Genomic DNA, 40,547 nt, shown 5'->3' on the forward strand with positions numbered 1-40,547 from the left:
CCTGCGAAGTTCGGTGGAAATCACACTCTGGGTTGGGGCAGAAGGGCGGCTTTGGACAGGTCGGGAGTTCGCGCATTCCCGGTCACTACGCACACCCCGTGCCAGGCACATTCTTCGGACCACAACTCTTTGATTCCAGGATTTGTCCGACTACGCCACTCGATACCACACGGAACCGAGTCGCGGACCATTTCTTCGAGAAGTCGGTCGCCGTGAATTCCGGACGCGTCGATCCGTGCCGTAGCGAAGAGTGCGCCCGGCGGCAGGTCTCGAATCTTCCGGCTACTTCCGGTCCTTCGGAAGTCGCTCGAGCGCCATGTCGAGCGCGGCCCGCAACTCGTCCAGGCCAAAGGGTTTGGCCAGAAGAGATATCTCGTCGTTCGGTTCGACCCCGGGTAGTTCGAGCCAGGGATTGCCGGAGATGATGATCGTGATCATTCCAGGCGATTGCTCGCCGATTAATCGCGCTACCTCGAGCCCGCTCATCGAGCCGCCCAATTTCCAGTCGGCGATCAGGATATCGGACTGAAAGTGCTGGCCCCGCTTTACAGCGTCGTTGCCATCCCCGGCTGCTTCAACCTCGTGTCCGAGGCGAACCGCCATTCTGCACAAAACATCTCGGAATTCCGGTTCGTCGTCCACGATCATGACACGTGCCAAGTCGGGTTCCCTTCAGCAGGAATTCGCGATCGGTGGAACCGCATAAGCCGCGAGTTCCACCGTTACCGTCGTGCCCTTTCCCGCTTCGCTTTCAATCCAGATTCCGCCGCCATGTTGCCATACGATCCCGCGTCCTACGCTCAGCCCCAACCCCGTACCGGCCGTTTCGCCCTTGGTCGAATAGAAAGGCTCGAATGCGCGGGTCAATGTCTCGTCGGTCATACCGGAGCCTTCGTCGGACACACTCAAACGCAGGAGATCTCCGAACCGGATCAGCGTTACGAGCACGCACGCTCCCGAGGCGCTCGCATCGACGGCATTGCAGAGAAGGTTGATGATGACCTGCTCCAGCTCCGTCGCGTTTCCCAACACCAGGGCGGATTCCGTGTCGTTCTCGTAGCTGAGGTCGACTCCCGATTGTGCCGCGTAGCAGTGAGTGAGTTTTATCGAACGCCGAGCGATCTCGTCGAACTCGACCTCGATCATCTGCGGATCTTCTCGGCGCGAGTACCGCAGGACGCCCCGTGCGATCTCGGCACAGTGCCGCACCTGTTGGCTGATCGTGGCCAGAGCTTCTTCCCGCGCTCCCTCGTCGCGATTCAGCAGAGCATCCTCTGCCAGTAACTGGATGATTCCCAGCGGATTGTTCAGTTCATGCGCCAGACCCGCTGTGAGAGTGCCGAGCGAGGCCAGCCGGTCCGTTCTGGGCTGGACCTGATTCAGCTGTTCCAGTTCGGTTTTCGCCCGGCGAAGCCCCGCGTTCTGGGTTTCGAGCTCTGTCTGGCGGATCTGGAGCTCGCAGACCTGCCGCTCGAGATCTTTTTGCCGCTTTCTAGAGCTCATCATCCCCGAAATGCCCCTGATCGTCCTCTCTGGCGGCAACCTGCGAACTCTGCACCGGCCCATTCTCGATGATGAGTCTACGAAAGTGAGGTTGATCTACTTGAAGTGAGGTTGATTTTTTTCTGAATTGCAATTCACTCGTGCGAGCTCGCTAGAACGCTTGAGGGCCCGATGTCATCGAGAGTTCCGAGGGTCTGGGGTTTTCAAGGTTTTCGAAGCGGCAGAAATGGCCGAAAATGACCGGGAATGGTCGGAAATTCAGGCATTACTCATGGAATATTGCCCTTGTGACGGCGTATGATGTTCCATTGAGATTGGAACTGGGGCTGGGGTTTCTTGGCGAGAGGCGGAGCCTGACCCAGCCGAAAATGCGCCTTTCTGGACGGCCTGATCAGGATCAGGGACAGGATCTTCTAGTGATCTGGTGCGAGTCGAGATGATTTATCGATTCCTCGAATTCGAGCTTTCTGAGGAACGCTTCGAGGTTCGGAGGAACGGAGAGCCTGTGCTGACTCAGCGCAAGGCTTTTGACTTCGTGCGTTTTTTGCTCGTGAATCGCGATCGCGTAGTCACGCACGAAGAGTTGATCGACGCGCTCTGGGGAGGGGCGGCCCGGAGCCTGAGCACCATTCCGCAGTGCGCTGCCTCTGCTCGCCGGGCTCTCGGAGACAGTTCGACTCGACAGGCCGTGTTCCAGACCGTCCGTGGGCGAGGCTATCGGTTCGTGGCAGAGGTCGAGGAGGCGGATTCGACGACACCTTCACTGCGGGTGATTCCCCGCGGTGAAGCCGGAGACGAAAGCGACTCCGCGCCATTCGTGGGCCGCGAGGAATTGATGTCCACTTTGTTTGCAACGCTGGGTGTGAGCCTGTCCGGCGAGGCGCGTGTTGTTTTTCTGTCTGGTGAGCCGGGCATCGGCAAGACACGCGCTGTAGAGGAACTCTCGCGCAAGGCGTTGGAGCACGGCGCCTCGGTGTTGACCGGGCGTTGCTATGAAGGGGAAGGCGCGCCTGCTTTCTGGCCCTGGATCCAGATAATTCGGGAATGGAATCGAAACAACGACTTCGCAGATCTCTCCGAGGACCTCAAGGACGAGGCGAGGTTCTTCTCGAAATGGCGTCCAGAGGTCGCGGGGAAGAACTCGAATAACTCGGCACAGGCGGGTGAGGGCGCGGAGCTGCGCTTCGGGCTTTTCGACGCGGCCACCCGGGGGCTGAGAAAGTTCGCGGCGGACACCCCACTCGTCCTGGTGCTCGAAGACCTGCACTGGGCGGATCCCGCTTCTCTGGGTCTGTTGCGCTTCATCGCGGCGAGCCTGCGCCACGATCCGATACTCTTGGTGGGGACTTTTCGAGAAGACGAGCTGTATCGGACCTCGGAGTTGGCCCAGACCCTGGCCGGGTTGGCCCGGGAGCCGTCGTTCTCTTCCTTTTCGATGGAAGGTCTGGGACGTGAGGACGTAGGAGCGCTTCTCGAGCAGACCGTCAGTCGGGAGATCCCACCGGACCTGGTCGATTCCGTGGCGACGATGACCGAAGGCAACCCGTTCTTCGTGGTCGAGCTCGCGCGACTTCTCAATGCCGACGGGGCAGGGGCCAATGTCAAAGACCTGCCTCGAAGTGAAGGTCTTGAGTTGCCGGCGAGCATCACCGCCACCATCGAACGCCGACTGGGAAAACTGACTGCCGCTTCGCGGCGGCTACTTGCGACAGCTTCGGTCATTGGGCGCGAGTTCACGCTGGCGCGTCTTTCGGAAGTCGCGGGTCCCGACTATCAACCCGTTCTCGAGCATCTCGAGGAGGCGGTCGAGGCACGAATCATCGAACCGATGCGTCGTGTCCCCGGAACATACCGCTTCAGTCACGCCCTGATCCGCGAGACTTTCTACCAGGGGATTATGGGTCCCGCTCGGGCTCAGCTCCACCGGTCCGTCGCGGAGGCCCTGGAGCATCGCCATGGCGATTCGAACGACCCTCCCCTGGCCGCACTGGCCCACCACTGGTACGCGGCCGTGGCAACGGGTGCAGTCGAGAAGGCCGCCGAGTACAGCAGGCTTGCGGGGCTGGCGTCGGCGGCGAGGCTCGCATTCGAGGAAGCGGCCTTCCATCTGAGGCGCGCACTCGAACTCGCGGATCTTCGACCGGTTTCCAACGAACGCGAGCACTGCGAAAACCTTCTCGACCTGGGGAAGGCTGAGTGGAATTCCGATAACCCTCGGCTCGCGCGCGCCACTTTCGCGCGAGCCGCAGCGCTTGCGCGCCAAATTGACTCTTCCCAGCTTTTCGCGAGAGCCGCGATCGGCTACTACGGCTTCGAGCAGGGAATCTCCTCCGATGCGACGACGCGTGCGCTGCTCGAGGAGGCTGTCGGCTGGCTGGACGCGGATTCACCCGAACTTCGCGCGTGTGTGCTGGCCAAGCTCCAGCACATGACTCCCCACGCCGACCGAATGGAGACGCGACGCTCCATGAGCTTGGAGGCGCTCGATCTCGCCCGCAGCTGCCAGGATCCCCAGGCAATGCGCGACGCCTTTCGGGCTCGCGAAATGGCCACGGTTCCCACCGGGTTCCTCGATGAGCGACTCGAGTGGGAGGCGGAGTGTCGCGAGTGGGGCGAGAGACTCTCTGATCCGTGGCTTTCGTTGCTTGGAAACGACGTCGTCTCGTCACTTACCCAAGGGGACCGTGCGGGAGTGCTGCATTCGATGCAACAGAGTTCCCGTTTCGCAGCCGCCTCCGGAGACCGAATGAGTCGGTTCGTCTCCATTCTCCAGCAGTCCGGGTTCGCCATGATGGAAGGGCGCTTCGACGATCTGGGTCCGCTCATCGAATTGATTCCCGAGGCGGGCAAGAACTGCGTTTCCTGGTCCCAGAGTGCCTACTTCGGTTATCTCTTCGTCGAAACCCTCGAACTCGGAAAGTTCGATCAGCTGAAGCAGGATTGGTTGTCATTCTTCGACGACATCGTTTTGAGCTTCCCGAGTCGCGAGGTGATCGGTCACGCATCCATTGCCGTCATTCATTCACTGACTGATGATCATGCAGCGGCGATGAAAGAACTGGACCAGCTCCAGGATTGCTTCGGGATGGGGGCCGAGAACACGCAACATAATGAGAACTGGATCTTCGCGATGCGGTTGTTAGGCGACGTGATCGAGCGTTTGGGGACGAAGTCGCACGCCGGGATGCTTGCGCACGCCCTTGAACCGTCTGCCGAACAGGTCGTCTGTCATTCGTCGTTCCGCTGGGCAGGTGGCAGCGTCGCTTCCACGCTCGGTCTGCTCTCCTCCGTTCTCGGCAATTTCGAGGCTGGAATCGCCCAGTTTGAGGCCGGCCTGGCCAGGGAAACAGCGCTCGGAGCGAAACCCGCCATGTTGCGCAGTCAGGCTGGGTTGGCGCGCTTGCTGATGCGCCGTGGCACCAATAACGATCGATCAGATGCGCTCGCCTTGATGGATGAAGTCGTCACTGGGTGCGAACAGCTCGGGATCGATCCGCGCGAGAAGTACATCGCACCTTTCGAGCGTGTCCAGTGACCGTCGATCCTCGCTCGAGGATGCTTGCTGATGTAGCTCGATATTGAGGCGATAAGTCCTGTTCTGGATCTTGATCTCTTTGGCGTGATTCGGCTTTGAAATTCAGCTCAGCGACGGAAATGCGCGGTTCTTCTCTGGCTATATACTCACCCGCGCCCTCTCGAGGTCTGCAAACCGGAGAAAGAGCGCAAAAATTTATTCAGAATTCACGGTAGGCACGTATGATGGTTGATTGAGAGCAATCTCCCCGACCTTTTCGATGAGCGGGTCGGGCCAAGTTCAAAATTTCTTGGGGGGGGGATGCGCGTTTCTGGATGGCCGGGATTGAAAGCCCATTCTCGAACTATCGGCTGTGGTTCGAGTTGATCTTTCGTTTCCTCGACTTCGAGCTCGACGAAGAACGCTTCGAGATCAGAAGAGGTCAAAGACCAGTTCACACGCAGAGAAGGGCCTTTGATTTTCTGCGCTATCTGCTGTTGAACAGGGATCGCGTGGTCAGCCACGATGAACTCATCGAGACTCTCTGGGACGGAGCTGCTCGGAGCGAGAGCAACATCCCCCAATGTGTGGCTTCCATCCGTCGATCCATGGGTGAGCAAGTCGACCGCGATGCCGTGATTCAGACGGTACGGGGTCGGGGCTATCGTTTTGTGGCGGAGATCGAGGAGATCGCACCGGCCAGAAACTCTGCGGACGCACCTCCGCGCGTGGATCCAATACAGGCAGACTCCAGCTCATCGCCCTTCGTCGGACGCAGGGAGGTGATGGCGACACTGCGCTCTGCACTAGGAGAGAGTCTGTCCGGTGAGACTCGTGTCGTCATGCTCGTCGGGGAGCCGGGAATCGGCAAGACACGCGCGGTCGAAGAGCTGGCCCGTGAAGCCGCCGACCGCGGCGCAACGGTCTTGACCGGACGATGCTACAAGGGCGAAGGTGCGCCGGCCTTTTGGCCGTGGCTTCAGATCGCCGATGAATGGGTAGGGCTCCACACGACCTCGATGTTACCCGTGGAATTCAAGGCCTTGGCGAAGGCTCGTAGGCGCTGGTTTTCCGAAAAATCTCCCCGTACCCCGGCGATAGGCATGGAAGCGGTGGAGGCGCGCTTCCAGCTCTTTGACGCCGGGGCTCGCGCCCTGCAGCGTGGTGCTCAGTATGCGCCGCTCGTCCTCGTGCTCGAAGATATTCACTGGGCCGACCCGGCTTCCCTCGGATTGCTTCGCTTTGCTGCTGAACAGATACATCACGTTCCCCTGCTCATGCTTGGGACCTATCGTGGAAATGAACTCGACAGCACGCCCGAGCTTTCCCTGACCCTGGGTGAACTATCGCGCGAGTCCACGTTCCGGCGCATCCCCGTCGAAGGTCTCGGGGCAGAGCACGTAAATGAACTTCTGTCGCAGATCGTCAGCAAGGACATCCCCACGGCATTGTTTGAATCGGTGGCTTCGATGACCGAAGGCAATCCTTTCTTTGTCATCGAACTCGCGCGGATCCTCGATGCGGCGGAAAGTGCTCCGGAGTCCGGTGACCCCGGCGGAAGAGGATCGATCGGACTACCGGCGAGTGTGTCCGATGCAATTGCGTTTCGACTCGGCCGGTTGACGGACGGATCACGACAACTCCTGACACTGGCCGCGGTGATCGGCCGGGAGTTTGGAGTGACGCTGTTGTCGGAGGTTGCGGGACAGGAATGCGAGCTGATTCTGCAACTTCTGGAAGAGGCGGCCCTCCTCGGGATCGTCGAGCCCGTTCGCAACGCACCGGATACATATCGATTCAATCACGCCCTGACTCGCGAGGCGTTGTACCAGAGGGTTGAGGCGACGAGCAGAGCTCCACTCCACGGATCCGTCGCGAAGACGTTGGAGCGTCTTCACGCCAATTCGATGGCTCCTCCGCTAGCGGCGCTGGCGTATCACTGGTACGAGGCGTTAGAGACCGGTGAACTCGAGAAGGCGGCCGAGTACTGCAGGCGGGCAGGAGTGTGGGCGTTGTCAAAGCTCGCGTTCGAGGAGGCCGCCCACCAGCTGAAGCGGGCGCTCGAGCTTGCGGACCTTCGGCCTTCGTCTGGGGAGTCTGAGAGTTGCGAGCTTCTGCTTCACCTCGGGCAAGCCCAGTGGAGTGTCGGCGAACGCGCGGAGGCCCAGGCCACGTATGCCAAGGTGGTGGCCCTCGCTCGTCGAATCGGTTCTGCTGAGTATCTCGCGAGAGCCGCGATCGGCAATTTCGGGTTCGAACAAGGCCACACTGAGGACGCGACGGCCCGCGCGCTGCTCGAGGAGGCGGCTGCAGTCCTGGATGACGACCTACCGGCGCTTCGCGCGCAGGTGCTCACCAAGCTCGTATTCATGGCTCCATACGCGGACCTGATGGAAACGCGACAGTCCATGAGCCTGGAGGCACTCGAACTCGCCCGAAACTGCGGGGATGTCAGGGCCCTTCGCGAGGCATTCCACGCTCGGCTCTGGGCCACGCCCACGCCCATGTTCCTCGAGCAGAGACGCGTGTGGACAAAAGAGTGTCTCGCCTGGGGCGAACAACTCGATGACCCGTGGTTGTCGTGGCTCGGCACCGACTCGGTCTTGGCTTTCTCGCTGGGAGACCGAGCTGAGCTAGTCCGTGCGATGCAGGAGAGTTCCCACTTTGCAGGTCTGTCCGGCCATCGTTCAGGGCAGTTCGTCATCCTCCTCGAGCAAACGGGCTTTGCCCTGTTGGAGGGACGCTTCGACGACTCGACCCGCTTCATCGGGCAGATCCTCGAGGCGGGTAAGGACTGTACTTCTTGGGCTCCAGAATCCTACTACGCCTATCTCTTCCTCGAGGGCTGGCAACGAGGCATACTCCATCAGCCGGGCCAGGACTGGCCGACGTTTTTCGAAGGCCTGATCGCGGGACTTCCTGGACGTGAAACGATCGGCCATGCCGCCATCGCGTTGCTCAAGGCTTTTGGCGAAGACCGAAAGGGCGCGTTGGCAGAACTCGATTGGCTCACCGGGTCAATCGGGCCCGAGTTTCGCGAAGTGCCGCAGAATGAAAACTGGCTCAGTGCGATGTATCTGATGTCAGAGGTGATCGAGCGTCTCGATGCACAGCCCTACGCCGAGCTTCTCGCCCCCGCTCTCGAGCCTTTTGTCGACCAGATGGTATGCCATCCCTCGCACCGTCTGCCCGGAGGCAGTATCGCAACCATGCTTGGCCTGCTTTCATCCGTTCTCGGGGATTTCGAAGCAGGGGAGGCCTATTTCGAAGAAGGTTATGCGAGGGAGAAAGCGTTCGGAGCAAGACCCGTCATGTTGCGCAGTCGGGCGGGACTAGCGTGTCTGCTCCTGCGCCGGGGTGCGAGGGGTGACCGATCTCGCGCAGACGCCTTGATGGAAGAAGTCTTGAGTGGTTGTGAAGACCTGGGCATCCATCCTGACGTGAAGTACGTCGAGCCTTTCGAGCGCCTTTTGCAGCGATAGATTCCCCGGCCGATGGCCGTTCCAGCCCTGTCGGAGTTGAAGATGCTCGTGCGGTGTTGCGGGGGGAACTCCCGAAACGCAAACGCGGGAGGAGCCTGGGCTCCCCCCGCGTTCTTCGGCGATGGGCCGAATTGGAAATGGTCGCTATTTCTTGATCCCCCTCGGCGCGACGACCTGCTCGAGCAGATCGTTATTCCACGGACCTTCTACGTTGATGTGCGCCGCGGCACCCTTGAGAACCGCATCGATCAGATTGTGGTTCAGGTAGACGTAGAGACCGGGCTGCTGGAAGGTATAGAGAGCCGCACCTGCGGAGCCGCCGGCGATGAACCAGGTCTCCAGATCGGTTGCGGGGGCATCCGCGATGTTGCCCCGTTCCCATACATAGTCTCCGTGACCGCCGATCAGATGGGGGCGTGTGTCGCGATTGGCCTGCGAGTGAACGAAGAGGACCATCTCGCCGACCTTCGCCTTCATTGCGGCATCACCCGTGATTGCACCCACAGCGCCATTGAACACCACATGAGAGGGCTCATTGGTCTTCATCACCTCCATGACGTCTCCGATGGCTTCAGCAGGTGAGTTGTACTTCACGTAGTTTCCGGCCACGCCCTTCGGTACGTAGAAGTCCTGTTCGCCGATGTAGTAGGCCTTGTCGTAGGTGAGGGAATTACCCTTTCCGTCCTTCAGGCCGTCCCGCGGCAAGACCATGATGGCACCGTTCATTCCCGATACCACGTGGTAGGGAATCATCACGCCGCCCGGAGCGCAGTGATAGACGAAGACGCCGGGCTTGGTTGCCTTGAAACGAATCGTGGCTTCCTGGCCCGGGGCTACCATCGTGAGTCCCGCACCTCCCAGCGCACCGGTCACGGAGTGCAGGTCGATGTTATGGCTCATGATGTTGCCTTCGCCGCCCTCCCAGCCTTCGACGCCGTAGTAGATTCCTTCTCCCTTGGGATTGGCCAGCGTGAGCTCCACATAGTCGCCTTCATGGACGACGATCATCGGGCCGGGAACACTGCCCATGAAGGTCAGGGCGTTGACCTCGGTTCCCCTCGGGTCGATGACGAGTTTCCGCTCGGAAACCTCCAGGCGAACTTCAACGATGACCGGCCCGCCTTTGGCCTTCTGGGTGTGTTTTGGAAAAGCCGGGGGCCTCACCATCTCTTGCTTGACCCGTTTCAGCCCTTTCGCTTTAGAGGCTGTGTCCGCCTGGGCGGGAGCCGCGCTCATTCCCAAAGCGATGGCCATGATCACAAAGAGCACTCGCTTCATCTCTTCTTCTCCTCGATGCCCTCAATTTGTGAATCGCCCGTGGGGTGGTCAGGGCATGCCATCCCCCCGGAAGTGCAATCCGTAGAGACCGGCTCGGGCGTGCCGTGCGACTCTGCCACGGTTGTTTGTACGGCCGGCGCACTCGCCGACTCCTTCAATAGCGCCAGCACCGCCCCTGTCATCTCGTCGATGGGAGAGCCGGTGAAAAACAGGGCGCGCGTCCGACCCGATCCGTCCAGTAGATAGATTTGTTGCGAATGCGCGTAGAGGTACGACTTTTTCGCAAAGGCCTTTGAGCGGTTGTGCTCGGTGGTCAGTTCGATGCCGTGACTCCGGTCGTACTTGAACAGGAAGAGTTCGGCGATGCGGTCGGTCTCCTCGCGCTGTCCCGTGAGCCCGACGAATCGCGAATCGAAGCGAGCCAGGTATTCCTTCAAGTGTGCCGATGTGTCGTTTTCCGGGTCGACCGTTACGAACAGGACCTGGACGTGTTTCGCCGCTTCTTCCAGGCGCTTCATCAGAAACTGTAGATGCGCCAGTGTCGTTGGGCAGATGTCCTGGCAGCTCGTGTAGCCAAAGGAAATCAAGACGATCTTGCCGCGGTAGTCCGACAGACTCACCTCGCGCCCGAGGCTACTGTTCGCGCTGAATTCACCCCCGACCCCGTCGTGGATGGGTAGCGTCTTCTCGTCGCTCGTCCATCCGATTCCCGGAATCAGGAGAATGGAAAGCAACGACAGAAAGAGGATTCTGGCACGCACTGCGAAACTCCGATCAGTAACAGACGACCTGAGGTCCGGTTCCCGGGAAGGCCAGCAACGGGCGCTCGTCAATCCGAAGGATTACGGGCGCTCCGCCTGGAACGTCTCGAACCAGCCAGTCGTGTTCTCTGCGGGCAATATGAGGAATGCCTTCGCTATCCACGGCCCGTCTTTCCAACTCGAAATGGGCCCGGAAGAGCCCACTGTCGACTAACTCGACTGCGATCGGGTCGAGCCGGTATTCGAGTCGGGGATGGGTGGAGTGGAGGTTGGCCCGCCAGGCTTCGAGTTCTACCGGGGTCTCGAGAGTCTCCTCGCCGACCAACGAGAGTTCGAAGGACGATCGAGCCAAGAAGCGTTCCAGCTTGCCCGCCTCGGGGTCTTCGCTTTCAAGCACGGCAAACCAGTCGCGAACAAGTGCAACAATCCGTTGCTCCATAGCAGGAACGGTTGATGTCGAGGCGTCCGGAGCGAGGTCCGTGCTGGAATTCGCGGCACAACTCGGCAGAAGTGAGACGAAAGACATCAGCACGACGAGCCAACCCCCGCTCGAAATCACCCGTGTACGGCGCTTTGCAGTCCCGATCGCCTCGCCCACATTGCCTTCCCGTCTATTTCTTCGACCTGACCCGCGAGCGAGTCTTCCCGCGGGACAATCAGGCTCAATCCCGTGGGGCAGAATGCTACGCCGAAGAAAAGCCGATCGAATCGGTCATTTGACCGAGGGCGCAAATTGCCACAAGGTCGGGCTGAGATGGCCTGTCGATGGCGCCGTGTGTGAACCGGTTCCACCGGTTGGCGCCAGAGAGGTTAAAGAGATGAGCGATCTGGTGACGCTTGAGCGCCCGCATGACGGTGTCGCGCTCGTGACGATGACAAATCCGAAGATCCAGAACTTCGGCTCCTGGGATGCGATCGAAGCACTGGCCGCGGCCCTCAAGGAGGCACGAGAGTCCGGTGCGCGCGTGTCTGTTTTGGCCTCGGGAGCTGAGGGCCACTGGTACGAGCACGCCTGGTTGACCGATCTGAGTGCGACGCTGCAGGGCAAGCCCTCGAGCGGGAATCCGATCTGCTGGTTTCAGGCGTTGTCCGAGATCACCTCGATCGATGTCGTGACGATTGCCGCGGTGTCGGGGGATTGTTCCGGAGGCGGGGCCGAACTCGGTTGGGCATGTGATCTGCGCGTGGCCGAAGACCAGGTGCGCTTCGGACAACCCGAAGTGATGATCGGGGTCGCAACGGGTCTCGGGGGTACCTGCCGCGTCTCGCGCTTGATCGGCCGCACCGCGACAGCAGAACTCGTGCTCGACGGCGCGCCGATGACCGCGCGCCGCATCTATGAGCTGGGGGGCGTGAACCGTATCGTCGAGACGGGGCGCGCCGTCGAAGTCTCGGTCGCCTGGGCCCAGCGCCTGGCATCGCGGCCACCGGGTTCGCTGCGGGCGCTGAAGCAGATGCTCTCCGACGCGGACAATCTGCATCTGAACGACGCGATGGCGAATGAGCAGAAGGTGTTCCAGGGCGTGGCCGGTACGCCAGAGGCATTCGACGGCATGGCGCGGACGCAAGTGCGCTTCGATGCGGGCGAGTCGGTGCGTGACGTATACGGAGATCCGCAGGAATAGCGGACGGGTTGTTAGTCGCTCAGGTCGGGGCGATAGGCGGCGATGTCGTCGCGTTCGACGAGTTCGATTGCGTTGCCTTCGGGATCGCGGAAGAACGCGATCTTCATCGCAGGTGCGCCTTGCAGAGCGGGATCCGACAATAACGTCGCTCCCGTATCGAGCGCCCGTTTGACGACGGAACCCAGTCTTTCACAATAGAAGGTCAGGTAGGCGATTCCCGCGGTCGCGGTCAAATGCACCCGTGGCTCCGAGGCCGGCGGCGGCTCCGGCGGTCCCAGCAATTTCAGGCGCTCGCCCCAGGGGGTCTGTAACCAGACCATCTCGAAGCCATCCGGTCCCATGCCCGCGGGATCGCTGATGGGGGGCGGGATCGGTGCGCGCATGACTTCGCGACAACCGAAGACGTCGGAGTAGAAGTCCACCATCGACGCCAGGTCGCGCACGCAGATTCCGACTTCGAGTGGTGCGTTCTGTTTCACGTGATCAGCTCCTCTCGACCCACTCGGAAAGCAGTTGTTTGACCCGCAGCTCCTCCGGGACGTTTTCGATACCGATCAAGCGATCGAGTTCTTCGTGCAGGTGGTAGATGCGCCTCTCCTGATAGCTGAGTGCCACGCTCTTGAAGCCCTCTGATTCGAGTGAATCCTGGATTCCCGCCAGGTTCTGCGTGTCTTCGTCAAAGACGATGTCGAAGAGTTTGATTCGTCCCTGCCAGCTCTCGGGCATCTCGCCGTTGTCGAGTTCGAAGTCAGGACCGCCGAACCAGAGCACGTCCATGCGCGTACGGCGAATATCGAGTGGCCAGAACAACAGAATTGGAAAGCCGGTCAGGTCGAGTGGAGTTACGAAGTTGGGGAAGAGGTTGTACGCCAGATTGGTGGTGCGCGGAATCTCGCCCGCGTGGCCGAATTCCGCGAAATCGCTGGGGACCTTTCCGTCGACCATGTTTTCGGGCCTGATCGGCGTGGCCATGCGCGAATGACCGGACGGCAGCAGACTCATTGCCGATCCGCGATGGTCGATGAAGCGATGCACCGTGTTCGGGTGGATATGCCTAAGATGATAGACCTCGAGGAACGCGTCGATCGCGACCTTCCAGTTGCAGGCCAACTCGATGCTGTGTTTTTCGACGAAACGCAGCGACTCCGGTTCGAGATCGCTCCACTGATCGGGCACAGGCGCCAGGTAGTCCAGCAATGGGATTGCATCGGGGTCTTCGTTCAAGAAAATGAACCCTGCCCAGAGTTCGCAGCGGACGGAACGCATCTTCCGGCACGAACGATCCATATTGGAGAAGTCGCGCTCGTCGGGTACGCCAACAAGGGCTCCCTGCAGATCGTAAACCCAGCTGTGGTACTTGCATTGAAACCGCGGCACCGTGCCGTCGACTTCGCGCACCAGTTGAGCACCTCGATGCTGGCAGGTGTTGTAGAAGGCGCGGATTTCCCGGTCCTCGCCGCGCACGATCACGATCGGCGCGCCCGAGTCGGTCCAGAGCAGGTAACTGCCTACCTCGGGCAGTTGATCCGTGTGACCGGCCAGGACCCAGCAGCGCGGCCAGATGTGAGTCTTCTCCAACTCGAAGAACGTGGGGTCCGTGTAGCGTCCAGCGGGTAGATCTGCGAGTTCGGGAAAGCCCTCGGGCGGTGCCTCGCGCTGAAACTCGAATTCGATCTGTTTCTTGATCCGCTGTGTCGTAGCTTCGTCCACCAGATACCTCCTGGGTTTTCGCTCCAGAGCATCATCCCTGAACCCTCGCCCAAAAACTGCCCGAGGCCCAACCCCCAGGTGGATCGCGGTCTGATACGCTGCTTCCATTCTACTGGAGGAGAGCGCTTCCTGTGAAGCTCGGTCCGAGCACGCGACCTGCGCTGCCCGGGCTCCGAACCTCGAAACAAAGGAGTGATGGCATGGAACTCGGACTCAAAGGGCGACGCGCCCTGATCACCGGAGCGAGCCGCGGTATCGGTCTCGCAATCGCACGGTCCTTTGTCGACCAGGGGGCCGAAGTTGCGATCTGCGCGCGTGGCGCCGAGGGGCTGGAGAGCGCGGTCAAGGATCTGCAGGAACGCGGTGGGCGTGTCTTCGGAAGAACCGTCGACGTCGCCGATGGCGACGCGTTGAAAACATTCATCGTCGAAGCGGCCGGGGAACTCGGTGGGCTCGACGTCTTTGTCTCGAATACCAGCGGCGGCGCGGGCATGGGTGAAGCTGCCTGGAAGGCGGGCTTTGAAGTCGATGTGATGGGGGCGGCGCGCGGTGTCGAGGCTGCGCTGCCATTCCTCCAGAAGTCCGATGCCGGGAGTGCGGTCTTCATCAGCAGTACTGCGGCCCTCGAGTATCTCGGCATGCCCCAGCCGTACGGAGCGATCAAAGCGGCGCTGATTGCGCACGCGAGCGATCTATCGCAAGCCCTGGCTCCCAGCGGAGTGCGCGTGAACGTGGTCTCGCCGGGACCGATCTATTTCGAAGGTGGAAACTGGGAAATGATCAAAACGGCCATGCCGCAGATCTACGAGAAGGCACTCGAGCAGTGCGCGATCGGTCGCATGGGTACACCCGAAGAAGTTGCGCAGGCCACCGTATTTCTCGCCAGCCCGGCTGCCAGTTTCATCACCGGTGCAAATCTGGTCGTGGACGGCGGCTTCACCAAGCGTACCGCGTTCTAGATGTCGGATTCGGAACTGATCCTGGTCGACCAGCCCGCACCGCTGGTGCGGCGAATTACTCTGAACCGCCCGGACAAGCGCAATGCGCTCAGCAACCCGCTGCGCGGGGAAGTCTTCCGCGCGCTGGAGGAGGCCGATCGCGACGATGCGGTGCGGGTCTGCATCATTCGCGGCGCGGGCAAGTGCTTTTCGGCCGGCTACGATCTGGGGGCGAATAACGCCGTCGACCAGCCTTATTACACTTCGGGAGGGGACGGCAACTGGTCGCGCCACGTCGTCGAGGGCTGGTTTCATATCTGGGATCTGCAGAAGCCCGTGATCGCGCAGGTGCACGGTTACTGTCTGGCCGGTGGCAGCGAACTCGCCACCGCCTGTGATCTGGTCTACGTGGCTGAAGACGCACAGATCGGCTACCCGCCCGTGCGCCTGATGAGTCCTCCGGACATGCAGTTCCACCCCTGGATGGTCGGCATGCGTCAGGCCATGGAGTTGATGTTGACCGGTGATGCGATCGACGGCGTGGAGGCGGCGCGCATCGGCTTTGCAACTCGAGCTTTTCCAACCGAGGAACTCGAATCGAGCGTTGTCGCGATCGCCGAACGGGTGGCCAAGATCCCGAGCGACCTGCAACAACTCAATAAACGCAGCGTTCACCGCGCGATGGAGATCATGGGCATGCGCGCCGCGTTGCGCTCGGGAACGGATATCCAGGCTCTGGGCTTTCACACGCGCTCGACCCGCGAGTACATGAAGAGCTTCGCCGAAGGAGTGACGAAGGCATTGAACGAACGCGACGCCAAGTTCGGTGACTATCGAACGAGCTAGACACCGATTCGTCAGACTTCCTCTTTCGATTCGATCTCGCGGGCTCGCTTCAAATCGCCCTCGAGGACGTCACGCAAACCCGTGCTACCGCACAGAGTTAGCGTGATCCTGCCTTCATCCTGGATGTCGAGCTGACGCTCGATCCACGGGAAGGTGTTCTGTAGGAACTCGCCAAGCTCCTTCAGATCGTCCACAAGTCCGGGACGGCGTGAGAAGTGCAGCCGGTAGCCGTCATCGAGGGGTTGAGGGTGTCTGCACTCTCGAAACAGGCTCTGGCGAAGCTCCACGAAGCGGATCGCCCTCGAGTCGTCGTGGCCGCGAATCTCTTTCAGTAGAGGGAAATCCTTCGGGTCGATCGCGATGCGTGCAATCGGAACGACCGGCTTGCGGTTGCTGAACTCGAGGCCGATCGGACTGAAACCAGCTGCTCGCACCCGCTTGAATCCGTCGGAAGGCAGAAGGTACACGGATCCGCTGGTGAACGGACCGGGACTAGCGTGCAGGAAGGTCTCTCCGATCGAGAAGTGATACAGACGAACCTCCGTGCCGTCCCGCTCGAAGGGCATGACCACATTGTGAAACGATCCCCGGTAGCGAGCGCGGTCGAGGATTGCATACGCCATTGCCCAGGTACCGTCGGCGCAGGCGGAGATTCCACTGTCATTTTGATCGCGTGCGGACCCCATCGTTCGGCGCTTCGGTTCGAGGCGAGCAATCGAAGTATCGTTGGATCCGTGTAGGAGCAGGCCGCGCTCTTCGCACAACCACTGCAAGAAGAGGTGTCTCTGGTAGGGCAGGTCGTAGTCGATGTTATCGCCTCCGGCCCCGGACACGTAATCATCGTAGAAGGCCGAAAACGCGCCGTCGATCGCCGCGCCGATGGGCTCGACGGTCTTGCAAAGATAGGTCAGTCCGTCGGGGACTACGCGTTCAAAGCGCATCAATCCGGCCAGGTTGACTCCCGCGATCGCGCCATCCACATCGCGGTCGAAGTTCAAAGGGACGCCTTCGAAAGCTCCGGATGCGAACTCAAGCCGATCGGTAGCGTCGGACTTCGCGGGCCGCAGGGACATGTCGACCCAGGCCGGTGCGCCCGGTAGATGAAACATCAGACCGGAAGGCTGCTCCAGGATCTCGAAGCCGGGGCCGCCGCGGCCTCCATAGGGTCCTGTGTAAGCCCGGCCATCATCTCCATCCATCGTCACCCCCGGGGGTGTCACTCCATCCTGTTGATACGATAGCAGAAGTCGCAGTGGCTCCCGCCCTCCATGATCGTCTGGCTGCGCTGGAACTCTACCGCCGCTCCGCCAATCTCGGCCACATACGCGTCGCCGTCGCAGAGCAGCATGGTGCCGATCTCGGTCTCGCCCAGAGCCTGGAAGAGTTCGGCGTACTTGCAGCGCTTGACATCGAACTGCATCGATTCGGGACCTACTTCGCGAAATTCCATCTCCAGCTGGGGTCCGTTGACACTCGCCGATCGACTCATCATGGACCGGAACCTTTCGAGCGGCGATCCTCCCAGCTGTTCTGCCTGATCGCGAATGCGCGCGCGCGATACTTCTTCGATCGCCGCTTGTAGCAATTCTCGAGTGCGCTCCTCGCCGATTTCTTCGCGCAGGGCGCGGGCTAGCGGAAGCAGAACCTGGGCCTGAATCTTCACGTAGTCCATGGTGGTGATGTCAGCGCTGGTCGCGAGTTCCAAGAGGCCTCCGGCGTGTATTCCGGAGATGCTATCACCGTCGCGTACTTCGCGCGAAGCTATGCGTTGGGCTGCGGCTCGGCCAGACCTCAGTCGTCCTCTGTCTTTGGAGTTTCCTCGGCGGGAGCCAGCGTGGCGTAGAAAGTACTCCCGCCCGAGTCACCCGACTCTACCCAGATCTGGCCTCCGTGGTGTTCCACTACCTTGCGGCAGGTCGAGAGGCCGAGGCCGCTGCCTTCGAACATCGTCTGTGAATTGAGCCGCTCGAAGGTTCCGAAGATCCGCTCGCGATCCGCTCCTGGAATGCCGATCCCATTGTCCGCGACTGCTATATGCCAGCGATCCCCGATCCGTTCAGCTGAAATCTCGATCGACGGGTGCTCTTCCGTCCGGAACTTGAGTGCGTTGGCGATCAGATTCTGCAATAGCTGGATCAGCAACGTCTCGTCACCCCAGACGCTCGGAAGATCCGCGATCTTGATGCTGGCTTCCGTTTCCGCAATTTCGGTTGCCAGGTTCTCGAGCGCCCGAGAGGCGATCCCGGCCAGTTCGAGCGCGCGCATCGGCTCGCCCGATTTTCCCACCCGGGCGAACTGCAGCAGGTCTTCGACCAGATTCGTGAGCCGACAGCTATTGCGCTGGATGGTCTCGATGTACGTGGTCACGTCTTCAGAGACGTTCAGATCGGCGAGTTCTTTCTCGAGGAACCCCGAGAATGTCGCGATGCGGCGAAGTGGGGCCTTGATATCGTGGGCCGCAACCGACGCGAATTCATTTACTTCCCGGTTCTTCTTTTCCAACGCGCCGTTTGCTCGATCCAGTTCGCGCCGGCTCTCGTATAGTTCGAGAAAAACTCGCACCTTCGAGAGCAGTATGTCGGGGTTCAACGGCTTGAATAGAAGGTCAACCGCACCTGCGGAATAGGCGGACAGCACGATGCTGTCGCTCTTGTTCAGCGCCGTCAGAAAGACGATGGGCGTGACCTGAGTCTTCGAGTGGTTCCTCAGCAAGCTTGCGACTTCATACCCGTCCATCTCCGGCATCTGGATATCGAGCAGGATGAGTGCGAACTCGTTGTTGATCGTCAACTCGAGTGCTCGCTGGCCGGATGTGGCCTTGACCAGTTCGGCATCGCACTCGTCGAGCAGGGCTTCGATCGCGATCAGATTGGCCGGTTGGTCATCGACGATCAGAATACGGGGTCGTGGATCGCTCATTCGTCACCTCGTCTGCGGTAGATCTGTTGATCCTTTGAAAAATCGTCGAAGTCCTTGCGACAGCTGGAGAAGCAGAGGGCTTCCCGAGAGCCCAGGCAGAGGAAGCCGCCCGGTTGGAGGCTGTCCTTGAACAGTTCGATGGCTCGATGCTGTAGCTCCGGGTCGAAGTAGATCAGCACGTTCCGGCAGATCACCACGTCTACCTCGGTGAAGACGTCATCATTGGCCAGGCTATGGTGAGAGAAGACGATGTTCTTCTTCAACGCGGAGTTCACGATGGCCGCGTCGTAACGCGCCAAATAGTAGTCGGAGAACACACCGGTCCCACCCGATTGCTGGTAGTTCGAAGTGGAATCTCTGATTCGCGTGATCGGGAAGATTCCTTCGCGTGCTTCCTGCAGTGCAGCTGCGTCGATATCGGTCGCGTAGAGGAGCGACCGGTCGTACAGGCCCGTCTCTTGTAGAAGAATGGCCATGGAGTAGACCTCTTCCCCGGTGGCGCAACCGGCGTGCCAGAACTTCAGATGCGAGCGATCCTGAAGCGAAGGCAGAAGCCGTTCCCGGGTCGCCCGGAAGTAATCCGGATCGCGGAACATCTCGGTAACATTGATGGTGAGGGCACCCAGTAGCGTATTGAACAGCGGGCGGTTGGCGAGGATCTCCTTTCGCAACTCTTCGATGCTCCCGAGTCCGGACGAATTGAGAGTACGCTGGACCTGACGCTTGAGCGATGAACTCCGGTACTGGCGGAAGTCGTAGTTGTAGGTCTGGAGAACCGTTTCGAGAAGACCGAGGAGTGCCCGGTCTTCTTTCGTGGCCTTGGCCGTTATGGCGATGATCGGAAGCTGGTTGAAGTTCTCCCGGGCTCGAGTGCGTCGCATCGCCTCGTAGCCGTCCATTTCCGGCATCATGATGTCCATCAGTACCAGGTCGATTCCTGGCTCCCGCTCCAGAGATTCGAATGCATCCAGGCCGTTTGCGGCCATCACGATTTCGGCACCGTACTGCTCGAGGGTACTGCTGATCGCGAACAGATTGCGCATGTCATCATCTACGAGCAGCAAGGTCTTCCCTGCGAATGTGGTGTCCTCGTCGTGGATGCTTTCGATCTTTCTCTGTTGCTCCTCTGGAAGCTGCCGATTCACGCGATGCAGGAACATCGCGGTCAGGTCCAGCAGTTTCTGCTGGGCTGAGGCGTCCTTGTGGATGATCTGGGTGGCGGGATGGTCGAGACGTGCGAGCTCATCGCGACTGAGTTCCCTTCCGAGCAGCGCGGCGATGCCGCTGCGAGCCGACGGATCGTCATCGACCAGGAGCAACTTCCTGAAAGGTCTGTCGAGCTGGCCTTCGATCCGTTCGAAAACCTCACCGAGCTGGATTGGATCGAATGCCCCCCTCAGGATCGTTACCTGCTCTGACTCTGGTATGCCACTACCACCCCTTTCAGTGGCGATGATATGGACCGGAATGTCTCGAGTCGCGCGGTCTCCGTGGAGATGTTCGAGGAATACCTGTTCATCGAGATTCGATTCAGCTGCATCCAATAGGATTGCGCTCGGGAGCTGGCGTCTTGCCATCTCGAGTCCGGACCCTCCGGTGTCTGCAAATAGACACTCGAAGCCCCGCTGACCTGCGAACTCGCGCAGGGTTTCTCCCAGTATGCGGTTCTCGCCAATCACCAGAACGGTTGGTGCATCTGGGCGAAGAATCACGCTGGTTTCCCGAGCCGGATCGACGGACGTACTCGGCTCCGCCGAAGTTGCGATTGACTCGGGCAGGATGAGCGTGAAGCAGCCTCCGACTCCCTCTTCGCTCTCGAGATGCAACTTCCCACCTAGCAACCGGGCAATCTGGAGGCTGATGGAAAGGCCGAACCCCGTTCCTCCGTACTCGCGCCCAGTTGTCCCGCCCGCCTGGTTGAACGCATCGAAGATGGTCCCGCGTTGGGCATCTGGAATTCCTGAACCCGTATCGGTGACCGAGATCGCGATCTTGGAGGATCCGTTGGCGGAGCTTCTGTCCCACTCGCCACGCTCTTCCGGTCGGCCGATGCTCAAGCGGATGCTGCCGCGCTTGGTGAACTTGAGGGCGTTGGAAAGCAGGTTCTTGGTCACCTGGCCGACGCGTTGTGCGTCCGTCGAGATGTGACTCGGCAAGCCATCTTCGATTTCGAGTTCCAGGGCAAGCCCGTTTCTTTCGGCTCCCGCCTTGAAGCGGCGTTCCGCCTCCACGAGGATCTCGGCCAGTTCGACCCGCTCCGTGTTCACCTTCATCTTTCCGGCTTCGATCTCTCGTTTCTGCAGCTCCAGGGATCGGGTCTTCTCCTCCAGTTGTTCGTTGCTCGACTGCAATTCCTCGTTCTGTGCCTGTAGTGATTCTTCCGAAGCCTGGAGCATCTGAGTCTGGGATTGCAGCTCTTCGGACTGGGCCTGACTCTCTTCAAGCAGTTCTTGCAAACGAATCCGAGACTGCATTGCTTCGATGCTGACCGCGATGCTCTCCTCTGTCCGCTTGAGGAACTCGATGCAGCGATCCTCGAAGGGTTCGAACGCTCCCAGCTCGACCACTCCAGCGACCACACTGTCGCGAACGAACGGCCAGACGATGATATTGCGCGGTGACGAATCGCCCAGCCCTGAGCGGATCGTGAGAGAGTCATCGGGCGCGTCGGTGAGAAGGATGTGCTGCTTTTCCAGCGCGGCCTGGCCGACCAGACCCTGGCCGTATTCGAACCTGTTGGCGAGGTTCTTGCGCGTCTGAAAGGCGTAACTTCCAACTAGTTGGAGCTGGCGTTGTCCGCTGGCGACGTAGAGCGCACCTACCTGGGCATTCAGATATTTGGCCAGATAGGTGACCGTATCTCGCGCTAGTTCGGTGATGTGTTTGTCGCCGCGCAATTTCTCGCTGAGTTCTGTCTGGCCTAGCTTGAACCAGTTCTGTCTGTCCTGGATATTCGCGCCCTCGCGCAGATCGGACACCATATCGGCGAAACTGCGACTCAGTCCTCCGAGTTCATCTCTGCGCGCACTCTCGATCTCCTGCTCGAGTTTGCCGCTGGCTATCAGGCCGGCCGCGTCCGAGAGCTGTTCGATGGGTCGAACGATTCGGCGGGTAACCAGGGTCGCGATTGCCAGGACGAGCAGCGCAGTGAACGCAAGAGTACTCAGAATCAGAATCTTCAACTCGTTGGCCGGGGCGAGGATCGTCTTTTCCTGGACCTCCGAGATCACGGCCCAGCGCGTGCCGGCAATCTCCAGATTCAGATGAATGCCCAGGACCCTTTCACCGTTCGGTCCGGGATAGACGGATGCGGCCTTAGCCCCGTCGCGGACCGCCGTTCTATCTGCCTCCTGCGCTGTTAGCCAGAGCCGAGTCTGTTCAGTGTCAATGCGGTGGTTCAGGTATGCCCCCGAGCCAGGTTCTTGCGGGCGGGCGATCCGTTTCGGGCTATCGGTCGGGTCTGACTCGGGCATCGGGGAGCGAAGGCTCAGACCCCACTCGGGAGTGAATCCGACCAGATAACTTGCGGCTCCCAAGTCCATGCCGCCCGTCTCCATCACGCCCTCGCCGATCTTGTCGGTGTTGTTCTGGACTGCGACCACACCCTTTTTCCACCGTCTTTGTCGGCAATGATGGAGACCAGGAAACCGGCTGCCATATCGTTCGACGGGCTGTAGTGCTCCAGGTCGGAAGATGTGAGTCTTCCGGTTTCCAGCGTCTCGCGAACGGCGTGCCCGAAATGCGTATCCGCGTAGGGTCCGTCGAAGAGGTTGGTGCCCAGATCATCTTCCTCGGTGATCGAGAACAGGATGTTGCCTTCGAAGTCGATCAGGAAGACGTCGTGGTAGTCGTACGTCCGCTTGAACGACCTGAGGTCATCGCCGCCCGGGCCCGCGATCTGGGTCCAGCGGAGGCTGCCGACGAAGTCACCGGCGTCCTGCCCGCTCTTTTCGAACCCTTCTCGAAGTCTGGCCAGGAAACGGCCGTTGTCGACGCTCATCGCCAGCGTGCCCACGTCGATCATCCGGTACTCGAACCAGTTGCTGATGAAGGTGGATTTCTGTTGCACGCTGCTGGTGAGTTCGCGGTAGGCCGCGGCGTTCAGAGTTTCGGTTGCTCTGGAATAGCTGAGCAGGCTGACCGCGATGAGCGGGGCCAGCGAGACGCCGAGGAACCACGACAGCAGTTTCTGCTTGAGGCTCGTGCGCGGGCCGATAGAACCCGTCCGAGTTGAACCTGCAGCCAGGTGGCCGCGCTCCGTTGCGTCGGAATCGGACTCCATGATCGACTTCGTGCTCATCCCCACCCCGGGCTGCAACGGTCGGTCGTAGGTCCTCGATCTTTGGCTGGAAACACCACTGGAAGCGCTTATCGTGAAGATGCGCAGCACCCTTGAACCGGTTCCTGCACTCTGGCTTCCTCGAGAGCACCGCTCGCGGGGCGCGGTTGGCGCCCCGAGTTCCTCTTCTTCTGCTTCGGTGCCATCGCGTACACGAGAGTTCGGGAGTGATTCTGTTTGGAGTGATGCTAGCCTGCTCGTCCACGGGGAGGAGTTCGTGATCACCATCGTCGACTACGGTGCGGGCAATCTGCGCAGCGTGGAACGGGCTTGCCGGGCCGTAAACATGGATTCCCGTTTCAGCCGCGATCCGAAGGAAGTTCTTTCGGCCGAGCGCATTCTATTTCCCGGTGTGGGCGCGGCCGCCAGCGCGATGCAGGCGCTGCACGAGCGTGGCCTGGGTGAGGCACTCGAGCAGGCGGTCGCCAGGGGAGTTCCAACCCTGGGGATCTGCATCGGTTGTCAGATCGTGCTCGATCACTCGGAGGAGGGCGATACTCCTGCGCTGGGTTTGATCCCGGGCCGTACGGTGCGCTTTCGGATCGACGACCCCGAGCTGAAGATTCCCCATATGGGCTGGAACGAAGTGCGCGTCGCGCGCCCGCACCCGCTGCTCGAGGGCATCGAAACCGCCGACGAGTTCTACTTCGTGCACTCCTACTACCCCAGGCCTGACGACGACGCCCATGTGTTCGCCACGGCCTCCCATGGCGGGGAGTTCGCCTGTGCAGTGGGCAGGGACAATCTATTCGCCACGCAGTTTCATCCCGAGAAGAGCGGGCGTCTGGGCCTGGCGATGCTGGAACGCTTCGCGCGCTGGGACGGTCAGTCGTGCTGAGCAAGCGCGTGGTGGCCTGCCTGGACGTGCGCGACGGGCGCCTCGTCAAGAGCGTGAAGTTCGTCGATACCAAGGACATCGGCGACGTGGTCGGGCGCGCGCGGCAGTACTACGAAGACGGTCTTGATGAACTGGTGCTCTACGACATCACCGCTTCGAGCGATCACCGCAACATCATGCTCGAGGTCGTCGAGCAGGTGGCTTCGGAGATCTTCATTCCCTTCTCGGTCGGTGGCGGCATCCGCGCAGTAGACGACGCCAGCGCGTTGCGCCTGGCCGGCGCCGAGAAGATCAACGTGAATACCGCGGCCGTGGCCAACCCTCAGTTGATCGCCGACTGCTCCCACGCGATCGGTGCTCAGAGCACGATTCTATCCATGGACGTGCTGCGCGTGGACGCCGCGCAGGGCTGTCCTTCAGGCTATGAGATCGTCACCCATGGCGGCCGAAACCATACGGGCGTCGATGCCCTGGACTGGGCAAAGCGCGGCGAGGATCTGGGCGCCGGCGAGTTGGTCGTCAACTCGATCGACGCCGATGGCACGAAGCAGGGGTACGAACTCAAACTCACACGCATGATCGTCGAGGCCGTCGGCATCCCCGTGATTGCCTCCGGCGGTGCGGGCGAACCCGAACACCTCTACGACGTACTCACCGCGGGCGGTGCCGACGCGGCGTTGGTCGCCTCGATGGTTCACTACGGCACCCACACCGTGTCAGAACTCAAGCAACACCTGCACGAGCGCGGCGTGAAGGTGCGGATGGGCTACTGAACCGGGACCGTTGCCGAGAGACTCTCCGTCTCAGCTCCGCGAGGCGTGTGAGAGCTGAGATTCCAAGAGAGGCTCCAGCCACTGCCGGAGTGTCAGTCCTTCGGGGAACCACATCTGATTGCGTTGTCCGTAGAGCCAGATCACCACGCGGTCTCGAAGACTGTAGATTGCAAACCGTTCGAGGAAATGAGCGCGGGGAGGACGGAGTTCACAGTAGGCGCGCACGAATGTGCGCATGAGTTCCGGATTGAGGCGTGCGAGTTCCCACGCAGTGCGTGAAAGATCCGCTTCGCCGTCTCCTGCGTGTGCTTCCTGTAGATCGAATACGCCGCTCACCCGCCAACCGCTCGCTCCGTTGCATTGTACGAGCGAGTTTCCGCGTTTGTAGTCGTGGTGCACGAAGCTCGGCTCGAAAGGCACGTCCAGCGCTTGCGAGCGCTTTTCGACTTCGTTGAGCAACCATGTGACGTCTTCTTCGGAAGTGGCGTCCGAAGCTTCCCGGCTCTCTCTTAGCTGATCTTCGATCCCGTCGACGATGTGTCTGCGGTAGGGCATCGAATGGCCCACGACACCACCGACCGTCTCGTCGAGATGGCCCCAGACGGGCCAGCGTGGCGCCTGTAGTCTCGCCAGCGCAGAACCCATCGCCGCAGCGATTCCCAGATGATCCTCATGGGAAAGACCGTTCCAGATCTCCGGGACGCCGCACATGACGCCCGGTAGTCTTGGCATGATTGCGTATTCCCAGCCGAAGAGCGTCGGATCCCGTTCGAGCAGATAGGGCCAGGGCACCGGTACGTCGGTATCCCGATGCAGCCTTTCGCAGAAGTAATGCTCCGTGCTCAACTGGCCCGTATGGGGGTACCCGCGCAGCACGAACTCTCCTCGCGAGGTCGAAAGGAATACGATCTGCCCGAACAAACCCTGAGTTGCGGGTTCAGCGGCCCGCAGTCGACCGAGATCGAAGCGGTCGATCGCACTCTGAAGCTGCTCGGCACTGAGTACGCCGAGACGATCGGAGTATCTGCGTGTGAGTTCTAGTGCCATCTAAAGCGCAGGGCATGTATCGAACATCGAGTATTTCCGCCGGATGTTGCGAAAGATCGATCAGGTGGAGCCGGTGGCGCGACGCTGCAGTTCGCGCGACCACGCCCAGCCGAGGAAGCGCTCCACACCCCTTACGACGTGGGTCGTGCGCAGCGAATGGAAGGTTTCGAATGCGTGCTGTGCACCCGGAAGTTCCGCATAGCAAACAGGTTGCTTCGAGGTTTCGTGGAGGCGTCGGTAGAACAGTCGTGCCTCTTCTACGGGTGTCAGGCTGTCGTGGGTCCCCTGCAGGATGAAGAACGGCGGCGCATCGGGGTGGATTCTGTGTAGAGGCGAAGCCTTTTCCCAGTCTTTGTGGTGGTCTGCGAGTGAAGTCTTCATGACGTTCTTTTCGAGAAACTCGATCAGCCCATTGTGAAGCTGGCGTCCGTAGGTGTTTGTGAAGTCGTAGACGCCGTAGAACGGAACGCACGCCTGAACGCGCGTGTCCTCCGCTTCGAATCCCGGTTGCCACTCGGAATCGTTACCCGTCAGTCCGACCAGGGATGCCAGGTGGCCACCGGCCGAGCCTCCGGTCGCCACGATGAATTCCGGGTCGCCGCCATACTCGGAGATGTGATTGCGGACCCAGGCTAGCGCCCGCTTCACGTCGACGATGTGATCGGGCCATGTGGCTTTGGGCGAGAGTCGGTAGTTGATCGAAACGCAAACCCAACCGGCCCGGGCGAGTTGCAGCATCAGGGGCAAGGCCTGCTGGCGTTTCTGGCCGATCACCCATGCACCGCCGTGAATCTGGAAGAGCACGGGCGCACCCTGTGCGCCTGTCTTCGGCACGTACACGTCCAGCAGTCCTCGGAAGCCGTGCTCTGGGGCGAAGCTGATGTTTGCGTGTCGCCGGACTTCCCCGTCAAATAGCATGAAGGGTACGAGCCTTCGGCCCTGTTGCAGAGGGCGTTCCATCGCTTCGGCCACTTTGGGTTCGATCTCGTCTCGATAGCTCTCGCCCAGTCCGTCCGCGAGCGCGAGATCGATGGCGGGTGCCGCTTGCCGGGAGTTCACGGCCAGACCGAACAGGCCGACCCAGGATGCCAGAGTGATGCCCAGGCCCAACCAGCCCGGCCAGTCTTCAAGGGCCCCCGACGACACGAAGAAAACAGTGGCAATCACTTGCCAGGCGAAGTGATGCGAAGAGAGTTCAGAGGTGAGCCAGCCCGCCAGAAAGCTCGGCGCCGCAAGGCTGCCGCGCACCCGTGCGGGCAGATACGCATTGAAGGTGAAACACGCTCCGACGACGGTCACGATGAGAAACACCCATGGCATTTCTGGAGTCTGCCAGAGAATTCGCCTGTCTGCCGCATTGCCTGCCTGCCGCATTGCCTGTCTGCCGCATCGGATTCCAGCCCCACCGGATTCCAGTGGCCGATACCCAGATCTTCTGGATTTCCGGGTAGACTTGCCCCGTGCGGGAGCGCGGCCGGGAAACGGCAGCCCGCGGGGAAATCCAGACTCGAGTTGTCCCATCGGACAGTTCGAATCAGAACACGGAGGGCATCGAGATGGCGGTGATTGACGGTGGAGCCATGTTCGGCAGGGCGTTGCGCAATGAAGGCGTGGACAGGGCTTTCGTCCTGTGTGGCGGGCACATCATGCCCATCTTCTACGGCATGCGGGAAGCCGGTATCGAGATTATCGACATGCGCCACGAATGCGCGGCCCTCTACGCGGCCAGTGCCTATTCGCAGGTGACGGGAAAGCCTGGTGTCGTGGTGACGACCGCCGGACCGGGCGTGGGCAACACGGCGGCCGGCATGATGGAGGCGGATAGCCTGGGTGTGCCGATCTTGCACATCGGCGGTTCGGTGGCCGTGAACCAGGCGGATGCGGGCGATCTACAGGACATGTCCACTCTGAAGTTGATGGATTCCTGCTGTAAGTGGGCGCGCAAGATCACGAGCGTGGGGCGAATTCCGGAGTATGTGGCGATGGGCTTTCGTCAGGCGATGGATGCGACGCCTGGGCCGGTGTATCTGGAGGTTCCGACGGATCTTCTGTTCCAGAAGATGGAAGAAGAGACCGTTCGTTTCCCGGTGAACTACCGGGCCAGTGCAATCCCCTGCGGCGACCAGTCTTTGGTGGATGAGGCGGCGCAGCTTCTGGCAAACGCCGAGCGGCCTGCAGTGATCGTCGATGATGGAGCGCGCTTCAACATCGGAGACCACGCGGAGGCCATCGCGGAACTCTCGGACTATCTGAAGATGCCGGTGGGTGTGAACCGGATGTGTCGCGGATTGTTCGGCGACGAATCGAAGAACCCGCAGCTCACGTTGAACTCGGCCATGGCGCGCGCCGATGTGCTTCTCACACTGGGCTGCCGTTTCGACTTCCGCCTGGCGCAGGGAAGGATCATCCCCAAGGACGCAAAGGTCATCCAGGTGCATCACGATGCGCGGCAGATTGGTTTCAATCTCCGGGCAGACATCGGCATCGTCGGCGGTTCGGGCCCGGTGGCCAGCCAGATCCTGGGGGCGGTCAAGAAGACGCGGGCCAGGCAGGAGAAGAGTGAGTGGATGGATGCCGCCACACAGATCGCCGCGATCAGTTCGAAGGCCTACACCGACGGGTTTGCTGCAGAGGGATCGCCGGTGCATCCCGGCCGTTGCGCGGCCGAAGTCGCGAAATTCCTCGAAGAGGACGGTCGCGACTGGACGCTGATCACCGATGGCGGTGAGGCTTCGGTCTGGATGGGGGGCGCATCCACTGCTTACCGTTCGGGGCAGATTCTGGGTACGGGTCCAAACGGCACGATCGGCACCGGACCGGCCCTGGCGATCGGCGCCTGGGCGGCCAATCGGAAACCGGTGCTCTGGTACACGGGGGACGGGAGTTTCGGCTTCTATGCGATGGAACTCGACACCATGGCGAAGCTCGATATTCCGGTCGTGTGTGTGATTTCGAATGACTCCGCCTGGGGTATGATCCGGCTGGCCGAAAAGTACATTCGGCCAGAGGACGTCGGCGAGAACGGCCATTGCAACGTCGACCTGCACCCGATGCGGGCCTACGAGAAGATGACGGAGATGTGGGGTGGGTACGGCGAGAGCGTCAAGGACCCGGCCGAGATCGTACCCGCCATCAAGCGGGCGGTGGCGCACGGGAAGCCCTCGATCATCAATGTCGAGGTGGACCAGGTAAGTCTGTCGCCGTTCATCGCGGGTTACGCCAAGTCCCTACAGGCTTCCGAGTAGGAGGCTTCGCGCCGCACTCCAGATAGGGAGCAGATATCTGAAAGGCTGGGCTAGCTGGTCATCGGTAGCGGTCTGGCCGCGATCTCCTTACGCGCGCTGGCCGCAAATCGCGGTCGGCGCGCGCGGGTCTTCATGGAGATCCGGATACTACGAGCGAGCCTCGAGTTGTCTGCGAAAAACCGCTCGTGCGGCCGTTGGGAATAGCCGCGTCAGACGGTCGCTGATGCTCAGTTGCCGATTGCCGAACCAGTGCAGTTTCTCGCCGGACGCGGCCGCCCAGATCAGTTCCGCGACTTCCGCCGGGGTGTGCTCGAGCCCCATGCTTTCGACCAGCTGACTGGTGTCTTCCTGTTCCGAGATCATTTCGGTATCGACGTAGGCAGGTAGCACGTCACAGACGACGATCCCCTGCGATTCGAACTCCAGGTTCAGTGCTTCGGTCAGCCCGCGCACCGCAAACTTGCTAGCCGAGTAGGTACTGTGATCGGGAGTCCCGTACAGAGAGGACGCGGAGCACATATTGATGATGTGCGCGCGTCCGTGTGCTCCTGCGTTCGCGCGCAAATGCGGGAGCGCGGCCGCGACGCCGTTGACCACGCCTCCGATGTTCACGTCTAGAGTGCGCGTGTGCATCTTGAGCGGTACCTGCTCGAAACGTCCCATCTGCAGAACACCCGCGTTGTTCAGTATTACGTCGAAGCGACCAAAGTGATTCTGGAACGAGTCCGCGGCCTCGGCAAACGCGTCTGCATCGGTCACGTCGAGTTCGGCGGCGAAACAGCGCGATCCGAGTTCTGCCGCAAGCGCTTCGACGCCCGGCCCGTTGACGTCGTACAGACCCACCGCGCAGTCCCGAGCGTGGAAGAGTCGCGCCGCTTCGCGACCGATCCCTGTGGCTGCACCCGTGATGAATACCGTTCTGTGTGGACTCGCCAACTCATTCTCCAATCCGTCGATCCGATCGGAAACTCTAACTCAGCCCGTCTTCTCTCCGCTGTAGCGTCGATAGCACCAGAAGACCAACCGGCTGAACACGGGCACCATCAAGACCCAGGGCAGTTGAGTCTGGAACGTGATGGCGCGCCCGTTGATCTCGAAGAGGACGAAGTTGAACCAGGGTCCGGTCGGGATCAGGGGAGCCCAGGAAAGGGGGAGCCCGGGTTTCACCTGATCGTGAATCATGTATTCCACGTAGATGTTCTGTCCCACGAAAACGACGGCCAGTATCAGGAGGGCCGGGACTTTCCAGCGCCTGAAGGCCGTATCCCTGAAGCCGTAGAGCGACCAGATCAGGAACAGGCCGATCGCGCAGATGGCTGCATCGAAGAGCGAGGTCAGAACCCAGTTCAGATGCAGCGGAATCGCCTCCGACATCGCTGCTGCGCGGCGTTCGTCCACGGGCAAACCGCCCACCAGGCCGTAGGTGTACCAGACCTCCCAGCCCAGGGCGCAGATCGCGAAGGAATAGCCGTAGACCGCGACGACCCACCTGGGCAGTTTCCCGAGCAGGTAGAGAACTGCGACGATGGCGGCTGGAACCAGGGCCGACAGATAGAGGTTTCGCACCACGAAAGCCTGTTCCTCGGTCAGTTCCATTCCGCGATCCCCTGGACTGCTTTTCGGTGTCCCCGGGGGCCACTGTACTCGACTCTCGAAGGGATTGGCTTCCGGACTGGCTCGATCCGTGGCAGGATCGTGGGGCTCTGCGAGTCATGCGGAGGGAGGATCGTGCGCGATGGTCACCAGAAACTGTTGGAACGACGACACCGAATACGATTTCGCGGCGCTCGTGGCTGGTTTGAATCAGTTCCTTCGCTTGCGGGCCACGCCGGTGGGAATGAAGAGGTTCCGCGAAGAGAGCGAACTCGCGCAGATCCACCGCCTGCGCCGACCTGCGGACGGTGAAAAGCTCGCCACGGATCAGATCGTAGGCCAATCCCGCTGGCTCGGTTACACGATCGGAATCACGATGGAGAATCTGGTCGGATCACAGTGTGGCGCGGTAGTCGGGTTGCATCCGCGAGATGAGAACTTCCTGAGTGGCAATGCGTTCAATGGTGTCTGGTACGGCGATCTCGAAAGCAGTGCCAGCCACCAGTGCGAGATGTCCTGTGCGCCCTACGGTGAGTACGAAGCCCTGGTCGTCTCGCCGCTGACCTCCGCTCGCATCGACAACCCGGACATCTGTCTGATCTACGGAACTCCGGGGCAGATGATTACCTTGATGAACGGACTCCAATACCGGAACTACAAGAAATACGCCTTCACTTGTGTAGGCGAGAGTTCGTGTGCGGATTCCTGGGGCAATGCGTTAAAGACCGGTGAGCCCTCACTCTCGCTCCCTTGTTATGCCGAGCGCAAGTTTGGAGGAGTACAGGACGACGAACTCCTGATCGCTCTGCCGCCCAGCTATCTGCCGCAGATCGTCGACGGACTCGCCTCCCTCAGCAAGAGCGGGCTTCGCTACCCCATCCCGAACCATGGCCTCGACAAGTCACCGCTGGCCAGCCTCGCCCAGAGCTACGGGGACCGCTCGCGATGAGCGTTCATCTCGACGTAACGCTTGAAGAACTGCGGCTAAAGCGCGGAGGCAAGTGGACCTCTTACGATCCAGACGTCATCCCCGCATGGGTCGCCGACATGGATTTTCCGATCGCGCAGCCGATCCACGATGCAATTCGTGGAGTCCTGGGGCGCGAGGATTCCGGATACCCCGGGACACCCTCTCTGAGGAGCCTGGCTCCCGCCTTCGCAAATCGCATGAGCGAGCGCTACGGCTGGGATCCCGCCCCTCCCAAGGTCTTGCCCGTCGGAGATCTCATCCAGGGAATGATTGCGGCCGTGGGCACCTTCACCTTGCCGGGCGAGGGCGTAGTCATCCAGACGCCCATCTATCCGCCTTTTCTCAAGATCGTGTCCACGTTAGGTCGCACACTGGTCGAGAATCCACTGGTGGCCGGTCCCGAGCGCTACGAGATGGATCTGGACCAGCTTCGAAACGTGCTCGACGATCGGACCCGCGTGATCCTGCTCTGCAATCCGCACAATCCAACGGGCCGGGTCTTCGAACGGCGCGAACTCGAGGGAGTCGCCGAACTGGCCCTAGAATACGATCTGATCGTGGTTTCGGACGAAGTCCACTCCGATCTGGCCCTGGACGAACGGATGCACATCCCCTTCGCCTCACTCGGACCGGAGGTCGCAGCTCGCACGATCACCCTCATGGCCGCGACCAAGGCTTTCAATATCGCCGGTTTCAAGATTGCGCTGGTCCACTTCGGATCCCGGGAGTTGAGGGATCGCCAGATGGCCGCCTTCCCGCAACGTCTTCTCGGAGTGCCCAATGTCTTTGGTATCGAAGCCACGCTCGCGGCCTGGCGCGATGGAGGGGAATGGCTATCGGCGGTCGTCGAGCAACTGCAGGCCAACCGAACGACGCTCAGCGAGTATTTGAGGAAGCACCTTCCCGAAATCTCTTTTCGGCCACCCGAGGCCAGCTATCTGGCCTGGCTCGACTGCAGCGCCCTCGGCCTTTCCTCGCGGCCCGCGGAGTTCTTTCTTTCCGAAGCCCGGGTCGCATTCAACGACGGCCAGGAATTCAGCGAGCGCAGCGAGGATTTCGTGCGTTTGAACTTCGCGACATCCCCGCAGGTCTTGCACGAGATCCTGGAACGGATGAGAAGGGCAGTCGGCAACGCGGGTTGAGGGGCGATCGTTCCCTGCGGCCGAGATCCGGGATCAGGTAGCCGCGACGCTGGCGCCGGTTTCGGCTTCCGGCGGCTCGCTGGCAATGCCGAAGGTCTGCATTTCTACCAGCCGCCGGTAGTGGCCTCCAGGCCGCCGGACGAGTTCTTCGTGCGAGCCTTCCTCGACGATCCAACCCCTGTCGAAGACCAGTATGCGATCGACCTGGCGGATCGTCGAAAGCCGGTGCGCGATTACGACGGCGGTGCGCTTTTCCATCAGGGCGGTCAGCGCGTCCTGGATCAGCTGTTCGGTGATCGAGTCGAGGCTCGAAGTGGCTTCGTCGAGCACGAGAATCGGCGCGTCTGCCAGGATGGCGCGGGCAATCGCCACACGCTGGCGCTCACCTCCCGAGAGTTTTACGCCGCGCTCGCCGACCAGGGTGTCGTAGCCGCTTTCCAGTCCGACGATGAACTCGTGCGCGTGAGCGCGACGCGCGGCTTCGATGACCTGAGTCCGGCTGGCCTGCGCTCGGGCGTAGCCGATGTTGTCGGCCAGGGAGCGGTGAAAAAGGATGGGTTCCTGCGGTACCACAGAGATTGCGCGTCGTAGGGATTCCTGCGTGACCTGTGAAACGTCTTGATCGTCGACGATCACACGCCCTCCGTCGACGTCGTAGAGTCGCTGCAGGAGCTTGGCGAAGGTGCTCTTGCCGGATCCCGATTCGCCGACCAGGGCGAGTTTTTCCCCTGGACGGATCTCGACCGCAAGGCTCTGAAAAACCGCCCTCGGCTGGTTGCCATAGCCGAACGACACGTTTTCGAAGCGAATGCTGCCCGTGCCCGGACGAAAGCCCGCAGCACCGGGAACGTCGTCGACCTGCGGTTCGGTCGCGAAGATGGCGACCAGATCATCCAGTTCATTGATCGCCCGCTGCGCGTTGCGCACCTGCCAGCCGATGTTGCGCAGGTAGCTGTGAACCACCAGGTAGGTGGCGATCACGTACACCGCTCCTTCGATCCTCGCTTCGCCACTGCCCGGGCGCAGCAGCACCAGACCCAGAAGCCCCCCCAGCAAGAGCAGGAGCATGAGCGATTGCGCGGCTCCGGCATCCATACTGCGCAACCAGGCGCGTCGTGACTCCAGTCGCCAGGTCTGGCTCGTCTGGTCGAAACGCTCGTCCTCGCGCTCTTCAGCGCCGAAGGACTTGACGACGGAATTACAAGTGATGGCGTCTGCGAGAGCGCCACCTACCTGGGTGTCAGCGTCGTTCGAGAGCTGGTTGGCCGGCGCCACGTACTTGAGCGAGAGCGCGATGCTGATCGCGACGAAGATGACGACGGCGGTGCCGAAGTACAGCCCGAGTGCCGGATCCTTGATGAGCATCGCCACGGCAAAGCCGACCATGAGTCCCAGCGCGGGGCCGAGATCGATGACCAGAGTGTCGGCCAGCGAATCATAAGCCCACATCCCTCGCGTAATCTTTCGCTGCGTGGAACCGGAAAAGTGGTTCGAGTGCCACGCGAGGCTGAAGCGCTGGACCTGGCGAAAGCCGTCGCTCACCAGCTTCTGCATGACCTGGGAAGCCAGGTACATCCAATTGCGCAAGTACAACTGCTTGACGAGGAAGACGGTCGCGAAGACGAGCACCAGAATCCCCGCGGTTCGCCAGGCAGCCTCGGGACTCCCGCTGCCGGAGAGGTGCTTTTCCGTGGCGACGACCAGTTCAGCGGAAACCCGCGGAATCTGGACCTCGAGAAGTACGCCCAGCGAGGTGCCGGCCAGCATCCCAGCCGAGCGCAATGGAACACTCCGCCAGTAACCCCACACGAAGGAGAGCACTTCGAGAACCGATGTGCGCTCCTCTGCGGATGGACGGATGCTCTCGCCGGACTCGCTCATTCTGGCTAGGGGCGTGGCTCGCAGATGAACACGGGGATGTCCCGATCGGTGCGGGCCTGATAGGTCGCATATTCCGGGTAGTGCTCGCAGCAGATAGGCCAGACCTCGGCCTTTTCGTCGGGAGTCGCACGACGTGCACGCAGAGCCAGTGTTTCGCCCTTCACGTGGACGTCGATATCCGGATTCTTGACCAGGTTGTAAAACCAGGTCGGGTGTTTCGGAGCGCCGCCTAGCGATGCCACCAGGATCACGCCTCGGTTGAACGGCACGTACATCAGGGGTACGTCGCGTCGTTTACCCGATTTGGCGCCAATCATCGACGCGACACAGATATCGCGACCGCCAAACGTACCCATGCTCGCGCCTTTTGATTTGATGTAGCGGCGCGCATTGAAACGCGAGAATGGATTCATGATCCACTTCATCACCTTCAACTGGCCTTCGCTGATCGGCTTGGATTTGGAACTGGGTTTGGTCATGCCAGGGCTCCTTCAGGGGAAAGGATTCGGACCTGTAGTGTACGTCTTCGGGCAAGCCCGTCGACGCTAGTGCGACCAGGCTCCTGAATATCAGCTAGGGAAGCTCAGATCAGGACTCAGATCAGGAGGTGGGGCATTTCTCGTTGCAGGCCCGGTTTGAGCTCAACCAGTGCGTCGTCCAGTGCGTCGATTGCGCGATCCACGTCGCTCTCGTTCATGGCCGCAGACGTGCAGTACATGAGCCGGCTGGCACTCGCGATTCCGCGTTGCAGCATCAGCAGGTGCAGCAGTCCGTTCACGAAACGGGACGAGACCATGCCCGCGATGCTGTCGCGCGGGTTGTCGAGGGAGGAATCGGTCAGATGCACGTTCGACAGCGAGCCGATTCCCGAGGTCCGCCCGCGTACGCCCTGGCGCGCGAATGCCCCGTCGAAACCTTCGCGCAGGCGGACACCGAGTGCATCGATTCGCCTCGTCAACTCATCATCGACCTGCGGCAAGGTCGCTGCGCCGGCCGCCATCGAAAGCGGGTTTCCGCTGAAGGTGCTCGCGTGCATCACCGGTTGCCTTTCGTCGGGATGGAACACGCGCATCAACTCTTCCGATCCACCGAAGGCGCCGATGGGCAGGCCGCCGCCGATGATCTTGCCCATGGCCGTCAGGTCCGGGATGACGCCCTGAAGCGCTTGCGCGCCACCGGGTGCGAGGCGCAGGCTGATCACTTCGTCGAAAATGAGCAGCACGTCGTTGTCGCGGGTCGTCTCTCTGAGGGTTTGCAGGAACTCGCGTGTGGCCGGGATCATGCCCATGCTTCCAAGCACCGGTTCGACGATCACCGCCGCGAGTTCGTGCGCGTGACGCTCGATCAAGGCTCGCGCCCGCTCCGGCTCGTTGTACGGGCAGATTACGACATCCCCCAGAACACTCTCGGAGTGACTCCGATCGATCGGCACCGGTTGCGGGGCATCGAGAGGCCCCGCAAGACCGGGAAGCGGCGCCAGGCTGACCTCTGCCAGTTCGTAACTACCGTGGTAGCCGCCTTCCATCTTCATGATCTTGCCGCGTCCGCTGAAGGCGCGCGCGCAACGCAAGGTCATCAAGGTGGCTTCGGTGCCGGAACTCGTGAAGCGGAGTTGCTCAACCGAGGGAACCCGTTCGCGAATCAGGCGGGCCAGATCCACCTGGCTCCGCGTGGGTGCCGCATACGCAGAGCCACGCGCCATCTGTTCGCTGACGGCATCGACGATCTTTGGATTGGCATGCCCGAGAATCAAGGAGGTGTAGTTGTTCATGAAGTCGATCAACTCGTGACCGTCGGCGTCGAACAAGCGGCTGCCTTCCGCTCGTTCGATGAACAGGGGATAGGGCGCGTAGTGCGCACTCATACGCGTATCGCCGCCCGGGAAGCAGCGCCGTGCTTCCTCGATCAGTTGCGCCGAGTTCGGCGACCAGTGCGTATAGCTCTCGTGGATCGCAGTCTTCAGGTCGGGCATGTGTCGTGAATCCTCGGAGATCAGCGGGCCGGGTCGAGCAGGCTCTTGAATCCGTAACGCGGATGGGGTCCGAGGTGAATCTGCTCCAGAACGCCAATCCCCTTTTGATCGCCGCTCGTCGCCATGACGACTTGTTGGATGTGCTGGTTCTCGAGCGCGTTCTCATCCAGATCAGCGCACTTCCACTTCTCGCCCCCGATGACCAGTTCGCCTTTCCAGCGGCCGTGGCCCCACTCGGGATGCAGATAGCCGATGCCCTTCATGCGGAAGCAAAGGACCGGATCGAGCCGGATGTCTTCGCGCTTGCCGTCGGCCTTGAGCAGTGTGATCTCCGCCGCACTTGCCCTTCGCGTACCGGAAACGAAGCTCAGATGATGCTCGCCGCCCGCGAGGAACTCGGTCGCGGGATCCTCCGTGCCGGGGATGTCGTCGGGATCTTCGTATACGGGGCAGATCATGCCGTCGGTATGCCAGCGCACGCCGTGTTCGTTCTCGAAAAGACCCAGGTGCGTGCACCGGTCTTCCCAGTGCAGCGGGGCCCACAGGAAGAAGATGCCCCCCGGAGTGGTCGGGGGGGCGCCCACCGGAGCGGGGTCGCCTACCGGTCGGATGCCCCAGCTCCGATCCTTCGTGCCGTGCACGCGCCGCGGGTCGACTTGCACGGTCTTGCCGTCGTAGCGGATCTCACCTTCCCAGCGCCCGAACTGGTTGAAGCGCGTGGCTTCCATGCGCCCGACGCGTCGTCGCGAGAGCTGGTGACCTTCTTCGATATTCGCGGTGCGCGGGATCCACTGCAGTTCGCCCGAGATGCCGGTCTCGTTGTCAACGAGAGTGATCTTGAGCCGCTTCATGGGCTCCTGGATGTCTAGCTTCCACGGCCCGATACTCAGGTCGGTGGGCTCCTGCGGTGCGCGGCGGGAAGCGTGAAAAGAGTGCTGCTCGCCATCGATGACGATCGAAACCGCGCAGTCCATGGTCTCGAGGTTTGGATACAAGGCGGCGGCGACGGCGAAATAGAAGGCCCCGTCGTCCTGGTAGCCGTTGAACCAGTAGCGATCGTACACGTGCCGATCACTGGACGCCGGATGCGCGACGGGCTCTGATGTCTGGTGGATTGGGTAGTCGTCCATCTTGCTGAGCATGAGTTTCCTCGCTTGGTGGCAGGCTGCGCGATCAGTGTAGCTCGGAACCCGTACGCAAGGGGATGCGGCACTTCGCTCCGGGGGACGGTCTCACGCCACGAAACCCCCGCTTTGCTGGGGTATGATGGGGTGGCGTTTCAGGCACGCAAAGGAGCTTCACCATGCCCGGTCCACTCGATGGTATTCGCATCCTCGACCTTTCGGCGGTCATGTCCGGTCCGCTCGCCGCGACCCTGCTGGCGGATCAGGGCGCCTCGGTCATCAAGGTCGAAGCACCCGGTCTCGGCGACATCTTGCGTTATGTCGGGACCAGTCGGAACGGCATGTCGGGCACGTTCCACCTGACGAACCGGGGCAAGCGCGGAATCGTGATCAACCTGTCGGAGGAGCGGGGCCTGGCCTTGTTGCGCGATCTCGCGAAGCAGAGCGACGTGGTGATCCAGAACTTCCGCCCCGGAGTCGTCGAGCGCATGGGCATTGGATACGAAGCGCTGCGCGAGCAGAACCCCGAGATCGTCTATCTGTCAATCAGCGGTTTCGGAGCCGAGGGACCTCTTTCGGACAAGCGGGTCTACGACAATGTGATCCAGGCGTACAGTGGCCTGTGCGACACACAGGCGGATTCAGAAACCGGTCAGCCACAGCTGATCCGCCAGCTCATCTGCGACAAACTCACGGCCAATGCTGGAGCGCAGGCCATCACTGCGGCGTTGTTCGCGCGCGAGCGAGGCCAGGGCGGCCAGCACGTGCAACTCGCGATGATCGATGCCGCCATTCAGTTCATGTGGCCCGATGCCGCCGCGAACCACACCCTGCTCGAAGAAGGAGTCATGGCGCAGCCCACGATCGGCAGTCGCTACACCCTCACACGGATGTCGGATGGCTGGGCAACCGCGACGCCGCTGACGGACTCGGAGTTCCAGGGACTGTGTCGTGCGTTCAATCGCTCCGACGCGGCCGAAGATCCCCGCTTTGCCACCGTAACCGACCGCATGCAGAACCTGGGCGAGCTCGCAGAACTTCTGGGCTCGGGGATTGCCGAACAGGCCGCGAAGATGACCCGTGAAGATATCGCGACGCGTCTTCACGCCGAGGATGTGCCTTCGGGGATCGTATACACGCTCGACGAACTGCACCACGACCCGCAGGTGATCGCCAACGGTATCTTGCAGGAGAGCGAGCATCCCAGTTGTGGGCGAATTCGCGAGACTCGGCCCGCACCCGTCTTCGCGAAGACACCGGCCGCTGCAGGCGGACCGGCGCCGACGCTGGGACAGCACACAGACGAAATCTTGCGCGAGCACGGCTGGGGTGATCGGGTCGCCGAACTCAGGGAAGCCGGAGTCGTCGCCTGATCTCTTCCGTCGATCGCGCGTAGGTCAGTCGTTTACGCGCAGGACTCCCTGATCGATCACGACCTGGCCGTCCTGGTCCTTCGTCTGGAACTGGCACTCGTTGCCATCGACCCAGATCGACACGGTCAGAGCGTCGCCCGGCATGACCGGCTTGGAGAAGCGCGCGTGCATCGAGCGGAAGCGCTTCGGATCGCTGCCGCACACGGAGTGCAGGAGGGCTCGCCCCGTGACCCCGTAACTGCACAGTCCGTGCAGGATCGGTCGATCGAAGCCGCCGATTTTCGCGAACGAGGGATCGGAGTGCAGCGGGTTGCGGTCTCCGGAGAGTCGATACAGAAGGGCCTGGTCGACGCGTGTTTCGTAGCGGACTTCGTGATCGGCCTTGCGCGAAGGAAGTTCCCAGGTGGGGGAGGGGCCGCGCTCACCTCCGAATCCGCCTTCGCCGCGCAGGAAGAGGTTCATCTCGGTCTTGAACAGCGGCTTGCCAGTGGCCACGTTGAGCGATTCGGAGACCAGGTCGACGACCGCGCCCTTGCCCTTGTCCCAGATACCCGCGATCGAACCGGTGCTTTCGATCTCGCCGTCCGCCGGGATCTCGTCGTAGAGTTCAATGCCCTGGCCTCCGTGGAGCAGGAGGGCCGGGTTGAAGTCACCGATCTTGCTGAACGGTACGCCGCCGCCGCCGAGGACCACACCCATGGTCGGCAGCACGCGCTGCGGAGTGTCCTTGGTGTTCTCGGTCGTGAATTGAAGCTCATCGGTTCCCGCTCCGACGCCTAGCGCGTAGAGCAGAGCGTCCTTCGAAGTCCAGGAGCGGCGTTGTGCTTCGCCTTTTTGTCCGACTGCATCGGGATTGACGGCCATGAGGGATTCCTTTCGCGTTTCTTCGTTGATTCAATCAGGTCAGGATGCGGTACAGAACCGTACCACGAGCGGTGATGTGTCCGTCGGTCGCGCTCGCGACCTCGACATCCGACCAGAAGATCTCGTTGTCTCGCTGTGTGCAGCGACCGAACGCCACGAGATCGTCCCTGGGCGCGGGGGTGAAGTTCTCGACTTGAAGAGAGGGAGTCGACGCCTTGAATCGACCGGGTCCGGACTCGGCCCAGGCAGCCATGGCGCCGGCCGTGTCCAGGAGCGCGAGTACGGCACCTTCGTGCACACCGCCCGACAGGTCTGCATTGTCTTCGCGATAGGGCATCACCAGGCGCGACGTGCCGCCGGTCATGTGCTCGACGGCGATTCCGCGGTTGCCGATGAACGGCACCTGGCCGATGAACGGTCCCATGGAACCCGGTTCGGCCAGGCCGTGGTCGCCTTTCGAAACGGGTGTTTCTATAGCGGTCGCACCCTTGCGCCCGCGCACCGTGGTCATGATGTTTGAGTTGTGGTCCGAAGAGTGTGCCTTTCGAGTCCGCAGGTCTTCTCGGAGCAGGCCATCTGCCCCATTCACCAGCCTCAGTACGCGTAAGAGAGTTCGTGACTCCGCCCACCCGGAAGTCTGCGGGTCGGAATGCGCCGCTCGTAGCAGCTCTTCAACCAGACCGGAAGGTCCATCCGAGAAGCGAACAAGCGCTGACTCAGCAACGCTCGAACCGAGTAGCGCCGCTGCGTGATCCCCAGGTACTGCGCCGGAGTCTCATCCCGGCGACGCTCCGAACGAGACTTCACGTA

General features: G+C 61.2%; 34 protein-coding genes. 11 read left to right on the forward strand and 23 right to left on the reverse strand.

The window, feature by feature from the left end; genetic code table 11:
• Positions 1-282: 282 nt before the first annotated feature.
• A complete protein-coding gene (locus tag GY725_21745; GenBank protein ID MCP4006812.1) occupies positions 283-660 on the reverse strand; it encodes a response regulator in 378 nt (125 codons plus the stop codon).
• Positions 661-672: 12 nt separating this feature from the next.
• Positions 673-1,506, reverse strand: coding sequence for a HAMP domain-containing histidine kinase (locus GY725_21750; protein ID MCP4006813.1), 834 nt, complete (start codon positions 1,504-1,506; stop codon positions 673-675).
• A gap of 433 nt (positions 1,507-1,939) precedes the next feature.
• On the opposite strand from GY725_21750, the gene GY725_21755 reads away from it, so the two are divergent.
• Together GY725_21755 and GY725_21760 are read left to right on the forward strand one after the other, a co-directional pair.
• On the forward strand, positions 1,940-5,038 hold the full coding sequence (locus GY725_21755; GenBank protein MCP4006814.1) for an AAA family ATPase: 3,099 nt from the start codon (positions 1,940-1,942) through the stop codon (positions 5,036-5,038).
• A 314-nt stretch (positions 5,039-5,352) separates the two neighbouring features.
• Positions 5,353-8,499 carry an AAA family ATPase gene (locus tag GY725_21760; GenBank protein ID MCP4006815.1) on the forward strand — a complete coding sequence of 1,049 codons (3,147 nt, stop codon included), beginning with the start codon at positions 5,353-5,355 and terminating at the stop codon, positions 8,497-8,499.
• 144 nt (positions 8,500-8,643) lie between these two features.
• On the opposite strand, the gene nirK is transcribed toward GY725_21760, so the two are convergent.
• From nirK to GY725_21775, 3 genes are read right to left on the reverse strand one after another with little or no spacing between them, the layout of a single operon-like run.
• The gene (gene nirK / locus GY725_21765; protein MCP4006816.1) at positions 8,644-9,735 is read right to left on the reverse strand and encodes a nitrite reductase, copper-containing; all 1,092 of its coding nucleotides are present in this window, start codon (positions 9,733-9,735) and stop codon (positions 8,644-8,646) included.
• A gap of 38 nt (positions 9,736-9,773) precedes the next feature.
• Positions 9,774-10,538, reverse strand: coding sequence for an SCO family protein (locus GY725_21770; GenBank protein ID MCP4006817.1), 765 nt, complete (start codon positions 10,536-10,538; stop codon positions 9,774-9,776).
• Between the two features lie 13 nt (positions 10,539-10,551).
• Positions 10,552-11,136, reverse strand: coding sequence for a hypothetical protein (locus tag GY725_21775; GenBank protein ID MCP4006818.1), 585 nt, complete (start codon positions 11,134-11,136; stop codon positions 10,552-10,554).
• A gap of 220 nt (positions 11,137-11,356) precedes the next feature.
• Between GY725_21775 and GY725_21780 the strand changes: the two genes are divergently transcribed.
• Complete coding sequence (locus GY725_21780; protein ID MCP4006819.1) at positions 11,357-12,163, forward strand: enoyl-CoA hydratase/isomerase family protein; 807 nt, start codon at positions 11,357-11,359, stop codon at positions 12,161-12,163.
• An 11-nt stretch (positions 12,164-12,174) separates the two neighbouring features.
• On the opposite strand, the gene GY725_21785 is transcribed toward GY725_21780, so the two are convergent.
• Together GY725_21785 and GY725_21790 are read right to left on the reverse strand one after the other, a co-directional pair.
• The gene (locus tag GY725_21785) at positions 12,175-12,642 is read right to left on the reverse strand and encodes a VOC family protein (GenBank protein MCP4006820.1); all 468 of its coding nucleotides are present in this window, start codon (positions 12,640-12,642) and stop codon (positions 12,175-12,177) included.
• A 4-nt stretch (positions 12,643-12,646) separates the two neighbouring features.
• Positions 12,647-13,981, reverse strand: a complete 1,335-nt coding sequence (locus GY725_21790; protein MCP4006821.1) for an aromatic ring-hydroxylating dioxygenase subunit alpha — start codon at positions 13,979-13,981, stop codon at positions 12,647-12,649.
• Positions 13,982-14,073: 92 nt separating this feature from the next.
• Between GY725_21790 and GY725_21795 the strand changes: the two genes are divergently transcribed.
• Positions 14,074-14,832, forward strand: a complete 759-nt coding sequence (locus GY725_21795) for an SDR family oxidoreductase (protein MCP4006822.1) — start codon at positions 14,074-14,076, stop codon at positions 14,830-14,832.
• Complete coding sequence (locus GY725_21800) at positions 14,833-15,657, forward strand: enoyl-CoA hydratase (GenBank protein ID MCP4006823.1); 825 nt, start codon at positions 14,833-14,835, stop codon at positions 15,655-15,657.
• A gap of 11 nt (positions 15,658-15,668) precedes the next feature.
• Here GY725_21800 and GY725_21805 read toward each other — a convergent pair whose 3' ends face one another.
• The 5 genes from GY725_21805 to GY725_21825 all read right to left on the reverse strand — a co-directional run bounded on the left by GY725_21805 (position 15,669) and on the right by GY725_21825 (position 22,876).
• Positions 15,669-16,856, reverse strand: a complete 1,188-nt coding sequence (locus GY725_21805; GenBank protein ID MCP4006824.1) for a hypothetical protein — start codon at positions 16,854-16,856, stop codon at positions 15,669-15,671.
• 17 nt (positions 16,857-16,873) lie between these two features.
• Entirely contained in the window at positions 16,874-17,362 is a 489-nt protein-coding gene (locus GY725_21810) for an L-2-amino-thiazoline-4-carboxylic acid hydrolase (GenBank protein MCP4006825.1), read from the reverse strand.
• 86 nt (positions 17,363-17,448) lie between these two features.
• Positions 17,449-18,576 (reverse strand): response regulator, encoded by a 1,128-nt coding sequence (locus GY725_21815; protein MCP4006826.1) that lies wholly within the window; start codon positions 18,574-18,576, stop codon positions 17,449-17,451.
• Positions 18,573-22,178 carry a response regulator gene (locus tag GY725_21820; GenBank protein MCP4006827.1) on the reverse strand — a complete coding sequence of 1,202 codons (3,606 nt, stop codon included), beginning with the start codon at positions 22,176-22,178 and terminating at the stop codon, positions 18,573-18,575. Before GY725_21820 ends, GY725_21815 begins: the two co-directional genes overlap by 4 nt.
• Positions 22,133-22,876, reverse strand: coding sequence for a hypothetical protein (locus GY725_21825; protein MCP4006828.1), 744 nt, complete (start codon positions 22,874-22,876; stop codon positions 22,133-22,135). Before GY725_21825 ends, GY725_21820 begins: the two co-directional genes overlap by 46 nt.
• Positions 22,877-22,955: 79 nt before the next feature.
• On the opposite strand from GY725_21825, the gene hisH reads away from it, so the two are divergent.
• Both hisH and hisF read left to right on the forward strand, forming a co-directional pair.
• Entirely contained in the window at positions 22,956-23,753 is a 798-nt protein-coding gene (gene hisH / locus GY725_21830) for an imidazole glycerol phosphate synthase subunit HisH (protein MCP4006829.1), read from the forward strand.
• Positions 23,747-24,526 (forward strand): imidazole glycerol phosphate synthase subunit HisF, encoded by a 780-nt coding sequence (gene hisF / locus GY725_21835; GenBank protein MCP4006830.1) that lies wholly within the window; start codon positions 23,747-23,749, stop codon positions 24,524-24,526. The genes hisH and hisF overlap by 7 nt, the downstream gene beginning before the upstream one ends.
• A gap of 30 nt (positions 24,527-24,556) precedes the next feature.
• On the opposite strand, the gene GY725_21840 is transcribed toward hisF, so the two are convergent.
• Positions 24,557-25,573: an aminoglycoside phosphotransferase family protein gene (locus GY725_21840; GenBank protein ID MCP4006831.1), complete on the reverse strand. Its 1,017-nt coding sequence runs from the start codon at positions 25,571-25,573 to the stop codon at positions 24,557-24,559.
• A 60-nt stretch (positions 25,574-25,633) separates the two neighbouring features.
• Positions 25,634-26,893 (reverse strand): alpha/beta hydrolase, encoded by a 1,260-nt coding sequence (locus tag GY725_21845; GenBank protein MCP4006832.1) that lies wholly within the window; start codon positions 26,891-26,893, stop codon positions 25,634-25,636.
• 236 nt (positions 26,894-27,129) lie between these two features.
• Here GY725_21845 and GY725_21850 point away from each other — a divergent pair, with 236 nt between their 5' ends.
• Positions 27,130-28,818 (forward strand): thiamine pyrophosphate-binding protein, encoded by a 1,689-nt coding sequence (locus tag GY725_21850; GenBank protein MCP4006833.1) that lies wholly within the window; start codon positions 27,130-27,132, stop codon positions 28,816-28,818.
• A 147-nt stretch (positions 28,819-28,965) separates the two neighbouring features.
• Here the strand turns inward: GY725_21850 and GY725_21855 are convergent, their stop codons facing one another.
• Positions 28,966-29,754, reverse strand: a complete 789-nt coding sequence (locus GY725_21855; protein ID MCP4006834.1) for an SDR family oxidoreductase — start codon at positions 29,752-29,754, stop codon at positions 28,966-28,968.
• Positions 29,755-29,793: 39 nt separating this feature from the next.
• Complete coding sequence (locus GY725_21860) at positions 29,794-30,414, reverse strand: hypothetical protein (protein ID MCP4006835.1); 621 nt, start codon at positions 30,412-30,414, stop codon at positions 29,794-29,796.
• Positions 30,415-30,553: 139 nt separating this feature from the next.
• Between GY725_21860 and GY725_21865 the strand changes: the two genes are divergently transcribed.
• Both GY725_21865 and GY725_21870 read left to right on the forward strand, forming a co-directional pair.
• Entirely contained in the window at positions 30,554-31,360 is an 807-nt protein-coding gene (locus GY725_21865) for a DUF169 domain-containing protein (protein ID MCP4006836.1), read from the forward strand.
• On the forward strand, positions 31,357-32,523 hold the full coding sequence (locus tag GY725_21870) for a pyridoxal phosphate-dependent aminotransferase (protein MCP4006837.1): 1,167 nt from the start codon (positions 31,357-31,359) through the stop codon (positions 32,521-32,523). Before GY725_21865 ends, GY725_21870 begins: the two co-directional genes overlap by 4 nt.
• Positions 32,524-32,556: 33 nt before the next feature.
• Here GY725_21870 and GY725_21875 read toward each other — a convergent pair whose 3' ends face one another.
• The 4 genes from GY725_21875 to GY725_21890 all read right to left on the reverse strand — a co-directional run bounded on the left by GY725_21875 (position 32,557) and on the right by GY725_21890 (position 37,518).
• Entirely contained in the window at positions 32,557-34,404 is a 1,848-nt protein-coding gene (locus GY725_21875) for an ABC transporter ATP-binding protein (GenBank protein ID MCP4006838.1), read from the reverse strand.
• Between the two features lie 5 nt (positions 34,405-34,409).
• Complete coding sequence (locus GY725_21880) at positions 34,410-34,883, reverse strand: nitroreductase family deazaflavin-dependent oxidoreductase (GenBank protein ID MCP4006839.1); 474 nt, start codon at positions 34,881-34,883, stop codon at positions 34,410-34,412.
• 116 nt (positions 34,884-34,999) lie between these two features.
• Positions 35,000-36,376: an aspartate aminotransferase family protein gene (locus tag GY725_21885; GenBank protein MCP4006840.1), complete on the reverse strand. Its 1,377-nt coding sequence runs from the start codon at positions 36,374-36,376 to the stop codon at positions 35,000-35,002.
• Positions 36,377-36,396: 20 nt separating this feature from the next.
• Positions 36,397-37,518, reverse strand: coding sequence for a hypothetical protein (locus GY725_21890; GenBank protein ID MCP4006841.1), 1,122 nt, complete (start codon positions 37,516-37,518; stop codon positions 36,397-36,399).
• A 161-nt stretch (positions 37,519-37,679) separates the two neighbouring features.
• On the opposite strand from GY725_21890, the gene GY725_21895 reads away from it, so the two are divergent.
• Positions 37,680-38,873, forward strand: coding sequence for a CoA transferase (locus GY725_21895; GenBank protein ID MCP4006842.1), 1,194 nt, complete (start codon positions 37,680-37,682; stop codon positions 38,871-38,873).
• A gap of 24 nt (positions 38,874-38,897) precedes the next feature.
• Here the strand turns inward: GY725_21895 and GY725_21900 are convergent, their stop codons facing one another.
• The 3 genes from GY725_21900 to GY725_21910 form a co-directional block, all read right to left on the reverse strand.
• A complete protein-coding gene (locus GY725_21900; GenBank protein MCP4006843.1) occupies positions 38,898-39,737 on the reverse strand; it encodes an enoyl-CoA hydratase in 840 nt (279 codons plus the stop codon).
• 34 nt (positions 39,738-39,771) lie between these two features.
• Entirely contained in the window at positions 39,772-40,248 is a 477-nt protein-coding gene (locus tag GY725_21905) for a PaaI family thioesterase (GenBank protein MCP4006844.1), read from the reverse strand.
• 83 nt (positions 40,249-40,331) lie between these two features.
• A partial coding sequence (locus GY725_21910) for a hypothetical protein (protein MCP4006845.1) occupies positions 40,332-40,547 on the reverse strand: 216 nt, incomplete at its 5' end.

The sequence above is a fragment of the bacterium genome (genome assembly GCA_024226335.1).
Classification (GTDB): Bacteria; Myxococcota_A; UBA9160; order SZUA-336; family SZUA-336; genus JAAELY01.

Bases quoted from the DNA above. Each gene is read 5' to 3' on its own strand.
- GY725_21880 (MCP4006839.1), bottom strand. From the start codon at position 34,883: ATGACCAAACCCAGTTCCAAATCCAAGCCGATCAGCGAAGGCCAGTTG.
- GY725_21805 (MCP4006824.1), bottom strand. From the start codon at position 16,856: ATGGATGGAGATGATGGCCGGGCTTACACAGGACCCTATGGAGGCCGC.
- hisH (MCP4006829.1), top strand. From the start codon at position 22,956: ATGCGCAGCACCCTTGAACCGGTTCCTGCACTCTGGCTTCCTCGAGAG.
- GY725_21850 (MCP4006833.1), top strand. From the start codon at position 27,130: ATGGCGGTGATTGACGGTGGAGCCATGTTCGGCAGGGCGTTGCGCAAT.
- GY725_21895 (MCP4006842.1), top strand. From the start codon at position 37,680: ATGCCCGGTCCACTCGATGGTATTCGCATCCTCGACCTTTCGGCGGTC.
- GY725_21875 (MCP4006838.1), bottom strand. From the start codon at position 34,404: ATGAGCGAGTCCGGCGAGAGCATCCGTCCATCCGCAGAGGAGCGCACA.
- GY725_21760 (MCP4006815.1), top strand. From the start codon at position 5,353: ATGGCCGGGATTGAAAGCCCATTCTCGAACTATCGGCTGTGGTTCGAG.
- GY725_21840 (MCP4006831.1), bottom strand. From the start codon at position 25,573: ATGGCACTAGAACTCACACGCAGATACTCCGATCGTCTCGGCGTACTC.
- GY725_21890 (MCP4006841.1), bottom strand. From the start codon at position 37,518: ATGCTCAGCAAGATGGACGACTACCCAATCCACCAGACATCAGAGCCC.
- GY725_21750 (MCP4006813.1), bottom strand. From the start codon at position 1,506: ATGATGAGCTCTAGAAAGCGGCAAAAAGATCTCGAGCGGCAGGTCTGC.
- GY725_21825 (MCP4006828.1), bottom strand. From the start codon at position 22,876: ATGAGCACGAAGTCGATCATGGAGTCCGATTCCGACGCAACGGAGCGC.
- nirK (MCP4006816.1), bottom strand. From the start codon at position 9,735: ATGAGCGCGGCTCCCGCCCAGGCGGACACAGCCTCTAAAGCGAAAGGG.
- GY725_21800 (MCP4006823.1), top strand. From the start codon at position 14,833: ATGTCGGATTCGGAACTGATCCTGGTCGACCAGCCCGCACCGCTGGTG.
- GY725_21790 (MCP4006821.1), bottom strand. From the start codon at position 13,981: ATGGAAGCAGCGTATCAGACCGCGATCCACCTGGGGGTTGGGCCTCGG.
- GY725_21870 (MCP4006837.1), top strand. From the start codon at position 31,357: ATGAGCGTTCATCTCGACGTAACGCTTGAAGAACTGCGGCTAAAGCGC.
- GY725_21905 (MCP4006844.1), bottom strand. From the start codon at position 40,248: ATGACCACGGTGCGCGGGCGCAAGGGTGCGACCGCTATAGAAACACCC.
- GY725_21780 (MCP4006819.1), top strand. From the start codon at position 11,357: ATGAGCGATCTGGTGACGCTTGAGCGCCCGCATGACGGTGTCGCGCTC.
- GY725_21885 (MCP4006840.1), bottom strand. From the start codon at position 36,376: ATGCCCGACCTGAAGACTGCGATCCACGAGAGCTATACGCACTGGTCG.
- GY725_21795 (MCP4006822.1), top strand. From the start codon at position 14,074: ATGGAACTCGGACTCAAAGGGCGACGCGCCCTGATCACCGGAGCGAGC.
- GY725_21845 (MCP4006832.1), bottom strand. From the start codon at position 26,893: ATGCCATGGGTGTTTCTCATCGTGACCGTCGTCGGAGCGTGTTTCACC.
- GY725_21755 (MCP4006814.1), top strand. From the start codon at position 1,940: ATGATTTATCGATTCCTCGAATTCGAGCTTTCTGAGGAACGCTTCGAG.
- GY725_21900 (MCP4006843.1), bottom strand. From the start codon at position 39,737: ATGGCCGTCAATCCCGATGCAGTCGGACAAAAAGGCGAAGCACAACGC.
- GY725_21815 (MCP4006826.1), bottom strand. From the start codon at position 18,576: ATGAGCGATCCACGACCCCGTATTCTGATCGTCGATGACCAACCGGCC.
- GY725_21860 (MCP4006835.1), bottom strand. From the start codon at position 30,414: ATGGAACTGACCGAGGAACAGGCTTTCGTGGTGCGAAACCTCTATCTG.
- GY725_21865 (MCP4006836.1), top strand. From the start codon at position 30,554: ATGGTCACCAGAAACTGTTGGAACGACGACACCGAATACGATTTCGCG.